This is a genomic window from Marinifilum breve, from assembly GCF_003202155.1.
GTDB classification, from domain to species: domain Bacteria; phylum Bacteroidota; class Bacteroidia; order Bacteroidales; family Marinifilaceae; genus Marinifilum; species Marinifilum breve.
In genome coordinates, this window is record NZ_QFLI01000016.1 from 1 (window position 1) to 49,685 (window position 49,685).

The following is a 49,685-nucleotide window of genomic DNA, read 5'->3' on the forward strand; positions in this document are numbered from 1 at the left end:
AAACACCATGCAAAAATCGTGGCAAAACCACCCTCTTTCATCATGTTTTCTCTATCGCCCTACCGTTGTAAAGCGGGTGCAAAGATAACGCATACTTTCTCAACTTTCCAAATCAAAACTTTAAGTTTTTTAACCAATACAAGCTAACAAGTTGATAGTCCGACAGAAAGTTTTTTTGAGAAAAAATAAGGCTGAAACTTTTGAGATGGTTCCAACCTTAGTTTTCGTTTCTAACCGAAATTTTAACTACTTAAATATGTCACTTCAAAAGTAGTATTCAAATTGGTTAAGCTCTTAAAACATTTGTTAAGGAATATTAAAAAAGCCCTCTCTAACGAGAAGGCTTAAGGTATTATAAATCCTTCATTGATTTTTTTCTATCCCTTTCAACTTGCCATGGAAAATTATTTCCATGAGGCGCACCAAATTCTTTCGCAGTTAGCTCTTCTGGTTTTAATCGGTAAACTTCAACGTTTTTTACTGCCGGAGAGTTATAAGTAAACTTACGATCGGTATACTGAGCCATAAGGATATTTAGTGCATCAACTTTTTTATCGTAATCAGTAATGAACTCAATTTTACCTCGGGCAACAACACTTTTTCCTTTCATTCTATAACTACATGCAACATGAGCATCCTGTGCTGCAAGTTCTACCGGTGTGCAAAAAGTAACACAAACTTCTGGGTTTGCTTTCATTGCATCTATTAACTTGCCAAAATCGGCACCATGCATATAAATGTAACCATCATGGTATCCAAAATTCATTGGTACAACATATGGTCTGTTTTCAGTATCAATAACTCCAAGATTACAGATTTCACATGAACGAATAATTCCATCAATCTGTGTTTTGTCTTCTATAAATATTGTTTTCATCCTTTTATTATCAAGTATACTGTAAGCAGCATGGAAACCAATTACAGTTTGGTTAGTATTAGTTTATAGTATTGTTCGATTTCCCAATTCTTTTGAAATTGCATTTTTTATCTGATCCAGTACCATTTTTTGTTGCATCAGTTCCATCATTCGGTCAGCATTACCCGTTTGCTGGGCTTTTTGCATCTCATCCAGAACCTCCTTCATTAAGATTCTCACCTTTTTGCCCTTGTACTCATTCACCATTTTAGGAACCAAATCCTTTAATTTTTCAATTATAGACTCTACAAAACTCCCATTTTTGGTCCAGATTTTACTTTCCTCGTATGGTTCACTTAAAATATCAGCAGCCAGCTGACTTACCTTTTCATTGGTGTGATCGCGGAAAAAAGTTTTTGCATTAAAATCAGCATTATTCATATTCGAACCGTATTGATCAAACACCAATTGATATAATGGATTTATGGATTCCAATTCGTCCTTTTGTAATTCCGAAATAATAAATGTACCAACCAAAGTAATTACCTCTTCACCATTTTCGTTCTTATCTCGGAACAATACCTCGGTGCCAAAGTTTAGCAGAAAACGAACCAATGCCCGTTCTTCCAGGTCACATTCGTTACCCGATCTTAAAAATCCTGAATTTTCAGCCATTTTCTTAGCAGGTTCAGGTTCATTAAAATCTGGACGTTGATTTCTTTTCCAGGCTTCCTCCTTACGTTTGTGAATGATTTTATTAATCTCAGTATATAAAACTCGTTCATCCACATTCAAAATACCACTACATTCTCTCACATAAACCGAACGCACAATGGCATCAGGAATTATTGCAATAGAGCGCACAATATCTATAATCAAATTTGCACGTTTTACCGGATCATCCTGTGCATCTTTTAAAAGAAGGTTCGTTTTAAAAACGATAAAGTCTGTCTCGTTTTGCTCTATATAGTTGGTAAGCTCAGTTGCTCCCATCGTTTTTGAGAAGGAATCCGGATCTTCTCCTTCCGGCAACAACAAAACTTTAGCATTTACCTCTTGTTCCAAAACCAAATCAATACCTCGTAAAGAAGCTTTTATACCAGCAGGGTCACCATCATATATAATAGTAACGTTATTGGTAAATCTTTTTATCAAACGGATTTGATCTGGAGTAAGAGCAGTACCAGAAGATGCAACAACATTTTCGATTCCTGCCTGATGAAAAGAAATTACATCAGTATATCCTTCAACCAAAAAGCATTTATCATTCTGAACAATTGATTTTTTTGCCTGAAAAATACCATACAGTACTCTACTTTTGTGATATACTTCGGATTCAGGAGAATTCAGGTACTTAGCAGTTTTCTTATCATTTCGAAGTGTACGTCCTCCAAAGGCCAATACTCTTCCTGCAATACCATGAATTGGAAAAATTACCCTTCCTTTAAACCTATCAATTAAGCGACTCTCCTTATCGATACTCAAACCAGTTTTTACAAGATATTCCTTCTTGTATCCACTATCTATAGCTTGTTTCGAAAATGCTTCCCACTCTTCAAGGCAAAATCCTATCTGAAATTTTTTAATGATATCGTCACGGAAACCACGCTCTCTTAAATAACTCATACCAACAGCCATTCCTTGCGGATGTTGATGTAAATTATGAGTAAAAGTTTTTTGGGCAAAAGAATTAACGATCATCATACTTTCCCTATCGTTCTTTTGCTTCTCTTGTTCTGGCGATAATTCCTGTTCGATTACATCAATATTGTATTTTTTTGCCAGATATTTTAATGCACCTACATAATCGAGATGCTCGTGCTCCATGATGAAGTTTACCGAGTTTCCTCCTTTACCACATCCGAAACATTTATATATACCTTTTGCTGGAGATACTGTAAATGACGGAGTTTTCTCGTTATGAAATGGACATAAACCCAAATAGTTTACACCTCTTCTTTTAAGAGTAACAAAATCCGAAACCACTTCAGATATCTCTGCAGCATCAAAAATTCTTGATATCGTAGCCTGATCAATCATACGAACAAAAATAGAAAACAAGATTGATATTCGCTCACCGAATGAAAACTTTTAAAATTTGAAGAAATAAACATACTATAATAAAGGATGCTAAGTTTTATAATCATATACTTTAGCATTCCTATTTTTTTTTAGATCATACATTATAATACGTAACTTGAATTTTTAACAAATCGAAATGATGAAACAACTATTACTTACAGCAATTTTTATTTGCCTTTTAAGCTTTACAGGTAAAACTCAAGAACATTTGCCTACAGCAAATGATTATTCTGCTTTTGCAAAAACAAAAACCCTAATTGTTTTAGATGATAATCCTATGAGCGAATACAACTTTAGGATAAAAGACGTAATTAAAAACAATTGGACAATTACTGAATATGGTTTCATTTCGAATAAAGAGTTCGAGAAAAAACGTTTTGACTCTAAGTATTCCTTTATTATTAATAGCATAGTTACTTTTAATAAAGATAAAACAAAAGCCAGATATAACTTTCTTAGCCTGGTAATGGGTAGTAAGCAACAAAGAATTGCCAACATGCCCGATTTATGCTCGGTACCTTTATCCTACAAACATGTACATGAAGATGTTTATTCGTATAAACTGCCTTGCTTTATCAGATTCATGCAAAATCATGTGAAATTGGTCAGTAAAAATCCTGAAATTATTTCTGCCAACGTATTAAAATACTACAATAAAAATGCATCCTTGCTTCAAGGCAAAACACTTTACCTTGTTAAAGAGGAGTTGCATAAAGAAGTAAATAGTTTGGCAAAAATCCATAAAGTTTACTCTGGTAAGGTGAAAATTGTAAGCAAAGAAGATGTTGAAGAAGCCATTGATAGTAAAAAAGAGAATGTAGTGTTCCTTCATAAAGTGGGACCAGAAAGTTCAAAAACAAAGGCGAGATGTTTCAAGATATTGGTTGGTGCCAGTGATTCAGATTTTTATTATTTTGACTATCACATGATTAAAAAGAAACAAAGCGATTCATTTTTAGAAAAAGATTTTAAACGAATAGCCCGATAAATCTAAACTCATGAAAAAACTAGTTGTATTAAGCGGTGCAGGAATGAGTGCCGAAAGTGGTATCAGGACTTTTCGCGATATGGGAGGATTGTGGAAAGAATACGATGTTATGGAAGTGGCCAGCCCTACTGCCTGGAATAACAATCCAAACCTGGTTCATCAGTTTTACAATGAAAGAAGAAAGCAATTGTTTAAATGTGAACCCAACGAAGGTCATCACCTTATTAAAAAGCTGGAAGAACATTTCGATGTTCATATTGTAACTCAAAATGTTGATGATTTGCATGAAAGAGCTGGCAGTTCAAAAATCTTGCATCTGCATGGCGAATTGAAAAAAGCACGTAGCACAGTAGATTCAAGTTTAGTTTATGAACTTGACAAATGCGAGCTTGGACTAGAGGATAAATGTGAGAAAGGATCTCCTCTTCGTCCGCACATTGTATGGTTTGGTGAAAGTGTTCCTGCTATATCTGAAGCTGCTGAAATAGTAGCCCAAGCTGATATCTTATTAATAATAGGTACTTCATTAAATGTTTATCCTGCGGCTGGCTTAATTGATTATGCACCGAACAATACTCCTATTTATATTATCGATCCTAATCAACCTGCTATTCATTCCAATCACAACATTACATTTATAACAGAAGTTGCGAGTGTAGGAATGGAAAAACTTTTCGAGATTCTTAAACTCAAATAAGGTGAATTCCTCTTAAAAAAACAAAAGCCGGAATTCAATATTCCGGCTTTCTTATATAATTAATGATTTAGATTAATCATCCATAGATTCTTCTTCAATCATAGAATCAACTTCTTCTCCATTAAAACCTGAGAAGTCTCTTGAAGCTTTCAATAGATTTCCAGCATGTAAAGTAAGGTTCTTAGTTTCGTTCAAGATACCTAGGTATAGAACTGAATTTCTAGTACCAACTTTTTCAGCTTTAATTCTCTTGATTTGCTCTTTTCTAAATTTGCGAATTGACTTCAACAAATCTTTTTGCTTTCCAAGAGCTTTTTCAATTTCAGCAGTTTCATAATTGCTGTCTTTCAACAAGCGATTAATTGTTCTGAAGAAATCATCAAGTTTGGTTTGAATGATATTTAGTTCATTCACCTGCTCCTTAATCAAAGTTTTGTGATTATTATCAACGTAATCGAAAGCAGGACCAGCAATAAAGCTCATCGAGTGTGCAATTTCACGCAAGTAATCAATCAACTGAACGTAGAAAGGTCCTGTTGCAATACTATCTTCACTCAACTTCTTCATCATAGCAGGAACCTGATCTTTCATCTGTTTCGCTTCCTTATCTAACTTACCAGCTTTTTTGTTGCATTCCTTCAATTTAGAACGCTCTTCGAAAGCCAGTCCGTTAATGATTTTGCCATATAGGTTTGGAATCTTAACTGTGATACCAGAAACTGCGAAAGTTAATTGTTCAAAAATTCCACCTTTGATGATAATCGAATCTTCATCCTCTGCAACCTCTTGCTCTTTAGCCTTTGATTTTTTCTTGTGGAAAACGTGAGAACGAACCACAAAAGTTACAGCAAGAATTAACAATCCAAGAATTGCAATTCCACCTAACCAATTAATCAAGTTAGCGAAAATAAATGCAGCTGTAAAGGCACTGAATGCAGTAAAGAACCATCCTCCAATAACGGTTAGCACACCAGTAATACGGTATACAGCAGAATCTCTACCCCAAGCTCTATCAGATAATGAAGTACCCATAGCCACCATAAATGTCACATAAGTTGTAGACAATGGCAATTTCAATGAAGTACCAATCGAAATCAAAATACTAGCAACTGTAAGGTTAACCGATGCACGAATCATATCGAAAGCAGGCTTATCCTTAGGATCAATTCCTGGGATAGCTACTTCTTCCGGTTTGCTAAATCTGTTTGCAATACCTTGCTGAACCGTTGCCGGCATCATGCGCTTGAAGTTGCTGTTCGCTGATAATGAACGACGAACTAATAAACGTGCAAAGAACGATGATCCAAATTTTTCGTCTCCCTCATTTTGGCTACTCAAGCCAATCTCCGTCTCAGTAACTGTTCTTGCTTTTTTAGAAAACCATAAAGTTACGGTCATTACAATACCAGCAATTATCAATAGGTAAGTTTCAGTCTGTACTTTTTGACTCAAAATACCCATTGTCATTCCATAAGGATCTGTACCCGGATTAGCAGCAAATGCCTGGAACGATTTGAAACCAGCCAATGGCACACCAATAAAGTTTACAAGGTCGTTACCTGCAAAAGCCATTGCCAGTGCGAATGTACCAACCAATACAATCACCTTAAGAATGTTTAAACGAACAAACCAAACTAAAGCTTGTAACAATATTGTCCATCCAACAAATGAAACCGCAATAATGGTTAAAGTGTTAGATTTAATCCAAGCCAAAGTATCTTTGGTAATGAAAGAGGATCCTTTTGCACCTTTAATCAGGATAAAATAAGTAATTGCAGTAATAGCAATACCTCCGAAAATGGCACCAAAGTACTTGAATGTTTTCTCGTACCTGTACGTGAAAACCAATCGTGTTACCCACTGCACCAATGCACCGGATAAAAAGGCAATAACAACACTCAACAGAATACCGGTTATAATTGCCAGTGCTTTAGCTGAGTTAATGTAATTTCCTAAATCAAGCAAAGATTGGTCGGCAGAGTTCATAATTTTAACTACGGCAACAGCAACAGCAGCTCCAAGCAACTCAAATACAATCGAAACTGTAGTTGAAGTTGGCAGACCTACGGTATTGTAAAAATCCAACAGAATAATATCTGTTAGCATTACCGCAATAAAAATGATCATGATTTCTGCAAAGTAGAATTGGTCTGGGTGGAAAATCCCTTTACGAGCTACTTCCATCATACCACTCGAAAAAGTTGCTCCTACCAAAATCCCAAGGCTGGCAATAATCATGATTGCCCAACGTGGGGCCGCCTTAGAACCGAATGCAGAGTTTAGGAAATTAACGGCGTCATTACTCACGCCCACGATAAGATCGCTAATGGCCAGTGCAAATAGCACTACCACAATTAACAAATAAAAGTTCTCCATGTTATTAAGTTCGTAAATTCATCGCAAACATACTAACACATGGAGACTAAAATGTTTCGTTTTTATTACGTTTGTGTTAACTCTGTGTTAACTTTTGACTTCTTCACCCTTATTAAGCTTAACTAAAAAGTCAGCGGTGGCAACATTCAAAGCCATTGGTACATTGTTAATTACACAAGTTCTAATTAACGTTTGTATGTCATGTTCATGACCATGAGGTGTTTCAGCATCTATTAAAAATATTACTTCATCAACCTTTCCTTCAAGAATTTGAGCGGCCAATAAAATGTCTCCTCCATTTGGTCCATGTCCAAAAGCTTCGACCTCAAGATCCAACACTGAGTTTAATATTTCAGAAGTATTTGTCGTCCCTATTAGCTTGTGCTTCTTCAATTCATCAAGATGTCTTTTTACCCACGCAAGCATTACGCTCTTCTTCTCATTATGCGCTACTAAGGCAATTGTTTTTTTACTTTCCATATCTAATCTCTTATTAATTTTGATCTTATATTTTAAATCTTTGATGTAATACAAGTGTATATAATCAAAAAAAAAACGTAATTGTTAAAAGAACTCTATCTATTCCATTAAGTTTTTTGTATTTTTCTGATTAGTACAACAAATAAACAAAGTATTCTTCAAATCAGTAATAAAATTGTAAATTTGTTAATATTATATTAATGCTAGCAATATGAACTACCTATCTAAAATACTGTTATTGTCCGTTCTAATATGTGGAATTGGATTAAGTTCTTGTAAGGAAGAGGCGAAAGAACCAGTAAAAAAAGAAACAACTAAAAAAGTTGCCAAAAAGAAAGAGGTTAAAAAACCTACACCAAAGCCTGTTGAAAAGAAAAAATTAGAACCTGTTGTGGAAAAAGTTCCGAACAAATACTTTTTAATTGTTGCAAGTTTTGAAAACAAAACAAATGCCGAGAAACTTCAATCTAAATTAAAGGAAGAAGGTTATGTTTCTGACATTCACAATTCAAAAAATGGATTCTTCAGAGTATCATACAAAGCTTTTTCGGATAGAAAACTAGCATTTCAGGAGTTGGCATCGGTTCGAGCAACAGAAGAACACAAAGACACCTGGCTATATATCAAACGATAATTTTTAGGACATGGCAAAACTAAGCTATCTATTCATTCTCCTTTTTCTTTTACTAGTATCCTGTAAAGATGAGAAAAAGGTTACTACTGTTAGTAAGGACAATGTTGTTGAGCAAACAGCAAAAAGACAGGTTCCAGAGTTAACTCCACCACCTGAAAAGCCAGAACCTAAATTAAGTAGTGCTGAAATTGCTAAAAACCGAGAAATTTTCGACTATCATATTGTTGCAGCCAGCTACAATTATCAGAAGCAAGCCGATGCTTTTAAAGAAAGATTGTATCAAAAAGGCTATCCTTCCATTGTGTTAGAGAATAATGGAAAATTCAGGGTAGTGCTTCAATCATTTAATAACAAAGAATCGGCAATAAAAGAATTGAAACGCTTAAGAAAGCTGAATAAAAAACCTGATTTATGGTTGCTTCGTCAATAAAGCTGAAGAAGCATTACTGTTGAAAAAATAACAACAAAACCTAATATAAAACCTGCATATACCTGTAAAGGAGTGTGCAGGTTTAATTTTAATCGGGAGTATCCTAACAATCCTGCCAATAAAATTCCTGCAATAAAGTATACTCTTAACGAACCGGCATATAGAATGGTAAAACTCAATACCATTCCAATAAATCCACCAATACCAGCCATGTGAATGCTAATTTTCCATTTGGTAGAAATTAAAGCAATTACACCAATAGAAATAATTGCAGCCAATTGCAGGTGAGCAATAATTCTGGTAATTGGAAATTTCATTAAAAGATAAAATCCCAAGGCATAGAAAATAAGGGTAAAGACCAATGGAACCGCTCTCTCCCTTCTTTCGCTTAAGCCATAATCCGAAACAAACTTTTGTGCCTTTAAAAGTGGAAGCACACTAATGGGAAGAAGCACGGTTGAAATTCCAACAATCAAATAAATAACACGAATCAATTGAGGCGGAGTAAAATCAAGAAAAGTGCCTGAGTGAAATATTACAAAAATGGAGTACAAAGGCATTAACATTGGGTGCACTACTCCTGAAATTATTCTTGAAAGATTCATATTCTGTTAGAATTATACTATTTATTATCAGTCTTTAACCAACTGCTCTCTTAACAAAAGAAAGGTGCAAAGATAATTGTCTTTGCACCAATTCGAATTATAATTAATTCTTTTTTACAATTCCTTTCTTAAACGAGCAACCGGAATGTTCAATTGCTCACGATATTTCGCCACTGTTCTACGTGCTATTTTGTAGGACTTCTCCTTTAAAATTGCAGCCAACTTATCATCGGTTAATGGCTTTTTCTTATCCTCATTGTCTACACACTCCTGAAGAATCTTCTTGATTTCACGAGTAGAAACTTCCTCTCCCGTATCTGTTTGCAAACCTTCCGAGAAAAAATATTTCAATGAGAAAATACCAAAATGTGTTTGAATGTATTTGGAATTCGACACACGAGAGATGGTTGAGATATCCAATCCTGTGATATCAGCAATGTCTTTCAGAATCATTGGCTTCAACTTTCTCTCATCACCTTCCATGAAATACTCTCTCTGAAACTCAATAATAGCATTCATACTTATCATCAAGGTATTCTGACGTTGTTTAATTGCATCGATAAACCATTTTGCAGAATCGAGTTTTTGCTTTACAAACATCACTGCATCTTTCTGCTCTTTGCTTTGATTCTTTTTGTTGCCAGCATAATCCTGAATCATTTCAGAATAGGTACGACTAACATGCAATTCCGGAACATTACGTGCATTTAGACTTAATCTCAAATCACCATCTTCCTCCTCCAAAATAAAATCGGGAATAATGGTTGGCGATGCTTTAACCATTGGATTGTTGAAAGCAGACCCTGGTTTTGGATTCAATTTCAGAATCTCATCAATTGCACATTTAAAATCTTCATCGTTGGCACCAACGCGCTTCTGAATTTTATCGTAATGCTTCTTGGTAAATTCATCGAAATGCTTCTTCAGGATCAAATGAGCCAACTTTACATCAGGGTTGTGCTTTCCCTTTCGGGATATTTGAAGCAACAAACATTCTTGTAAATCACGAGCTCCAACTCCTGCAGGATCAAAATCCTGAATAACACGAAGCAGCTCTACCAACTCTTCAAACGAAGTTTCGATTCCTGTTGAGAAAGCCAAATCATCTACAATACTATCTATATCTCTTCTCAGGTAACCATCTTCATCGATGTTACCAATCAGATATTCGGTTAACGCAGCTTTTTCAGGTTCCAATATTCTCAATCCCAACTGAGAAATCAACAATTCATGAAAAGTAGTTCCTCCCGAAAAAGGAATTTCCTCGTGCTTATCGTCTTTTGAATAATTTTGTGCCGATAATTTATAGGATGGAATATCCTCGTCGTTCATGTAATCCTCTAAAGTAAATTCTTCTTTATCGGTATCACGATCGTTTGTATCTTCTGTTTGGGCTGAATCTTGAAACTCTTCTACTTTTTCGCCTTCTTCAAGAACCGGATTTTCTTCCAATTCCTTCTTAATTCTCTCCTCAAGCTGCAAAGTTGGAAGTTCCAACAGCTTTATCACCTGTATTTGCTGGGGCGATAACTTTTGTAATAATTTTTGCTGTAAACTTTGCTTTAGCATTCTGTTTCGTGTTCTGGTTTAGTCGAAGCAAGATACATAATCTGCGCTGAACTCACAAATATCAAGCCAAAGCGAAAAAGTTAAAAAAGATTAAAGGAAATGGCGAACAGCAATCAGCTTTCGGTATTGTTAGTTTCATGCTCAGACTTCAGTTCGGTGTACGAGTAATTCCCATAAGAGTTTATTGATTAAGACGCAGATCATTTTATTGATGTATTAAAGTTTTGTATACATTATATATAGGTATACCTATATTCGTTGCAGGAAACCAAAACTCTTTTCTCAACTGTGCTGTTGCGATAATTTTAGCCCTTTGTTCGCTCCTCTCACTACTGACTAGGCTATAAAGATGACGCTTCGCTGGTGCTTGATTCACAAGAAATATTAAAAATCCGCAATAATACTATTCAATCCGTGTAATCTGCTTCCCAATAAAAACATTTGACACATAAAGTCATTTTTATTTAAAGCTTGATTAGTCAGTTGATATACAATGATATATTTTATTCAATGAATTAACTCTAATTTTAATTGTATCAATAAGGTAAGTAAGCATACCTATTCATTAACAATTTTTATTAACCTTTTTAAATTAAATATTATGAGTAAAGTGAATACAGCAATCGACATGAAAAAACTAAGTAAAAACTTAGTTGAATCAAGCAGTTCTCAACATGCAGAAATTAAGCCTGGCGGATATACTACATTCTATGGGAAAGAAGGAAGAAACTATATTCTAGCTTTAACTGACATGGATGCATCATATCCTGCAACTATTGAAGTATTTGATATGGATTGGGGACACCTTGTAGAAACCGTTGTAATTGAAGCCATTCAAACTGAAACTACAATGGTTAAGATGGAGAAAGGCAATGGAATTCGTGTCTATAACCAATCAAATGCAGAATCTCCAGGAAGACCTTGTATAAATGCAAGTCTTTATCCTGCATAAAGCATTCAGTACTTTTGATGATTAGCTATATAAAGGGTGGGATAGTAATATCCTGCTCTTTTGTTATATACTCCAGTAATCTATCTGCATTATATCAAAGTGTTTACCTCATACTTAAAATTCGAGATAATCCTATTCAACCTGGGTAATCTGTGTACCAATAAAAAACCGCATCACAAAAGTGACACGGCTTCATACATTATTTATCTTTTTATTGATACCCTCACTTAGAGTGAGAGCATCAAATCATTCCATATTTCTTTCTAGAATTCCGCATTTTTTGGAGTTCTTGGGAAAGGAATTACGTCGCGGATGTTACCCATACCAGTAACAAACAACATCATTCTTTCAAAACCAAGACCAAAACCAGCGTGAGTTGCAGATCCGAAACGACGAGTATCTAGGTACCAATCCATTTCTTCAGCAGGAACATCCATTTCCTTCATTCTGGTTGTTAATTTCTCAAGATCTTCCTCACGTTGCGATCCACCAACAATTTCACCAATACCTGGGAACAAGATATCCATTGCAGCAACAGTTTTTCCATCATCGTTCTGCTTCATATAGAATGCCTTGATATCCTTAGGATAATCTATCAGGATAACTGGTTTCTTGAATTTCTTCTCAACCAAATATCTTTCGTGCTCCGATTGCAAGTCAGCTCCCCAACCTTCAATCAAGTACTGGAATTTCTTCTTCTTGTTTGGCTTAGAGTTACGAAGAATGTCGATAGCCTCAGTATAAGTCAAACGAACAAAGTCGTTCTCTAATACAAACTTCAATTTCTCGATCAACTCCATCTGACGATCTTCTGCTTTCAAACCTTTTTCTTCTTCTTGCAAGCGCTTGCTCAAGAACTGAAGGTCTTCCATACAGTTATCCAAAGCATATTTAATCATATACTTCAAGAATTCTTCAGCCAAATCCATGTTATCTTTGATATCATAGAATGCCATTTCAGGCTCAATCATCCAGAACTCAGCCAAGTGACGAGTTGTGTTTGAGTTTTCGGCACGGAAAGTAGGACCAAAAGTGTAAATCTCACCCAAAGCCATAGCTCCCAACTCACCTTCTAGCTGACCAGAAACGGTAAGGTTGGTTTCTTTTCCGAAGAAATCTTCTTTATAGTTGATTGTTCCATCCTCGTTTAAAGGTGGATTTTTAGGATCAAGAGTTGATACTCTAAACATTTCACCAGCACCTTCGGCATCTGAACCTGTAATTAATGGAGTATGCATGTAGTAGAATCCTTTCTTGTTGAAGAACTCATGTACTGCATAAGCCATTGCATGACGAATACGGAATACTGCACTAAATGTATTGGTACGGAAACGCAAGTGCGCCTTTTCTCTTAAGAACTCTAAAGAGTGTTTTTTAGGTTGTAATGGATACTTTTCAGGATCGGCAACACCTAATACCTCGATATTTTTAGCAGCAATCTCAACAGATTGTCCACTACCTTGCGATTCTATAATTTCTCCATCAACCGAAATGGCTGCACCAGTTGTGATCTTTTTCAACAAGTCCTCATTAAAATTAGGAACATCAACAACTACCTGAAGATTTTGAATAGTAGAACCATCATTTAAAGCCACGAAATTAATTTGTTTATTACCGCGCTTTGTTCTTACCCATCCTTTCACATTCACCGTACTGCCTGCTTCTGCAGAAGCCAACAGATCTTTGATCTTAATTCTTTTCTGTTCCATTTTAATTAATACTTAATGAGACTTTTAGCTATCAGCACCAAGCTGACAACTCTCAGCTATTCCCATTCTCAAACAAGAATAACTTATTCTAAATATTTCTATTTGTGAACGATAATGCATCAAAAAATCACTTTGCGCAAAATCGAACTACAAAAATATAAAAATTGATTGCAATACGGTTTACTCATTGCTAATTAATTGAAAAAAAGAGGAAATAGATTTATTATCTATATCATGTATTCCACATTACAATACCTGCTTTCGTATATCCACAAAACAAGAATTAAAATAACTGTATGATTAGACAATAATGAGTTTCATCGCTTTTTCAAGTTGAGTTTTTCCCTCCTAGGGAACCGTAGCGAAGCGGAGCTCGTGAACGCATTAAAATAAAGGCCACTTGTGAACCAAATCCCGACAGGGAAAAGGGTGAAATAAAACAATATATTCAAAATACACCCTTCTGGCTGCCGCCTCCCGAAAGTTTTCGGGATTCCCTGGAAGGGAAGAATTCCTAAATAAACCTTTCTATTGTTTTTTAAACTATGTTTTCAATCCTTGATTCGCATATCAATTCAATTCCTATAATAAGGGCTTGATTACATTAGATACCTTGCTTTTAAACAAAACCTACGTACAAAAGCAATTAAACGTACTTAGGTTTTATAATTATTACCATGGTCATAATATATTTTTATCATGTTAATAATTATTTTTTACCATGCTCAAATTTTGATAACTTAAGGTAGTTTTAATTAAAACCTAAGTTCATTTTAAAGTAAAGATACTGTATGAGTGTTGAATACAAAGTGGTAAAAATAGTTCCTCCTAGCAAAAAGGAAGAAGATTGTAAACCTTATTATCCAAGAATTACCAAAAGAGCCAAAAAGGATTTAAGAGATTTGGCTGAGGATATTTCTCAAATGTCAACCTTTAGTACCATTGATGTAATTGGAGTTTTGGAAGCATTTACCAGCTTAATTCCGCATTATTTAAAAGATAATTGTTCTGTTGAACTAGGTGATTTGGGTACATTCTCATTGCATATTAATGCTGAGGGGTCAGAATCTCCAGAGAAAGTTAGTCGCCACAATGTTAAAGGGGTAAAGATGGCGTTCCGACCTAGTACAAGAGTAAAGAAAGATTTGCAAAATACTAGCTTTAAGAAGTTGCCTACGAAAAAATGAATCATTACTAAAGTCATCAATTAGTATATAAGCCCTTTAATGCGCTAATAAATATTTTTTTCCAGATTTTTTACTATTTCATAAATAATTGATTTTCTGGAACATTATATCCAAGATTATAAAATAACATATTTGGGGTTTATGATTTTTTTGCAAGATTACTATCTTTAGATCTTGCATCAATCAAAGTAAATCAATGATTCAAAACAAGTTAGTCAATTCCATTCAGGAAACGATTCAGAAAAACTGGGAACACCCAGCTTTTACAAACTACCAAAAAGACACAATTACATTTCAGGAAGTAGCCCAGCGAATTCAGTGGATGCACTTTCTGTTTAAAGAACTGGGAATTAAAAAAGGTGATAAAGTTGCAGTTATTGGTCGCAACCTAAACAACTGGGCAGTTACCTATTTGGGTACCATTACTTATGGTGCGGTAATTGTTCCTATTCTGCCTGATTTTAATTCTAGTGATATTCACCATATTGTTACTCATTCAGAATCGAAATTGCTTTTTGCTACCGAGAACATTTTCAATAAAATTGATGATGACAAAATGAAAAAGCTAATGGGGATCATTTCTCTTGGAGAGTTTGAACCTCTTTGCTCATCATGCGATAAGCTGAATAAGGCAATAGAAAAAGCAAATAAAAAATCGAAGGAAGTGGAGGCAAGCAAGGATAAATTAAACTTTGCCGATCCTAAAGAAGATGATATTGCAGTTCTTTCCTATACCTCCGGTACTTCGGGATTCTCGAAAGGTGTAATGTTGCCTTACAAAAGTTTGTATTCAAACGTAAAAATTGGTTTCGATCATATCGATCTGAATCCACAAGATAAAGTAGTTTCATTCCTACCATTGGCCCATGTATTTGGTTGTTTGTTCGAATTCTTAACCGAATTTTGCTGCGGATGTCATGTGGTATTTTTATCGCGTGTTCCTACTCCACAAATTATTACCAAAGCTTTTCAGGATGTTCAACCTAAGCTGATTTGTTTGGTTCCCCTGATTATGGAAAAAATCTACAAGAAAAGAATTCTGCCAGTATTGGAAAGCCGCAGGGTAAAACTGATGCTTAAAATTCCATTGCTGGAGAAGAAAATCTATAAAAAAATAAGAACCTCGTTGATTGAAACATTTGGAGGTAAGTTTATTGAGGTCATTATTGGTGGTGCTGCTTTAAACAAAGAAGTTGAAGATTTCTTGAAGAAAATAGAATTTCCTTTTACTGTTGGATATGGAATGACAGAGTGTGGTCCGCTAATTAGTTACAGTCCTACACAAAAATTCAGATCGCACTCGTGTGGTGAGGTGGTTGATCGTATGCAGGTACGAATCGAATCGGAAGATCCGTATAAGGTGGTTGGCGAAATTCAGGTGAAAGGTGATAATGTAATGAAAGGATACTACAAAAATCCTGAAGCTACTGCCGAAGCCATGACCGAAGATGGTTGGTTACGCACCGGTGATTTGGGAATTATTGATGCCGACGATACAATATATATACGTGGTAGAAGTAAAAACATGCTTTTAGGACCATCGGGCCAAAACATTTACCCGGAAGAAATTGAAGCGGCATTAAATAATATGCCATTTGTTCAGGAATCGATAGTTACCGATGATAAGGATCACAAATTAATTGCTTTAATCTATCCGGATTACGAAGCTTGTGATGCAGAGGGATTGAATAAAGAGGAAATTCAGCAAGCATTAGATAAGGACAAGCAGATTATTAACAAATCTTTACCTTCTTACATGAAAGTTTCGAGAATCATCCTGTTTCCTGAAGAATTTAAGAAAACTCCTAAGCGAAATATTAAACGATATTTGTATACAAATTTGTATCGCGAATAAAAAGAAAGCCGATCTGTTTAGATCGGCTTATTTTTTAAACAATCCTCTTTGCAATTTTGTGCGATGATTTAATTTGAATACCAAATCAACTACAGGCATTAAGAACAATTGTGTTTTTGCATCATTATTTAAATAGTAAGTTTTGTATCCTCCCGATACTGAAAACTTACTGTTCTTATGCCAATGTATTTTCCCTTGACTCTCTATTGCATATTCTCCTCCAAAATCGATATTATAATAGTCGGCCGAAATTGAAAAGTTAAAATTCCTGTAAACATTTCCCACCAACTCTAAACCTGCAAAGTATACTTTCTGATCATCGTAGTAAGAACCCGATCGTTGATACAAGAAATAGTAATCCAATTTTGGAAAATTATCATCGCCAGCCTTCAAGGAAAAGTCGAAACCAACACGAGCTGTTAGTACCAAATCGGGTATGCGAATAAAACAATCTTCAGGTTGCGGATTGAGTATTCGGCTCAATATCAATTCATTTCTAAATGTGAATATATGCGGAACATCGGCAGTTTCGGGAATTTGATCCTTAAACCCCGAACTTTTTGCCCATTTTAATCCCAAAGTTGGATAATAGAATGTATGCTGACTTGATAGAATGGTATTCTTACCCAGCCATTGGTGTTTGAATCCAATATTGGGTGCCAATGGAAAAAGTAACAATTCCGTATTCAATTCTGTCTTAGGATAATTACCATACCTACTTTTTGCCAAAGCACTTAAATGTATTTCTCCCATTGGAACCACCTTCGCTCCTCTATCAGTCCACGAGCTATAATAATCAACTCTTTTTCCAGGAACAGGTGATTGTGCTTTTGATACAAATACGCAGCAAAAACATATTACTGACAAACAAATTAACTTTCTCATTGGTTATAGCTTTAAATAGTAAGCGTAAAATTCTGCATTTTATTATAAAAACCGAACGAATTTTGTGCAAATGTTAAAACCGTTTCATTTATGCCATTTACCGATAAAAATGAAATGGTTACCTAATTAATGGTAATTAGGCATTCTTCAAACTCTATTTTTATAGTGCATAAATAAATCTCAATTGCTGAAATACTGTATGTTAACAAAATTTAACTTTAAACACAGGAAACTTTCAGAACTTTTATAGTTTCCATAGTGTTATGTGATTATATTTGCAAAATGAAGAATCAGAAGGAAGATATAATTGAAGTGTGTTGGGAGTTATTCTTTCAATTTGGAATCAAAAGTGTAACAATGGACGATATTGCTGCTAAACTTGGCATTTCGAAAAAAACCATTTATCAACACTTTAGTAATAAAACCGATTTGGTAGAGCAAGCTATTGAATGGCAGATTAATCACCCGCGTTTTTCATTCCAATCAGAGGAAGTTAGTCATCTAAACGCCATAGATCAATACATTGAGTTTTATAAGTTTGTGGTAGGCCAGATTTCTAATTCGTGTGAATCTATGCGTTACGATTTAAGGAAATATTATCCAAAGCTATGGCATAGGTTCCATTTGATAAAGCTAACCACATTTCAGAGCGAGCTAGCTCAAAACTTACAACAAGGAATTAACGAAGGCTTGTTCCGTCCGGAAGTAAATATTGAGTTTATCAGCAAAACCATGGCACGTTTTTACCTGAATATGGTAGAGGCAGATAATGTAATTCTCGAAAAAGAAGACATTGAAAATATAGAATACCATAAAGAACTCGGTACATACCATTTACACGGAGTATGCACCGAAAAAGGAATAGAATACTTTAAAAACAATTTTTAATAGATCAGAAATAATGAAAAACATCCTACTATCATTTGTAGTGATTTTTCTTGTGTTCAGTTATCCCACACAAGCCCAAACTGAAGACAAAGTAAATTTCACTCTTGCCGAAGCACAGGAATATGCTTTGGAAAACTCATATTCGGTAAAGGGGACCGATTATGACCTACAGGTAGCCAGAAAAAAGGTATGGGAAACTATTGCCGATGGATTACCACAAGTAGATTTTTCGGCAGACTATAGTAATAATTTAGACGTAGCTGTGTCTTTATTACCAGCTGAGTTTTTTGGCGGAGAACCAGGAAGTTATACTCCTGTTAAGTTTGGTCAACAATATGGAAGTAGCGCTACAATTAGTGTGAATCAGAAAATATTTGACGGATCGTATATTGTTGGAACAATGGCCGCTAAAGTTTTTGTGCAACTTTCAAAAAACCAAAAAGAGAAAACTGAAATTGAAATTAAAGATGCTGTTGCTCAGGCTTACTATGCTGTTTTGGTTTCCGAAGACAATTACAAAACCGTAAAAGAGAATTTGGCCATCAACCAAAAGCTGCTAAATGAAACCAAAGCTTATTGGGAAAATGGTTTTCGAGAAGAGTTGGATGTAGATCAGATCAAATTGAATCTGAATCGAAACAAAACCCAATTGTCTGATGCAAAAAGAGCCATTTCTACTTCATTAACTGTTCTTAAGTACACTATGGGAATGGATATTGAAAAGAAAATCGAATTAAGCAACAGTCTTGATAAGCTTGTGGATCCAATTCGTTCAACAACTCCTGAAGTAAGCAGTTATGATTTTGCCGCTCACATTGATTACCGAATTTTGGAAACACAATTAAAATCTCAAAAATTACTAATTCGAAATGAGCAAGCTCAATATTTACCAACCATATCTGCTTTTTACAATTACGGAAAAAACACAAGTACAGATTTCCGAAATGTATTTAAATCAGAAGTTCCATGGTTTAAGTCTTCAGTATTAGGTTTACGTTTAAGTATGCCGATTTTTTCAGCTGGTAAAAGAAGATCAAAAGTAAAACAGCAAAGAATCGAGTACATGAAGATTGAAAATGATATGGCCAGTACAGAGCAAAATCTAAAAAAAGATTTAAGCTTATCATTTTCGAATTTACTTAATGCACAGGAAACCTATGAAAACAATCTGGAAGCTGTAAGTATCGCAAAAAGAATATACGACAAGACCATTATCAAATTTAACGAAGGAATTTCAACTAGTACGGAATTATCGGAAAATGAAAAGCAATACCTGGATGCACATTCGAATTACATTAATTCAACGCTTGCATTGCTGAGTACAAAAATTGCATTTGATAAGGCTCTTGGTAAATTATAATTAAGAAACATCCTACAAAAACCATAAATAGATGAAAAAGTTTATTATAGCAGGTATTATCCCATTATTATTCGCATGCTCTGCAAAAGATGCAGACAAAGAATTGAGCAAGCCTGAACAACTTAAAAAATATAAAAAAGAGTTGAAGGTTTTGAGAAAAAAAATCTCAGCTTTGGAGATTGAAATTAAGAATGAAAATCTTGTAGAGGAAGCTATTAACGTTAAAGCTAAAAAAATAGAAGCTTCTAAATTCGAACATTATATCACAGTAACAGGGAATGTTGAAGCCGATAAAAACATTACCATTACACCAGAAACCAGTGGAAATATTATTTCTATTGATGTTGTTGAAGGGCAAAAGGTAAAAAAGGGTGATGTAATTGGAATATTAAATACTGCTCAAATTCAAAGAAGTATCGACGAGGTAAAAACAAATTTAGAACTTTCAAACATTCTCTTTGAAAGACAAGAAAGACTTTGGAATCAGAAAATTGGATCGGAAGTTGAATATTTGGAAGCAAAAGCAAAAAAGGAAGCCTTAGAAAGTAATTTAGAAGCTTTAGAAGCTCAGAAAGATTTGGCAATTATTAGAGCTCCTTTTAATGGTATTATCGATGAAATTCATCAGAAAAAAGGAGAACTTGCAAGTCCAACTACTCCGTTTGCTCAATTGGTTAATATCGATAAAGTATATATCGAAGGAGATGTGTCGGAGAGTTATTTGAACTTTATTAAAGCTGGTGAAAATACCGAATTGTATTTTCCTGCAATCGACTATAGAGTAGAAGCTCCTATTTATCGTACATCGAATGTTATTAATCCGGCCAATCGCAGTTTTAAAGTTCGAATCAACTTAAATAATTACAATCATTTAATTAAACCGAACTTAATTTCGGAGGTTAAAATTAAGGATTACGAAGTTGAAAATACAATTGTTGTTCCTTCAATAATTATCAAGAAAGATTTCCAGGGAACCTACCTTTATTTGGCTAAAAAAGAAGGTAATAAAAACATTGCTAGAAAAACCTATGTTAATGTCGCTAAAGTATATAACAACAAATCAATGGTAGATTCCGGACTTAAGGTAGGCGATAAAATTATTACCGAAGGTTTCTCACAAGTTGTTAACGGAACGCTGATTAGCATCAAATAATCGAATAAAGAATGGACAATATAAAAGATACAAACATCTCTGAGGAAAATCAGAGGCAGTTTAAACCAACATTTGGTGCCTTAAAGAATAAGAATTCTATTTTCATTCTTACTTTTATTTTGGTGTTCTTTGGTTGGTTTTCGTACCAAAGTATGCCTAGGGAATATTTTCCTGAGGTGGTTATTCCAAAAATCATGGTGCAGACTCCTTATCCAGGAAACTCACCAATTGATATTGAAAATTTAATAACAAGACCCATCGAAAAAGAGTTAAAGGCTCTTAAAAATGTAAAGAAAATTCAGTCGGCTTCTTACGAAGATATGAGTGTGATTGTAGTTGAATTCAACACTGATATTGAAGTAAAACAAGCACTTCAGGATACTAAAGATAAGGTTGATAAATCGAAAAGTGAATTGCCTGACGATTTGGATACCGACCCGATTGTAGAAGATTTGGATATTGCTGATTTTCCAATTTTGAATGTTAACCTTTCGGGAGATTTTGGTTTAGATGACTTGAAAGAGTTTGCGGAAGAATTGGAAGATCGATTCGAAGCTGTTCCGGAAATTTCGGAAGCGGATATTAAAGGTATCGATGAAAGAGAAATTAAAATTAATGCAGATTTGCACAAAATGGAAGCTAACGGAGTTTCTTTTCAAGATATCGAAAAAGCTGTTAGCGACGAAAACGTAACTGTAAGTGCAGGTACATTAATTACCGACCAAACTAGAAGAAGTATTAGAACTAGTGCTGACTATACCAGCATGAAGCAGATTGAAAACACAATTGTTAAAGTAACTAATGGTCGTGTTGTATATCTTAAAGATGTTGCAGAGGTTATTGATGGATATGAAGAACTTTCATCTATTTCACGACTGGATAACCATCCGGTTGTTTCTTTATCGCTAACTAAAAAAACGGGTGAAAACCTTTTAGCTGCTACCGATCAGGTTTATAAAATCATTAAAGAAGAAAAACAAAACGGAAATTTACCCAAAGACCTTATTGTAACAGTAACAAACGATACTTCCGAAGATGTAAGAGGCCAGGTGAACGATCTGGAGAATTCCATTATTATGGGAATGCTTTTGGTGATTATCGTACTTTACCTTTTTATGGGATTAAGAAATGCTCTTTTCTCAGGTTTAGCTATTCCGATGTCGATGTTTATTTCCTTTATTGTGTTGAATCAAATTGGTTACACAGTAAATCAAATGATTCTATTCTCACTGATTTTAGCATTGGGAATGTTGGTTGACAATGCCATTGTTGTCGTGGAGAATGTTTATCGCTTGCATGAAGAAGGTTATTCAAAACTGGAAGCTACCAAAAAAGGAGTTAGTGAAATTGCAGGTCCAATTATTTCTTCAACAGCTACTACTCTTGCGGCCTTTTTCCCATTATTACTTTGGGGAGGAATCATGGGTGAGTTTATGAAATATTTGCCTATAACATTGATTATTGTTTTGGCTTCATCATTATTTGTAGCATTGATTTTGAATCCTGTATTTACTGCAACTTTTGTAAAATTAGATGATGTAAGTAAGAAAATGAATAAGAAGAAGTTTGTGATTATTTCAGCTTCTTTCCTTATTGCTTCCATTCCATTTTATATCATGAAGATTACTGGTACATTGGAAACTTTTGTGATGGCAAATATTTTGGCAACAGTAGGTTTGGTAACTCTAATTAACCTTACTGTATTAAAACCATTTGCTCGCTGGTTCCAGCTAAGATTATTGGTGATTCTTGAAAACAGTTACGAAAGAACTTTACGATATGCTTTAAAAGGATTTCGCCCATTACTTTTCTTTGTTGGTACATTTCTATTAATGATTATCTCCATTAAATTTTATTTTGGAGCTAATCCATTGGTTGTTTTCTTTCCAGATAACGAGCCAAAATCGGTTTATGTAACAATGGAATTACCTTTAGGAACCGATATTCATAAATCAAACGAGGTTTCAAGAGAAGTAGAAAAGATAATTGATGCAACCTTAAAACCATATCAAAATATTATTCGCTCGATAACTACTAATGTAGGATCAGGGAAAGGTGGTATGTTCGAACCAAGTCGTTCCGCAAACAAATCGCTTACATCAATTACTTTCGTAGAGTACAAAGATCGTGGAGGAGTTAGTACTTCCAATATTATGAAGGAATTAACTTCTAAGTTTAAAGGATTTATTGGAGCAAAAGTGTTTGTTGAAAAAGATCACCAAGGACCAGAAGTGGGTTATCCTATCAATATCGAGGTAGCAGGTGATGATTTCGAAAAGTTACTTGTAGAAGCCAATCATCTAAAACAAATTTTAGATGATGCAAGTATCAAAGGTGTTGAAGAACTAAAACTTGATTTAGATCAGGGAAAACCTGAAATGCTAATAAATATAGATCGAGATAAAGTTCGTCGTTTTGGATTATCTACCAACCAAGTGGCACGTGCACTTCGAAATTCTCTTTACGGTTTAGAGGTTTCTAAATTTAAAGATGGAGAAGATGAGTATGATATTATGCTGCGATTAAACGACCAGTACAGATATGATGTTCCAGCGCTGATGAATCAGAAAATTTCTGTGATGAGTCCTGTGAACAATCAAATGGTTAAAATTCCTATTTCAGCAGTAGCTAATTATACCTATGGTTCCACTTACGAGAGAATTAATCGTATTGATAATACTCGTGTGGTTACCATCTATTCGAATGTAGAAGAAGGTTTTAATGCCAATGTAATCAATGCTGAAATTAGAGAAATACTTGCCGATGTAGATATGCCCAAAGGATATACTCACAAACTAACTGGAGAGCAGGAAGAGCAGGAAGAAACACAAGCTTTCTTAACTCAGGCATTATTAATTGCATTAGCATTAATTACATTGATTTTGGTTTCTCAGTTTAACTCTGCCATTAAACCTTTAATCATCATGATTACTGTACTTTTCAGCACAATTGGTGTATTCCTGGGACTAGGAATTTTCCAAATGCCTTTCGTTATTTTGATGACTGGTATCGGGATCATTTCTCTGGCTGGTATTGTAGTAAATAATGGTATTGTTTTGGTTGATTACATCGATTTGTTGCGCAAGAGAAAAATTAAGTCTACAGATATGAGTGACCGAAAATATTTAAGCTCTGCTGAAGAAATTGATTGTATTGCACAAGCAGGAAAAACACGTTTACGTCCGGTTTTGCTAACTGCAATTACAACTGTATTGGGATTATTTCCATTAGCAGTAGGAATGAATTTTAACTTCTTTAGTTTGTTAAGTGAATTCAATCCACATCTTTCATTTGGGAGTGATAGTACTGCTTTTTGGGGCCCTATGTCGTGGACGGTAATATTTGGACTAACAGTTGCAACTTTCTTAACTCTGATAATTGCACCTGTGATGTTCCGACTTTCGACACAAATTGAGCATCGTGTTTACGATTTTTTCTCAAAGAAATAAACATATTCAACAATAATTGAAAAGCCGACTAAATGTCGGCTTTTTTTATTATCCTAATAATCATGTTTTTTTTCAGATCAATTCTATTTAAACAATATGAATTTGTTTAAAAAAACATTTGTCATATTCCATTTGCATTTATTATCTTCATGTATCTTAAATCATAATTGATAACATGCTGATTTAACCAATTTTATACAATTATTTATTAAAAATTAAAATCATTTTTTCATCATTAAATATGATTTGTTTATCCACAAAAACCGGTGGTAAATAAAATGAACCATATTGATTTTGGGCAAAAACATAATAATTCGTAAATTTTTAAAAATGAGTTTGTTATTTCCAATCAACCAAATTAATCATATTCACTAAACCTTAAAACATGGAAATCATCTCGGTAATACTGCAAATTTTAATCTTAGCTGCCCTTGCTTTCATCATTTCCTTTTTAATTCAGGAAAAGAGAAATGCAGCTGCAAATTCAACTGTAGAAGAAGCTGAATCAGAAGTGAAAGAATCAACCACAAACTCACTTCCTGCTTCTGATGAGAAGAGAGAAGAATTTCTTCGAATCAATGCTTTTTTTATGAAGATTTTGTGCGAGAAAAAAAGCAAGAGTAACTTCAAAAGGCTTCAAAAAGAGTTTTTGGAGCTTGGAACGCGCCTGTACTATTTAGCTTCGGAACTAACCATTCGGAAGTTTTTAGAATTTAAATCTCTAAGTTCTTTTGTTGAAGGAACAGTGCACGAACACAAGATTGCTTTGTTATGGTTTGCCGAGTTTAATGTTTTGCTCCGAAAAGATTTGGGATTGGAAACCTCTCCGGAACAGATAAAGGATTATCTAAACATCATTCTTACCTACTGGGACGAAGATGAAATGGAAAAACAAGAGTTAGATGATTTAAAAGATCAACTGGCTGATTCCATAGACAATTACTTTAGTGTGTTCAATGTAGGGACATCCTTAAACTAAAAAAAGTGCCTTTCGGCACTTTTTTTATGGTATTTATTTTCTTTGATAACATCGTATCCAGTCAATCTCCATTTCTGCATTCAAATCATTTCTTGCCTCTTTTACCGCAAGACTAAAATTCAAATACATTGGATCTTGAGGAACTCCTGTTGTTTGAGTTTTAACAGGCACATCATTTATTTTCCAAACCAATTCGTTTGCACTCCAATCAAGAGTATAAATAAAATATCCTTTATTCAAATCAATTCCTTTTACTTTGAACTCACTCTTTTGAAGAGAATTTTCGCTTCCCCAAAAATTGGCATTCATAATCTTTCCTCCATTAAAGGTTTTAAAAATGTCAATATGTGGTAAACTTTTTTCTGCAACCATCCAAAATGAATTCTGAACCTGGGCAGGATTTTTTAATTTAATCTTAGCTTCGAATCTTCCAAACTTTTGGCGGAAAGAGTTTCCTGTATTAATAATGGCTGAAGTATAATCGAACTTTTGAGGTACAAATCCTAAATTTGGATTCCAAACCAATCCTTCTTTTGATTCTTTTTTCGCCAACAGGCAAGCCGATGATCCTGAAATTTTAACATTTTCACCATCAGTAAATGTATGCAAGTCTGAATCCAATGAATATCCTTTAGCCATTAATTTGTCACCCCAATAGTAACGGGTAATCCATTTATTAGAATCTAAATTTCCGGCATCGAATTCTTCCGAGAAGGTTAATTCCCATTTCTTTATTTCTTCAAATGGATTTTTAGATTTTAACTTAAAATGTTTTACAAATTTCTCTGATGATTTTAAGCTATTATATTCTTGAAGCTTCTTATAATCCTCTGTTTTTTCGAATCGTTTTTTATCCAAAAGAAATGCTTTCTCTTCTTTAAATTCATCCGAGCTTATTCTTTCCTCAAGCTGATAATATTTCTGCAAATCGGATGATTTATCTACCTCATTGTAGATTCTTAATGCTCTGGATTTTTTAAACTTAAAATACTCTTTTAATCTAGCAGAGCTTTTTAGTCGTTTGTATTCTGAAATTTCTTCAGCATCCTCCTTTTTATTCAGTTTAGACGATTTCATAAGCGCTTCCAATTCTTTAAAGCGCTCCAAATCTTTTGATTCTGCAACCAAATTAAAAGTAGATAATTCTGAAGAATCTTTTAATCTAAAGTAGGTTTTAAACTTTTTTGATCGCTGATATTTTTTAAAAGTTCTCTCTTCCTGGTAAAGCTCACTCCTTTTAAAGGATTTGCTTTCTACCATTTTTTTATTTCTCTTGAATTCATCAGATAGTACCAACAATTCAAGTTCATTAAATTGCTTTAATTCATCCGATTTCGAAAATTGTTCAAATTCTTCAAAATCACTTCTAAGCTCATCTCTTTTTTTCTCGATAGCAACAGTATTTGATGCCTTACGAAGTTTTGATGCTAAAAAAAAGCCCATATTTTTTAATTCTTTAGGATAAAAACGAATGCCAATTTAAGTAATATCGGTAAATAATCATAATCCGAATTAGTATGAATAGAAAAATGTCGGTTGTTACTTACTGTTTTACAAAGTTGTAGGTAATTGTACCAATCTGAGTTTGTGGACTTGTATTACTCACATTGAATCTAGATCGATTGGTTGCATCCAAAGCAGCTTCAAACAAACAGTCGTCCTGAACACTGCATTGATCTTTTACTATTTTAGATTCAACTACTCTTCCACTACGGCTAACACCGATTTTTACAACAATTTTACCTTCACCCTCGCACTTAAAAACCGGAATGGGTAAATAGATCTTATGACGTCCCTCAAGACTATAGTAAACACTACTTGGACCACTATATTCTATACTTTGCAGTGAGTCCAAAACTCGTTGTTTTTCTCTCTCCTCGGCTATGCTTAAACTGTCTTTTTTAAATTCATTTAAACCATCATCGCCACCCGACGCATCGTCCGATCCATATTCATTCAAATTCTTCTTAATCTCATCAATCATATCCTCCACCTTTTGTTTAGGATCGGAATTTGATTTTTTAACGTCTTGGTTTACGGCAATTGATCGAAGAAGTTTGTCAACACTTTCGTTTATTTCAGAATTTTTTTCTTCTATCTTTTTTTTAATCTCTTCTTCTTTCTCTTCCAATATTTGATCAACTATTTCCTGTGGGATATCAATGAAAATTTCAGCTTCTAGAAATTCCCTCTTGGTGTGAAGTTTAAAGGAGAACAGAAGTATTAAAAGAATCATGTGAAAGGCTAAAGTACCCATCACACCATATTTGTTCCTTTTTAAAAATCCTCTGAATTCAGATATCACATATGGAACAAATTCTTTGATTTGCTCGACTAATATTTTACCTATTTCAGAGAATGATTTCATACTTTTTAACTCAAAATTCTTAATGGTTCTGCAATATTAACGAATCTTATTCAAAATTATTAAGAATTATATCTGGTATCAAGCGGAATTAAACAGGAATGAACAAAAAAAAGCCGCCTAATAAAATTAAGCGACTTTCAAGAGAACTTCTATTATCTGAATTTACTAAAACTTCCGTTCTTTAATTAAATTGCCTTCAGCATCCCAAATGGACCATGTTCCGACTTTTTTTCCTTCGTAATACTCCATTTCATAGCGTTTTACGCCATTGTCGTCCCAAATGTACCACTTGCCGTGCTTTTTATTCTTTTTGTAGTTTGCTTCGGCAATTTTAACTGATTTATCATTCCAGGTGATCCAGGTTCCATCCATTAAACCTTTTACGTAGGATCTGACTTCCTGAATTTTTTCGTTTTCGAAGTAAAGAGTAATTTTTCCATTTCTCTTTCCTTCTTCAATATTCATTTCGATTCTTTTTACACCACTCTCATAAAACTCTGTATATGTTCCGGTGTATAAATCTCCTTTTGTAGTGTAATACAATCCCTCAATTTCTTCAATACTCTGAGAAAAAGAGTGATTCGCAATCAGGCAAAATAGTACGCCTAAGATTACTCCAAGTCTTTTTATCATTTACTCTTAATTAGTCCTTTTTAAGTACCAGGCGGATTACATTGTTTTTACCGCTTACGTTTACTTCTTTCATTTTATTATCTGTGTATGAGATGTAGCTTGACAAAACATTGTATTTTCCAGGAACTACATTGTCAATTTTAAAGTTACCGTCAAAATCGGTATACACAGTTTCTTTCGATCCTTCAAAACGGATAGCTACTCCAACCAAAGCCTCACCTGTTTCGTTATCCAAAACTACACCTGAAAGACTAGTTGTTTCAATTGTTGCAAATTCTGCAGCTTCTATTTCTTTGTCACCATTAGGTGTAACTACTTTGATTGCCTGACTTTCTAGTCCAACAACAAGTAATGCGATAAAAAGGAAAACAAACTTTTTCATTGTTTCTAATTTTTTTGTTTTAGTAATAAATCCTCTAATTATTATTCAAACTTTTCACTCAATAATGAACTTAATTTGTTTATCTTTAATCGAAATCAAATTTGATTTCTGATTCAATAATTAATTCATATTGAAGAACACTACAAAAATAAGGTAGTATGGTTTAGTCTTGATTAGAAGAAGCTTATCAAAACCTTAAGTGTTGGTTAACTTTTTATTGAGATAATATTACAAAAGGATGATTTCTCAGTTAAATCGCAGGATATCTGGACTATGGGACGATTTTGTCAATCTGTTTTATCCCAATATTTGTCAATCGTGTGGCAATGTTTTATTTAAAAATGAGATTGCCATTTGTAGTCGCTGCCTGTACCAAATTCCAAAGACTGACTTTCATTTACAAAAAAACAACCCTGTTTCGATTCTATTCTGGGGAAGAGTAAAAATAGAATATGCCTCTTCCTATTTTACTTTTGCAAAAGGAAGTAAATTCCAAAAATTAATTCACAAGTTAAAGTATCATCACAGAACTGATATTGGTATTGAACTAGGAAAACAGCTTGCTCACCAATTAATAAATTCAAAGTTTTTTGATGATGTTGATCTGATTGTTCCGGTTCCTTTACATCCAAAGAAACAGAAAATAAGAGGATACAATCAAGCAGAAGTAATTGCCAATGGAATGAAGGAAATTATGAAACTAGAAGTAAATGTTACAAACCTTTACCGATCAGTTCATACCCAATCGCAAACCAAAAAATCCAAATTGGAACGTTGGGAAAATGTTGATAACATATTCAAGCTTCATGAAACCAACCTATTTGAAGGCAAACATATATTGTTGATTGATGATGTAGTAACAACTGGCTCTACTTTGGAAGCCTGTGCACAAGCAATTTTAGAAGCAAAAGGTAGCAAAGTAAGTATTGCTACCCTGGCATATGCTTAATTTGCTGCATCAACAAATTTATAACCAACTCCTTTTACCGTTTGGATGTAATCATCACCAATTTTCTCACGAAGTTTTCTGATATGAACATCAATGGTTCTATCTCCAACAATTATTTTTTCACCCCAAATTGAAGAATAAATCTCATCGCGAGTAAAAACTTTTTGTGGACGAGATACCAACAAAATCAACAATTCAAATTCTTTACGAGGCAGTGAGAATTCTTTTCCATCCTGGATAATTAAATATCTCTCACGATCAATTGAAATATTACCAATGCTTATTAATCCATTACTTGCATTTCCTCCTTCACCCGAAACTCTTCCCGATCTTTTCAGTAATGCTTTTACACGACTAATAAAAACTTTTGGCTTTATTGGTTTACTGATATAATCATCAGCTCCAGCTTCAAATCCAGCAATTTGAGAATAGTCTTCTCCTCTTGCTGTTAGGAAAGAAATCAGTACATCTGAAAATTCAGGCAATGATCTGATCTTTTCGCATGTTTCGATTCCATCCATTTCCGGCATCATTACATCTAAAATGATTAAATGTGGATGCAACTTTTTAGCTTTCTCAATTGCCTCTTTACCATCACCGGCAGTTGAAACCTGAAAACCTTCCTTTTTAAGATTGTAACTTAGGAATTCCAGGATATCCGACTCATCGTCTACCAATAAAATTTTGTAATTACTACTTTCCATTTGGTATTGGTTGTTTAGTTCTTATTATTTTGATTTATCAAGAGAAAAAGTAAAACTAGTACCTTCGCCATAAGTACTACTTACATTTATACTTTGATTGTGAGCATCAATAATATGCTTAACAATTGCAAGGCCTAAGCCCGATCCTCCCATATTTCGTGCTCTACTTTTATCTACTCTAAAAAATCGCTCGAAAATACGAGGTAAATTATCCGATTCAATTCCGATACCATTGTCTCTTACTTCAATGAGCGCTTTGTTATCCATACTCATCACTTCAATTGTAGTGGTACCTTTATCTTTTCCGTATTTGATCGAATTTACTATTAAATTGTTTAAAACCTGAAAGATTTCTTTTTTATCTGCATATACAAATTTAGGAGCATCAACACGTTGAATAAAGTTGAGCTTTATTCCATTCTTATGAGCTCGCATTTCTTGCATCTCTAAAACTTCATTTATTAAATCTGTAATATTGAATCTTTCATGCATTAACTTTAACTCTCCCGATTCCAATTTCGAAATGACTTCCAAATCTTTAACGATTGTAATCATTCTATTGATACTCTTTTCTGTTCTTTCCAGATAATTTCTGTTGATAGATTTATCTTCCAAACCACCATCGAGGAGTGTTAGTATATAACCTTGAATATTAAAAATAGGTGTTTTTAATTCATGAGATACATTCCCAATGAATTCCTTTCTGAACTTTTCTTGCTTTTTTAACTGAGCCACCAAAGAACCTCTTTGCTCACTCCATGCTCTTACCTCTTTTTCTGCTTCCGCTAAAATGTCGGTACTTTTAACTTTATCGCCAAGTTCCTTATCAATTACCTGAGTGTCGTGAATGGTTTTGAATAACATTCTAATTTTGGAATATAAAAATCGATTTACCAAAACCTTACTCAGGTTATAAATAATCCATATGGAAAGTACTCCAAATAAAATGATATAGCCTGGCTGAATTGGAAACAAAATACATATGGTACAAAATACCAATACTAAACCGCCGGCCAGTAAACTAACAAAAACACTAACTTTTGTTGATGAAATAATTTTCATTTCTTTATTTATATTACCTGAAAATATCAACTTCCAGGAATTTTGTTCTGTCAATAACATTGCGTTTCACATTTTATCATGCGTTGCAAATATTTAAATAAAAGTAGGATATTTTCTGAATTATAGGTTAACTTTTCGTTAATCTTATTGTATTTCAGAAGCTTGAATCTTAATTAAATCTTAACATTTCCTCAATAATTTCGCCTTAAGTATTCAGCAACTTTAAATGAAGAAAATAGCAGATTCGTTTTTTGAAGATTTTACTTGTCAAAAATTGCATGTGGAAAATCAATTTTATTCTACTTTTTTTGAGAATTACAGTTTGTAATAATTGTGTAATTTTTCCTTCATGTTATCGTAATTAATATCTGTTACCAACTATAATACTGATCGTTACAATAAAACTTTTTTTTATTTGACTCCTTAGTTTTAACCCATCATTTACATAGCTTTAACATACTCCAGGTACATTAACTTGAAATTAACACCACAGTCAATTTTTATAATTTTTATTTAAGACCACCTTATTATTCTGCTCATATATCATTCCTAACATCGCAATGTGATTTGAAAGTAAAAATCGTATTGACTTATTAAGGAAAAAAATGACAAAGCAAGTATTATTAGTTTTATTACTAACTCTTTCTTCATTTGGTTTATATGCGCAGAAGGGAAGCATTACAGGAAATGTGAAGGATGGAAAAACCGGTGAAGCATTAATTGGAGCTTCGGTTTTCGTTGATGGAACTACATTAGGAACAGTAACCGATTTTGATGGTAATTATACCATTCCTAATGTTCCTATAGGAACTGTAACAGTAAAATGTTCTTTTATTTCTTACGAAACCTCTTCAAAAGAAAATGTAAATGTAGCTGAAGGCAATTCAGCAGTTGTTGATTTTGTAATGGGAGAATCAACAGTTGCACTTGAAGATGTTAAAGTAGTTGCCAAAGCAAACAGAGAATCAGAAGTTGTTCTTTTGATCGATCAGAAAAAATCTGTAGGTATCAAACAATCAATTGGTGCTCAGGAATTGGCTACCCAAGGTGTATCCGATGCAGCAGCTGCAGCCTCAAAAATTTCAGGTGTTACCAAAAACGAAGGATCTGGAGATGTATATGTAAGAGGATTGGGTGACAGATACCTTTCAACAACCATGAATGGATTACCTATTCCATCGGATGATGTTGACAAGAAGAATATCGATTTGAATTTATTCTCAACTGATATCATCAAAAATATCACAATCAACAAAACTGCTTCTGCAGACAAATATGCAGATCTGACTTCAGGTAATGTTGATATTGTATCGAAAACCTTAAGTGAAAAAATTAGCATTGGTCTATCGGCTAAAACAAACACCAATGTTTTAAAAAGTGGAGTTTTTGACAATTTCAGAGCAACTCAAAATAACAATGATGTTACTCTGGGTTTTTATGATCACCCGTTTAATACGGTTGACGCAATTAGAAACCAAAGTTGGAACACTACCAAAAGAGATTTCCCACTTGGCTACGAGTTTTCTGTTTTAGCAGGAAAGAAAGTAAAGTTGTTCCAAAAAGATTTATCAATATTCGCTACTCTTTCTCATGAGAACGAATCGAAATATTCTGATGGTATCTTTAAAAAATATCGTTCGAATGTATTGGATGAATCATTTAACGATACGGAAGAATTCACTACTGAATACAGTTCAACAGGTTTATTAAACCTTGCCTATGATTTTAATGAAAATCATAACATCAATTTTAACTCTGTTTGGGTAAAAAAGACAAAAGATGAGTTGTATGAGTCGGGACGTAATGGCGAAGGATATGTATTCGATCAGGATCCACAGGAAGATGGAGCTTTTGTAAGAGATCAGAATTTAAAAGAAACTACTTTATGGGTTAATCAATTGCTTGGTTCTCATAAATTGACTGAGAAAAATAAATTACAATGGGCTGCAGCGTACAATACAGTGAAAGCTGAGGAACCAAACAGAATTCGCAACGAGGTAAATATTTTGGATGAAAATACGGTACAGTTTGCTCACGTAGGTGATTTCCAACAAAGAAAATCTCAACAAAATATTGATGATAAAGAGATCAATGGATATGTAAAAAACGAGTACCAATTCATTAATCAGGATGATCAAAAATTGAAACTTACCCTTGGCGGTGATTTTAGAAATAAAGAAAGAGATTTTAATTCTCTATCTATTGGTGTAAGAGCAAAAGGTGTTCAAGTAGCTTCAATTGATAATTTGAATGAAGCATTGGTAAATGGAAATCTATATGCTGTTAATAGACTAATTATTAGAAATAGAAAACCTGACTTGTATAATGCAACACTTAATGTGTATGCAGGATATTTAAATACAGGATTCCAATACAAAAAATTATCGGGTAATGTTGGTGTTCGTTACGAGCAAGATAAAATTGAAGTAGATTGGGATGTTGCCAATTACATAAACCGTGAAACAGGAACACCAAGAATTGGAAGTCTATCAAACGACTACAATTACCTTCTACCTTCGTTTAATTTAAAATACCAATTAAATGATAAGAGTGCATTGCGTTTGGCTGCAAGTAAAACCATTACACTTCCGGAGTTTAAAGAGTTGGCTCCTTTCGAATATGTAACTCCAACCGGTAGAGTGATAGCAGGTAATCCTGATTTAAAGAATTCTGAAAACTACAATGTAGACTTAAAATGGGAAATGTTCCCAACTGCAAAACAATTGATATCAGCTTCTGCTTTCTACAAGCAAATTAATGATCCAATTAACCTTGCACAAACAAGAGGATCTTCAGGAAACTTTAAATATGATAATACAGGTAAGCAGGCCGACGTTTATGGTATCGAATTGGAAACCAGATTTGCCTTAATTAAAGCTGAAACTACCGAAATGCCAGAATTAAATGTGATTCTGAACGCTACAAAAATGTGGTTCGAACAAGATCTTTTGGAGGATTTCCAATACAATAACAAAACCAAAACCGATCTACAAGGAGCTTCGGACCTTATCTTAAACGGTACTTTAAGTTTCTCAAATAAAAAAGAAAAGGAATTTAAAGCCGCACTTACAGGAAACTATTCATCAGATAAGATTTATGCACTAGGTGCACCAGAAGACAAACAAAATTCTGCAACACTCTTTAACGAAGCAATCATTGAAAAAGGATTTATCACTGTTGATATGGTAGTAAGCAAAAAATTATCTGACCGATTCTCTCTTAAACTAACAGGTAAAAACCTGTTGAATCCGAAAATTGAACAATCGCAAGAAATTAAAAAGTTGGGATCTGGAGAGGTTACCGACGAGATTGTAAAATCTTATAAAAAAGGCATAAGCATAAGCTTAGGTCTGAAAATTAATTTGAATAAGTAATTACTAAATAACTTTTATATTCCAAAATTGAAACTAAAATGAAAAAGTTGACTATTAAAATCTTAGGTCTATTAATCTTGGCAATGCCAATTTTATCAAGTTGTTCTGACAGCGATGATCCGATTATTCCTGTTGATCCAGTATTGGAAGCATTGGCAAACGGCACATTGTCTGGAACTCTTCCTGAAAGTGTAACTTTAACTGCTGCCAGCTATAGACTAACTGGTGCATTAATCGTACCTGATGGAATAACTTTAACCATTCCTGCAGGAACTCAAATTGTTGCTGATAACGGGGGTACCGATGTTTACATCGGAGTATTAATGGGTGGTAAAATTAACATCAACGGTACTTCTTCTAATCCTGTTTTAATGTCATCTGCAAATGGTAACCCAGGTGATTGGGGTGGATTAACCATTTGTGGTAAAGCTACTACTACTGCTGGCGCTAACGCTGATGCAGAAGTTGGTGGATTCAAATATGGTGGATCTGATGATGCTGATAACTCAGGTTCTATCAACTACCTTGTAATTAAAGGAACTGGTGCACAAATTAACTCTGAGTCGCAATACAATGGTGTTTCTTTCTATGCTGTTGGTTCTGCCACTACTGTAAAAAATGTTGCAGTAATTAATGGTTCTGACGATGGTGTTGAGTTCTTTGGTGGAACTGTTTCTGTTGAGAACTTGTTCTTACAAAACAACGAAGATGACGCTATCGATTGGACTGAAGGTTGGAATGGAACCGTTAAGAATGCATACGTTGAGCATACTATCGAAGGTTTCTCAACAGTGGTTGAAGCTGACAAAGACAATAAAAATCCTAAAATTGAAAACTTAACTGCTGTTTCTACAGTTGGTGGTACTGCTTTACAGTTTAAAAAACAATCAGGTGCAACCATTACAGGATTATCTTTAACTGGTTATACTACTATTCTTGATATGAAAGATGATGGTCCTCTTTCAAATGTAATTATTGAAGGCGTTGAAGCTGACGGTCTAAAAAGTTATGCAGGTGCTGCAACTGTTGATGTTAGTGGATGGGATTGGACAGATGCTACTCCTGTTGATGGTGTAAATGCATTGGTAGATGGTGGTACTTTAAATGGTCTACTTTCTTCTTCAGCTACGCTTAAAGCAGATACAGAATACAAACTGACAGGATCTTTCATTATTAGTGATGGTGCAACTTTAACCATTCCGGCAGGTACTAAAATTACTGCTGATGCAGCAGGAACAGAAGTTTATATTGCTGTTTTAATGGGTGGTAAAATCAACATTAACGGTACTGCTGAAAATCCAGTTGTGATTTCATCTGCTGATGCAAACCCTGGTGATTGGGGTGGATTAACCATTTGTGGTAAAGCTACTACAACTGCTGGCGAAAATGCTGAAGCAGAAGTTGGTGGTTTCATTTACGGTGGTACTACTGATAATGATAACTCAGGTACTATCAACTACCTTGTAATTAAAGGAACCGGTGCTCAAATTAACTCTGAGTCGCAATACAATGGTGTTTCTTTATACGCAGTAGGTTCTGAAACTACTATCGAAAATGTAGCTGTAATTAATGGTGCCGATGATGGTATCGAGTTCTTTGGTGGAACTGTTTCGGCTAGCAACTTGTACCTGGAAAACAACGAAGATGATTCAGTAGACTGGACTGAAGGATGGAACGGAAAAGTAACTAACGCTTACATTTCTCACACCATTGAAGGATTTTCAACTGTATTCGAAGGGGATAAAGTAAACAACAATCCACAATTCGAAAACATTACTGCTATCTCTACAGTTGGTGGTATAGCTCTTCAATTCAAAAAGCAATCAGGTGGATCAATCACAGGATTATACCTTGAAGGTTATGATGTTGATTTGGATATGAAAGATGAAGCTTCTGAAAACGAAAATGTAAACAATGTTCAAATTAACGGAGCTAATCCTGATGTAACATTGGTTTCAGGTTCTACTGAAAGAAAGTACACTTTAAATGCAGGTAAAGATGCTGCAAAAGTAGATATTTCAGCTTGGACTTGGAGAGAAGCTGGTTTGTAATCAGAATTCACAATAATATAAATGAAGCAGACTCAAATGGGTCTGCTTTTTTGATACAAAAAAATTTAACCATTTATTATTACACAAATTCCCCATTTTACTAATGCTCTAGCTCACAAATAGGGGGTTCGGACGAAATTCCGAGGGGTATGTATGCAACTTACATAGGGCTCGGATGAAATTACACACCCATTGCACACTTATACAATGGCCTCGGACGAAATTCCAAGGGGTATGTATGCAACTTACATAGGGCTCAGATGAAAATACACACCCATTGCACACTTATACAATGGCCTCGGATGAAAATACACGCCCATTGCATACCTATACAATGGCCTCGGACGAAAATCCAAAGGCATTGTTAAATCACAAAACATACGTAGATAAAAATCCGAATGCTATTTCACAATTTCCAGTTTTAGTTCTTTCCAATAATCCAATCCATCCTCCAAAGAACAAACCTTAATCTTATATTTTTCAAATAGCATTTTTCCTGCAGCTATACTTCTCTCACCATATTTACAGTAAAGTAAATAGGTCTTCCTCTCTCCCAACGAATCGATGATATGATACAATTTATCTGATGATTCAGCCAATATGGCACCATCAATATGTCCCTTTTTAAAATCCTTTTTTAATCGAACATCAATTACTACGGCTTGCGGATTTAATTTGGCAACCCTTAAAAATTGCTTTGGACTTAATACCTGAACCGTATCGGCTTGTGCAAATACATTCTGATTTACAATTAGTGCAAAAAATACGATCAGTGCTATCTTCAAATATTTCATTTACTTGTTCGTTAATCTTCTTCTATATAGAAAAAATCAGACATGATATCATTGGAAATAAACACACCTTCATCGCTTAATATTAAAGCATTGTTTTCCTTTCGGATGTGTTTTGATTGGATATATTTGGCTGCCTTTTTTTCACAATGTCGATACAAATCATCTCCAAATTGTTCTTTCACCAAACTCAAATCCAATCCCCAATAGGTTCGAAGCGAGGTAAGAATTAAATCATTAAATCGATCAAAGAAATTTAAATCTTCCTTCTCCGAAAATTCTCCTCCTTCTTGAACGGCTTTCATGTACTTATAATTGTGTGCAATGTTCCATTCTCTTTCTTTTAAGTTGTAAGAATGGGCCGATGGTCCTATTCCAAGATATTGTTTCTGTTTCCAATAACTCGAATTGTGTTTTGATATGTATCCTTCTTTGCAAAAATTGGAGATCTCGTAATGCGTAAAACCATTTTCGCGAGCCGAATCAATCAAATATTTAAACTGATTAAAACTCTCCTCTTCTTCTACTTCTATTAATTGGCCTTTCTCCAATTTTTTAGAAAAAACCGTATTCGGATCAAACATTAAATGATAGGAAGAGATATGCTGGATATCTAAATCATAAACCAAATCAAGATTTTCTATCCATTTCTCCATACTTAAACCAGGTACTCCATAAATCTGGTCTACCGATATGTTATCGAAACCAAAATCCTGTGCCCTTTTTATGGTATCGTAAGCTTCCTTGCCCGTATGTCGACGGTTCATTAAAATTAAATCTTCATCGTGAAATGATTGTATTCCCACACTCAATCGGTTCACCGAAGAATTTCGAAGTTGCTCAAGATATTTCTTTTTTAAATCATCAGGATTGGCTTCGAGAGTAATTTCAGCATCCGCATCAATGTTCCAGTATTTCGAACACTCATCAATTAGCATTTGTATCTGATCTGGTTGATATACCGAAGGTGTTCCCCCACCAAAATATATGGTCGAAACAGATTTTTGATCCAAATAATCCTTTCTTAATTCCAACTCCTTTTTAAAGCATTCCAGCATATCATTAGTAGATTGCAGCGAAATACTTTTGTGAAAAGCACAATAGTGGCAAAGCTGTTTGCAAAAAGGGATATGAAAATAAATTCCTGACATATTGAATTAAATTTCTTGCAAGGTAGAAGCAATTCTTTTATTTTCCATGTCTATTTTGATATTACACCCTATTCGTCGCATCTTTAACATTTGAAAATAATTTTGATGCAACACTTTATATTGTATAAACGTCTTTACTACAAAGAATGACAATCTAAACCTTAGAGCTATGAAAGGATATAAAAAAATAATTTCACCGATTTTAATTTTATTAATTAGTGTTGCCACTGCATTACCAACTTTTGCCGATGGTATTAAAGGAAATGGCAATGTAAAATCGGAACAAAGAGAAGTTGGCAATTTTGAAACCATAAAGGTGAATGGAGCTTTTACAATTTATTTATCGCAAGACGATGATTACAGTTTAAAAGTTGTTGCCGACGAAAATTTATTGGATGTTATTACCAGTAAAATGAAAGGTGATGTTCTGTACATTACTACTGAAAAGAGCATTTACAAATCGACAGAGTTAAAACTTTATATTGGCTTTAAACATTTAAGTGAAATAAAAGCCAATGGTGCAATATCACTAAAATCCGATCAGGTTTTAAGATTCGACGAGTTGGAAATTGAAATTAATGGCGCATCATCAGCCGATTTAGAATTAAGCGCAAACAGTTTAAGTATCGATAATAGTGGTGCATCAACCATAAAACTTGCTGGTAAGTCAGAAGAAATTGACATTGACATTTCTGGTGCAGGTAGTGTAAATGCAATTAATATGAAAGCACTAAAAGGAACCATTGATATTAGCGGCGTGGGTAGCGGAAAAGTTCATGTATTGGAGGAATTAAGAGTAAGTATCTCGGGAATTGGTTCAGTAAAATACAAAGGAGATCCTAAAGTAACCAGCGATATTTCATTCCTTGGAAGTTTAAAGAAATATTAGAACTAAATATGATATCTATATTAGATAAAAAGCTCTGCATATTTGCAGAGCTTTTTATTTTATTTGCATTGTAGAGACGGCATTAATGCCGTCTTTACTTTAAAATTATCTTTTTTTATAACCGATCACAGCATTCGAAACCGCACGTGGTTCTGGCGGTAGAGAGAAAATATTTCGCTCGTAATTCGAATTGTATGGCGATATATTTAATGTTTCTCCATTTACAACTAATGTTGAACTTCCGCCTGGATCGAATCCCATGGCTTTAACAATTTTGTACTTCTCTAAAATTCCGGCCATATCGAAATGAGTAGCTCCCACCGATTCTCGAATTCTACCATTAATGGTTAGCACGTATAAATTTCCCTGCTCATCAATTCCCACTGCAATTTTTGGACCTCGCATGTCTGTAAAGTCCAATCGGGCGGCTTGTGTTTTTATCGAATTTTGCTTCTTCCATCCTTCCACTTGCATATCGATACACTGCTTTCCTTTATCCAATAACATCGGACCTGCTTCAACTGCATGCAAAACATCCTCTAATCCATTCACAGTAATTTCAAGCTCATCACCAACATTTGCAATTGCTGATTTCATCACTGAAAGAGGAATGCATAAAGTTAATCCTACAGGAATTTGTTTTACTTCATCGCTATCATATATGATTTCTTTTACCGTATTTCCTGCCAATCGATATACAATACAATCCTTCGCTGAAATCATTTCTTCTTCATACATCAAATCGAAGTAAGCACATTTTCCAACTTCAAACTGATTGTAATTTTTAGCATCAAATATCAATTCAACATCATTTGCTTTTATTCGAATGCCACTTTTACAATTTACCCTTTCAATATCAAGCTTACCCGATTGATAAATTAACAATGCAGGCTTGTTGAAGAGAGGCGTACTTAAACATTTTCCATTTGAGATTAACAAACCTAAAGGAGAACCAATATAGGATTCTGGCAAGCCCAATTTACCAACCAACTCTGGATTTAAAATATAACCACCATTCCATGCTATTTTAGCTTGGCATTTGTTATTTTCTTCAAATTCTTTTACAAAGCTTGTTACTGTTTTTGTCTGCAATGAACTAACAGCTGTAAATTCCCAGTTTTCATGATCATCTTGCACATTCGCCTTGGCCAAAATTCCATTCCATGGATATCCATCATCATAAATTCCTGTTACATTCGAGTATTCTACATCTGCTTTTTCCTGATCGGATTTTGATATATTTTCCAATACCAATTTTAATGGAGAACCCTTGGTTTGGGCATCTTTCTTTATCAATTGTAACAATTCTTTTTCGCCTAACTTTTTGCTTAATTCTTTAAATAAATCTGAATGCAGTAAATCCGAAAAATCCTTAGCGGTTTGCACAGGAGTTGGATAAGCCAAGGTTGTACGAACTCCTGCAGGAACAAATTGAATGTATCCTGTATTGTTAGGAATTCCCATAATATTTGCTGCCAATTCGGTTGTTACTTTACCAATATGAAATCTATCCAGATTCAATATATCTGTCATAAAAGCGGCATTTCTTCTGTTCGATATTAAGTAACCATTCTTATCCATTACTTTTCGTAATATCGATAATGCCTTCTCTCCCATTTGTGGAATATGAATTCCCACGGTTAGAGAATCAATCGACACTACTTGCAGAATTTTTTTATCGTACAAAAGTTTTAACTCCTGATCGGAACCACACTCAATAAATTCACGAATATCGCTCGCGGTTGTCCAATTGGTTAAAGCTTCTTCCGGAGCAAATACATATACTTTCTCAATGTTTTTACCCTTTAACTTTTCCTCGCAAATCGGATCATGCATATCCATTCCCAATCGACTTTTAATGGAATTCAGAACAAAATATTCAAGCTCATATTTCACATACTTCCCCGGAAAATATGCCAATGGAATATTCTGTTTCATCTTCTTGAAAAGGAAACTTCTATCATCAATAGAAATCATCGATGAAGAGGTTAATTGAGAAAGAGCTAAATTTTTATCTATAAAAAACCTTGATGAACCACTCACTTTTCTCCCAATACCTGGAGGCAAATGTTTCGATTTAAGAAGATTTACCATACCTGATAATTCCTGATGTGTAAAATCATGAAACAGATAATAGTTTTTATTTCTATGTCGATAGGTAAAAGAATGGTCGTGTCTTATTGAAATCTCACCATTGCGAACAGCAAAAAGATTATCAATTGAGTTGTAAAAATTATGCACCTGTTCCAAATCTAAATTATCTGAATCCGGATGATCTTCAATCTGTCGCTTTGCAAAATAAAAAGTGCCTCCCTTAATTTCTTGCTCTTCCATTCTAAATGAACTCGGATCAATTAACGACTTTAAATAAAGCATAAAACCTAATCTTCCATAGCCTGGTAAATAGTGTCTGTTTTCAGTATTAACAAGAGCTTTTACATCATCATTGGTAAACTTTACTTTTGATTTGTAATACTTGTAAATCTCTCCAACTTCGTTTAAGTTTTTATGATTTGACTGTAATTGTAAATAGAGTTTTTTTACGATTTCTTCTATTCCCAAATTTAAAGAGTTGATGCTATATCTAGTATCAATTACTTTCTTATTGTGACTTACACTTCGGTGATGAATGTGTGGAAAAAACACCTTCTCTATGGTTTCATTCACATGCGAGTCGTATATTCTTCTGCCTGTAAACTCAATAACTTTTAATCTCTCCTGCTCAGGCAGATGTTCACCTATAACTTCTGCATAAACATTTTCTGGTTGATATCTTCTGCAAAATATAGGAACACCAGCTGCTGCAGCTTCTAAAATAGGCAAGCCTCTCCCCTCAGTTTTCGATGGCAACAATATCAAAGAAGAAATACTGTATAATTCGGGAATACCAATAGGATTTTCAAAATGGTTCTTAAACCTTTTTTTATCCATCTCGCTAAACAAAAATCCCAAGTATATTCTCTTTCTAAATTCTGGATCCATCCCCTCTAAAAGCTCTTGAAATCGTGTCAATAATTTTTGAAAATAGGGATATTGCCCCAAAGGAATTGGTCCGGTAATTAATATGGTAACTTTTAAATCCTCCGATTCTCTGATTTTCTCTTTTAAACTCTCAACTTGTAACATCTTACCAACTAGATCGAATCCCAATTCAATCCTTTTTCTTGAAATCACCCTTGTTGGTTGAAGAAAAATAATATTCTCAGACAAGAATTTGTGCATCGCCTTTGTCTTGTATCCAATGTAAATTGGTTCCGGATTTTTCTTGTCCACCAATTTATACTCCAACACATCCTTTACCGAATAACTAACCAATGCTTTTTTGTGATATCGGCTTAGCATCTTCTCCATCTGAAAAAGAGATTCTATTCTTCTTCTCTTGTCAATATTGTTGTATTCAGTAGTATCAACAGCTGTTCCAATTTCAGCAACATTTGCAGGATTGTGTCCTTTATAATGTATCAGGTATTCACTTTGCTTTTTGTTGATGTTAACATTCATCCACGAACGCGATTCCCATGGATATAACACCTCCAATTGTGAAAAGAATTCTCCTAAATGTGAATTCAGAAAGAAGAAATCACGTGGACCTTTTTTTAATCCTTTAACCTCCTTTGTAATTTCAGAATTGCCACCTTCCCAATAATAATCATGATTGTTATTGATTACAGGAATTCCCATATATTCTGAAACCAAAACTGTAGCCAAAGCAGCTGCTACATTTCCCGGATTTGAACACAAATTAATAAGGTATAACAAGCCGATATTATTATCCTCTATATATGAACTTAGCTTTTCACAAATGGTAAGAGTTTGATCCCAAAATTTTACAATCAAAGCATTGTACTCTTTGCTTCCTCGTTCCAATTTGGTAAAGTAGAAATCCTTGTATAGTGTCCAATCATCAAATCCTTGCATTTCTTCAATAGCAAAAGTTTTGGTTCTTGAATCCATAATCTTGGAAGCCTCTGGATAAAATTTGCCGGCTAAATAATGTATGGCAATATCATCGCCAAAATTGTATCGGAATGTTTTTGCATATTTCTCTACCTCTATACTAACACCATCAATAGAATAATAGAAGGTAGAAAAAGCAATCCCTTTTTTATTAATATTAGATTTAAACCTTTCAAAACTTTGGTTAAACTCAACTACAGGAATTGATTTGTTTTCCTTAAAACGATCAATAAACAATCCTAAATCAAACCATGTGTTAATTCTTTCAGAACACAACATCTCCATCAATTCAGTAGCTTTCATAGTCATAATAGGTAGAATTCAGTTTAACAAAATTTCAAATAATATTCAAATTACAAAATTCTGGTAAATTGGTCAATAGCATATTGATTCAAACATATTTATACTATGAACTTGAAAACTTAAAATAGCTTGCTAACTTTGAGCAACTATTATCGACACATATAAGCTTATGAAGAGAAAATTGTTATGGCGAAATATTATATGGGCAATAATTATATTCATCCTTTGCTCTATTCCAGGCAATGATTTACCCAAAACATCGGCCATACATATTCCACATTTCGACAAGCTTGTTCACTTTGGAATGTTCTTTATTATGGGAATTTTTTTGATGGCAGAATTAAGCTTTCAAACCAAATTAAAAAAGTCTCGAATAATTCTAATAACAGTATTATTAGTTACTACCTATGGTGGTGCAATAGAATATTTACAACAACATTATTTTACAAATCGTAGTGGTGATTATATTGATTTAGCCGCAGATATTCTAGGAGGTGTTGTTGCTATTATAATTTATCCATGGATAAAAAAACAAAAGGACTTGCTGTTAAATCGCAAGCCCTTTAGTGAAATATCTTTTCTAAAGAAAATCTTATAGAGTAATATACTCATTCGTATTTTCCATTTCGGTAATTAATTGACCAATTGTTTTTCCTTTAAACAAATCATATATCTGTTTTCTGATGTGCCCAAACTGATTGTGAACAGGACAAGCAGCTTGTGCTTTATTATCAGATTTACATGGACGAATTCCAATTAAACAATTTTCAAACATATCCAATCCATCCACAATTTCAACAATATTCATTAAGGTAATTTCACTTGGATCTTTACCCATTCCGAATCCACCATGAGGTCCTTTTGTTGATGTAAGTAACTTTTGTCTTGCAAGGCTTTGCAAAATTTTACCCAAAAATGGTGTTGGAATTTCCAGTTCCTCTGATATCTTCTTTATTCCTATTTTTTTGCCTTCTTTTGCATTTATCGACAAATAAATTACTGAGCGAATTGCATATTTACAAGTATTCGATAACATCTTTAATTTTTATTTTTACTCCACATTTATCTAACAATCAGGTCAAAGATAACAATAATTACAACTAATTAAGCATCTTTAATTCTTTAATTCCTTATTTATTATGATTCTTTTTATTATAAAAGCCCCATTTTACAAAGGAATCTTATCAATTCGCTTCTGGTGTCTGCCACCTTCAAATTCAGTATTTAGAAAAATTTTTGCAATTTCTTTTACCTCTTCAAAAGAAATAAATCTGGCAGGAATACCACATACATTTGCATCATTATGAGATCTTGCTAAACCGGCAATTTCCGCAGTCCAACACAAAGCTGCACGAACTTTTTGGTGTTTGTTAGCTGTCATGGTAATACCATTTCCACTACCACATAGAGTAAAGCCAAAATCAAACTCTCCTGCTTCAACTGCTGCAGCTAATGGATGAGCTGTATCAGGATAATCCATACTTTCTTCAGAGTTAGTGCCGAAATCTTTTACTTCATATCCTTCTGATTTCAAAATTTCAGCCAAATCATTTTTAAACTGAAATCCTGCATGATCAGCAGCCAATGCAATTCTTAGTTTTTTCATCTTATTAAAATTATTAAAGACAGTGTTGCCTTTATGTGGTTTTTGTTCAAGTTAATTTTGGAGTACAAAACTAAGTAAATTATATGAGTTGTTTTTAAAATGACCAATTTTCCAAGCCTAAAATCAGGCATTTTGTCTAAAAGTGCTTATCAAATGAATTGTTGAAACGCATCAGTCTGAAATAAAATAGTTTAGTCAGACGCTTTTCACTTATGAACAGATTTGTTCACATTCAGTTAACATACTGTTGATTTTTCCTTATTAAAAATTCCAAAGTATTTTTTGGAACTAACAAAATTTAAATTGTATAGAAAAATATTTCCCAGGTACCAATTTTATTTTTTACCAGTGTTATCAAAGCTTTCAACCGGTTATAAACACCCTGTTAATATCTACAATTAATTAAATTACCAAAAATCAAAGTTATCAACAAGAAGTTAATAAAGTATATATTTCTCTATATTTCAAGCTCTCTATATTAACAATCAGTGTTGATATCCTGTTATTAGACTATTTTCTAGCAGAAAAACAATAAAATTCGTACTCTCTTACCAACACTATTAACAGGATATAATAATTATCTTATTTTTTAGAAATTTTAAAAAAACTAATATTAATAATATGAGTGTTGATAATTGAGATGAGGGATAAAATCAAGATCGTAAATCAACAGTGATTAATTGGGTGTGTTTACTTAATTATTTCAATGATTTTGTTATCTTGCAATCTATAGAAAATCCACACTGAAGAGAATGAGTTGGGAAGCTAAAAATTATTCGATACTTCTTGTTGAAGACAACAAATTGAATCAAACGGTAGTTAAATTTACTTTAAAGCGATATGGTTATTTAATCGATATTGCTAATAACGGTTTGGAAGCTGTCGATATGTTTAAAGAAGGAAATTATGATTTTATATTAATGGATGTAATGATGCCAGAAATGGACGGATTAGAAGCTACTAAAATCATAAGAGAAATTGAAAATGGGCAGGAGCATATTCCAATTATTGCTCTCACAGCCGATATAATGGTCGCTAACGAAGAAAAATGTATCGAGAATGGTATGGATGCACACTTGTCGAAACCCTTCGATGTGGACCATCTATTTAAGGTTTTAACAAATCTAGGTTTGTAAATACTAATTCCAGGTATTTTCAGAAATTCTAACAAGCTTATTTACATTTGAGTGAATTTTTCTACTCGATTTAAAGATTTTCAGATTATTTTTGTCGCATGGATGATAACCTGGACATACGAAGTCATAATTTTTCGGATAAGGAAAAAGAATTAGATAATAAACTAAGACCACTTCAGTTTTCAGATTTCCGTGGACAAAAGAAAATTGTTGAGAATCTAAATGTATTTGTTGAAGCTGCAAAAATGCGTGAGGAAGCATTAGATCATGTTTTGCTTCATGGACCTCCCGGACTTGGAAAAACTACTTTATCAAATATTCTTGCCAACGAATTAGGAGTTGGATTAAAAGTTACTTCAGGACCGGTTCTTGATAAACCTGGTGACCTTGCTGGTTTGTTAACCAATTTGGAACCAAATGATGTTCTTTTTATCGATGAAATTCATAGGTTAAGTCCTATTGTAGAGGAGTACTTGTACTCAGCAATGGAGGATTTTAAAATTGATATCATGATTGATAAAGGACCAGCTGCAAGATCAATTCAATTGGAATTAAATCCTTTTACTTTAATTGGAGCAACAACTCGTTCCGGATTGTTAACTTCACCTTTAAGAGCCCGATTTGGTATAAATTGTCATCTTGAATATTACGACCTGCCAATACTATCTAAAATAGTAGAGCGTAGTGCAAGTATTCTTGATGTTGAAATTACTCATGAAGCAGCTGGTGAAATTGCATCAAGAAGTAGAGGAACACCTCGTATTGTAAATGCCCTTTTGCGTAGAGTAAGAGATTTTGCTCAAGTAAAAGGAAACGGATCCATTGATATAGAAATTACCAAATTTTCTCTTGAAGCTTTAAATATCGATAAGCATGGTTTAGATGAGATGGACAACAGGATTTTAAACACGCTAATTGATAAGTTTAGTGGAGGACCAGTTGGAATTTCTACCATTGCAACTGCAGTAGGCGAGGATAGTGGAACAATTGAGGAGGTTTATGAACCATTTTTGATAAAAGAAGGATTCATTAAACGTACTCCGCGAGGAAGAGAAGTTACTCCTTTAGCTTATTCGCATCTTGGAAAAAACAATTTTAGTGATCCCGAATTACTTTTCTAGAAATATTTTAAAATGAAACGATTTTTATCAATTCTTTATACGCTTGCAACGGTGTTAATTATTGTAGGTGCACTTTTTATTTTACAAGCTGAATCGTATGGAGTAGCCATTTTGGCTTCGGGTGTGAGCTTAAATATATTTTACAGAATATTTAATCTGAATACTGAAAGAATACATCAATTAAAATTTTCGGAACTCTTAAAAGTATTAGGAATTATTTTAATGCTTGTAGCATGTATACTGATTTTTACAGATTATGATCATAAGTATAACATGATGATTTTTGCTGTAGTACTCGATGTAATTATCAACTACAAAGAAATATCTCTTAAAACAAAATAGAAAAAGGAGCTTGTGACCAGCAAGCTCCTTTTAACATCCCTAGTAATTTTCCTAAATAGCAATATTCTTTCGAGTATTAGACGAAGAATATATTTCGTTAATATTTTGTTTCAATATAGCTTCAATTTTTTCTTTGAGTACAAGGTTTGATTCTGAGAATTTAAATGGAATGGTAAAGTAGAATATTGAACCATCTCCCAAATTTGAATCTATGTATAACTTGCCTCCAAGAAATTCAACCAATTCTTTGCTGATACTTAATCCTAAACCGGCACCTGAATGTTCTCGGGTATATGAATTATCAACTTGGGTAAATTTCTTAAATATTTTTGCTTGTTGCTGATCACTTATTCCTGGTCCAGTATCTTTCACATAGAAAAGAATATTGTGTCTGTCCTGAATTGCACAACCAAAATCAATTTCTCCTGAGCTTGTAAATTTCAATGCATTATCAAGGAGATAAGATAGTACTTTGGTTAGTTTTTTCTGATCAGTGAATATTTTATTATCACATAAATCTTCGGTATAATTTAAAACCAAATTTTTACCGCTCATGTTAATCTTTTGCCCGTAGGCCGAATACAATGTAACCAGTAAATCATGTACTTCAATTTCTGATTCGTTGTATTCCAATGCACCGCTTTCTAATTGCGATAGTTCTAGGATCCTATTGAATAGATCCAGTAATTCTTTACTGCTCGATGACAGTATTTTTGTAAACTCATTTCGATCCTCTTTCGATAAAGAATCATCACGAAGAAGTTCTGATGCTCCTACAATCGCATTCATTGGCGTTCGAATTTCATGCGACATATTGGCTAGGAATGCATCTTTCAGCTTCTCGGTCTTTTCGAGCTGAGCGCGCGCTTCTGCTAATTGTCGTTGCAATTCTTTGTATGTAGGACGTTTCTCCATTTAAATGAATTTGTCTATAATTTCTTTACATTTCTTGATTATAGCCTACACTACAAGGCTCAATTAAATACATCTTTTAAAGATGCAATCATGAAAATATGGTATGGGAATCTGTTAGACTAGAATGTCTTCATTTATCGACTTATCTTGGTAACCACCAAGTGTATTGTCTAACTCCTGAATTGTTAATTCTTCAAAGGTGTTCATATTGAATATGATAAGGAAAAAGTAAATATAAAAAATACGATCTACTTATTCAAATTTTTCTTATACCAGGATATCTTCGTTAATACATTTGTCTTGGTATCCACCTTTAATGTTTTTTAAATCTTCAGTGTTTAATACTTCAAAATTTTTCATTGCTATTTAATTTGGTCGTTAATAACTAGGAAAATACTTTTTGGAAAATTTGGATTACTAATGGTCGAGGTTGATTAAACAAGAATGTCTTCGTTAATACATTTGTCTTGGTAACCACCTTTAATGTTTTTTAAATCTCCAGTGTTTAATACTTCGAAATTCTTCATTGCTATTTTTATTTGGTCGTTAATAACTAGGAAAATACTTTTTTGAAAATTTGGATTACTCGGGTCGAGTTAGATTACACTAAAATGTCTTCATTGATACATTTGTCTTGGTAACCGCCTTTAATGTTTTTTAAATCTTCAGTGTTTAATACTTCGAAATTCTTCATTGCTATTTTTATTTGGTCGTTAATAACTAGGAAAATACTTTTTTGAAAATTTGGATTACTTGGGTCGAGTTAGATTACACTAAAATGTCTTCATTGATACATTTGTCTTGGTAACCGCCTTTA

Annotated in this window: 42 protein-coding genes; 20 read left to right on the forward strand and 22 right to left on the reverse strand. The window is 33.8% G+C overall.

The window, feature by feature from the left end; translation table 11 throughout:
• Nucleotides 1-352 precede the first annotated feature (352 nt).
• Together DF185_RS22340 and dnaG are read right to left on the reverse strand one after the other, a co-directional pair.
• On the reverse strand, nt 353-877 hold the full coding sequence (locus DF185_RS22340) for a pyridoxamine 5'-phosphate oxidase family protein (RefSeq protein ID WP_110363883.1): 525 nt from the start codon (nt 875-877) through the stop codon (nt 353-355).
• A gap of 63 nt (nt 878-940) precedes the next feature.
• Complete coding sequence (dnaG, locus tag DF185_RS22345) at nt 941-2,896, reverse strand: DNA primase (protein ID WP_110363885.1); 1,956 nt, start codon at nt 2,894-2,896, stop codon at nt 941-943.
• Nucleotides 2,897-3,077: 181 nt separating this feature from the next.
• Between dnaG and DF185_RS22350 the strand changes: the two genes are divergently transcribed.
• Nucleotides 3,078-3,926: a hypothetical protein gene (locus tag DF185_RS22350; RefSeq protein ID WP_110363887.1), complete on the forward strand. Its 849-nt coding sequence runs from the start codon at nt 3,078-3,080 to the stop codon at nt 3,924-3,926.
• A 10-nt stretch (nt 3,927-3,936) separates the two neighbouring features.
• On the forward strand, nt 3,937-4,623 hold the full coding sequence (locus tag DF185_RS22355) for an SIR2 family NAD-dependent protein deacylase (RefSeq protein ID WP_110363889.1): 687 nt from the start codon (nt 3,937-3,939) through the stop codon (nt 4,621-4,623).
• 72 nt (nt 4,624-4,695) lie between these two features.
• Here DF185_RS22355 and DF185_RS22360 read toward each other — a convergent pair whose 3' ends face one another.
• Together DF185_RS22360 and DF185_RS22365 are read right to left on the reverse strand one after the other, a co-directional pair.
• Nucleotides 4,696-6,999, reverse strand: coding sequence for an inorganic phosphate transporter (locus DF185_RS22360; protein WP_110363891.1), 2,304 nt, complete (start codon nt 6,997-6,999; stop codon nt 4,696-4,698).
• A gap of 87 nt (nt 7,000-7,086) precedes the next feature.
• Nucleotides 7,087-7,479 carry a methylglyoxal synthase gene (locus DF185_RS22365; protein ID WP_110363893.1) on the reverse strand — a complete coding sequence of 131 codons (393 nt, stop codon included), beginning with the start codon at nt 7,477-7,479 and terminating at the stop codon, nt 7,087-7,089.
• A gap of 211 nt (nt 7,480-7,690) precedes the next feature.
• Here DF185_RS22365 and DF185_RS22370 point away from each other — a divergent pair, with 211 nt between their 5' ends.
• Together DF185_RS22370 and DF185_RS22375 are read left to right on the forward strand one after the other, a co-directional pair.
• The gene (locus DF185_RS22370) at nt 7,691-8,113 is read left to right on the forward strand and encodes an SPOR domain-containing protein (protein WP_110363895.1); all 423 of its coding nucleotides are present in this window, start codon (nt 7,691-7,693) and stop codon (nt 8,111-8,113) included.
• A 10-nt stretch (nt 8,114-8,123) separates the two neighbouring features.
• A complete protein-coding gene (locus DF185_RS22375; protein WP_110363897.1) occupies nt 8,124-8,543 on the forward strand; it encodes an SPOR domain-containing protein in 420 nt (139 codons plus the stop codon).
• Here DF185_RS22375 and DF185_RS22380 read toward each other — a convergent pair.
• Entirely contained in the window at nt 8,537-9,148 is a 612-nt protein-coding gene (locus DF185_RS22380) for a hypothetical protein (RefSeq protein WP_110363899.1), read from the reverse strand. The two genes, DF185_RS22375 and DF185_RS22380, sit on opposite strands and share 7 nt — an antisense overlap.
• Before the next feature lie 114 nt (nt 9,149-9,262).
• Nucleotides 9,263-10,717 (reverse strand): RNA polymerase factor sigma-54, encoded by a 1,455-nt coding sequence (gene rpoN / locus DF185_RS22385; protein WP_110363901.1) that lies wholly within the window; start codon nt 10,715-10,717, stop codon nt 9,263-9,265.
• A 601-nt stretch (nt 10,718-11,318) separates the two neighbouring features.
• Here rpoN and DF185_RS22390 point away from each other — a divergent pair.
• Nucleotides 11,319-11,669 (forward strand): hypothetical protein, encoded by a 351-nt coding sequence (locus tag DF185_RS22390; RefSeq protein WP_110363903.1) that lies wholly within the window; start codon nt 11,319-11,321, stop codon nt 11,667-11,669.
• A gap of 263 nt (nt 11,670-11,932) precedes the next feature.
• Here DF185_RS22390 and asnS read toward each other — a convergent pair whose 3' ends face one another.
• Nucleotides 11,933-13,378 carry an asparagine--tRNA ligase gene (asnS, locus tag DF185_RS22395; RefSeq protein WP_110363905.1) on the reverse strand — a complete coding sequence of 482 codons (1,446 nt, stop codon included), beginning with the start codon at nt 13,376-13,378 and terminating at the stop codon, nt 11,933-11,935.
• Between the two features lie 791 nt (nt 13,379-14,169).
• Here asnS and DF185_RS22400 point away from each other — a divergent pair.
• Both DF185_RS22400 and DF185_RS22405 read left to right on the forward strand, forming a co-directional pair.
• Nucleotides 14,170-14,565 carry an HU family DNA-binding protein gene (locus DF185_RS22400; RefSeq protein WP_110363907.1) on the forward strand — a complete coding sequence of 132 codons (396 nt, stop codon included), beginning with the start codon at nt 14,170-14,172 and terminating at the stop codon, nt 14,563-14,565.
• Between the two features lie 196 nt (nt 14,566-14,761).
• Nucleotides 14,762-16,420, forward strand: a complete 1,659-nt coding sequence (locus DF185_RS22405) for an AMP-binding protein (protein WP_110363909.1) — start codon at nt 14,762-14,764, stop codon at nt 16,418-16,420.
• A 27-nt stretch (nt 16,421-16,447) separates the two neighbouring features.
• Here DF185_RS22405 and DF185_RS22410 read toward each other — a convergent pair whose 3' ends face one another.
• Complete coding sequence (locus DF185_RS22410; RefSeq protein WP_110363911.1) at nt 16,448-17,305, reverse strand: hypothetical protein; 858 nt, start codon at nt 17,303-17,305, stop codon at nt 16,448-16,450.
• A 282-nt stretch (nt 17,306-17,587) separates the two neighbouring features.
• Between DF185_RS22410 and DF185_RS22415 the strand changes: the two genes are divergently transcribed.
• The 5 genes from DF185_RS22415 to DF185_RS22435 all read left to right on the forward strand — a co-directional run bounded on the left by DF185_RS22415 (nt 17,588) and on the right by DF185_RS22435 (nt 25,134).
• Complete coding sequence (locus DF185_RS22415) at nt 17,588-18,193, forward strand: TetR/AcrR family transcriptional regulator (RefSeq protein WP_110363913.1); 606 nt, start codon at nt 17,588-17,590, stop codon at nt 18,191-18,193.
• 13 nt (nt 18,194-18,206) lie between these two features.
• Nucleotides 18,207-19,553: a TolC family protein gene (locus tag DF185_RS22420; protein WP_110363915.1), complete on the forward strand. Its 1,347-nt coding sequence runs from the start codon at nt 18,207-18,209 to the stop codon at nt 19,551-19,553.
• A gap of 31 nt (nt 19,554-19,584) precedes the next feature.
• The gene (locus tag DF185_RS22425) at nt 19,585-20,706 is read left to right on the forward strand and encodes an efflux RND transporter periplasmic adaptor subunit (RefSeq protein ID WP_110363917.1); all 1,122 of its coding nucleotides are present in this window, start codon (nt 19,585-19,587) and stop codon (nt 20,704-20,706) included.
• Nucleotides 20,707-20,717: 11 nt separating this feature from the next.
• A complete protein-coding gene (locus DF185_RS22430; RefSeq protein ID WP_110363918.1) occupies nt 20,718-24,155 on the forward strand; it encodes an efflux RND transporter permease subunit in 3,438 nt (1,145 codons plus the stop codon).
• 385 nt (nt 24,156-24,540) lie between these two features.
• Nucleotides 24,541-25,134 (forward strand): hypothetical protein, encoded by a 594-nt coding sequence (locus tag DF185_RS22435; RefSeq protein WP_110363919.1) that lies wholly within the window; start codon nt 24,541-24,543, stop codon nt 25,132-25,134.
• Between the two features lie 33 nt (nt 25,135-25,167).
• On the opposite strand, the gene DF185_RS22440 is transcribed toward DF185_RS22435, so the two are convergent.
• From DF185_RS22440 to DF185_RS22455, 4 genes are all read right to left on the reverse strand, one after another.
• Nucleotides 25,168-26,577, reverse strand: a complete 1,410-nt coding sequence (locus DF185_RS22440) for a glycoside hydrolase family 16 protein (RefSeq protein ID WP_110363921.1) — start codon at nt 26,575-26,577, stop codon at nt 25,168-25,170.
• A 100-nt stretch (nt 26,578-26,677) separates the two neighbouring features.
• Complete coding sequence (locus DF185_RS22445) at nt 26,678-27,502, reverse strand: energy transducer TonB (RefSeq protein WP_110363923.1); 825 nt, start codon at nt 27,500-27,502, stop codon at nt 26,678-26,680.
• Between the two features lie 165 nt (nt 27,503-27,667).
• Nucleotides 27,668-28,135: a toxin-antitoxin system YwqK family antitoxin gene (locus DF185_RS22450; protein WP_110363925.1), complete on the reverse strand. Its 468-nt coding sequence runs from the start codon at nt 28,133-28,135 to the stop codon at nt 27,668-27,670.
• Between the two features lie 10 nt (nt 28,136-28,145).
• Nucleotides 28,146-28,517 carry a carboxypeptidase-like regulatory domain-containing protein gene (locus DF185_RS22455; RefSeq protein ID WP_110363927.1) on the reverse strand — a complete coding sequence of 124 codons (372 nt, stop codon included), beginning with the start codon at nt 28,515-28,517 and terminating at the stop codon, nt 28,146-28,148.
• Between the two features lie 238 nt (nt 28,518-28,755).
• Here DF185_RS22455 and DF185_RS22460 point away from each other — a divergent pair, with 238 nt between their 5' ends.
• Nucleotides 28,756-29,466 (forward strand): ComF family protein, encoded by a 711-nt coding sequence (locus DF185_RS22460; protein ID WP_110363929.1) that lies wholly within the window; start codon nt 28,756-28,758, stop codon nt 29,464-29,466.
• On the opposite strand, the gene DF185_RS22465 is transcribed toward DF185_RS22460, so the two are convergent.
• Nucleotides 29,463-30,170: a response regulator transcription factor gene (locus DF185_RS22465; protein ID WP_110363931.1), complete on the reverse strand. Its 708-nt coding sequence runs from the start codon at nt 30,168-30,170 to the stop codon at nt 29,463-29,465. The genes DF185_RS22460 and DF185_RS22465 overlap by 4 nt on opposite strands.
• Before the next feature lie 24 nt (nt 30,171-30,194).
• Complete coding sequence (locus DF185_RS22470; RefSeq protein ID WP_243421817.1) at nt 30,195-31,292, reverse strand: sensor histidine kinase; 1,098 nt, start codon at nt 31,290-31,292, stop codon at nt 30,195-30,197.
• A 545-nt stretch (nt 31,293-31,837) separates the two neighbouring features.
• On the opposite strand from DF185_RS22470, the gene DF185_RS22475 reads away from it, so the two are divergent.
• Nucleotides 31,838-34,606, forward strand: coding sequence for a TonB-dependent receptor (locus DF185_RS22475; protein WP_110363933.1), 2,769 nt, complete (start codon nt 31,838-31,840; stop codon nt 34,604-34,606).
• Between the two features lie 38 nt (nt 34,607-34,644).
• A complete protein-coding gene (locus tag DF185_RS22480) occupies nt 34,645-36,657 on the forward strand; it encodes a beta-helix domain-containing protein (protein ID WP_110363935.1) in 2,013 nt (670 codons plus the stop codon).
• Nucleotides 36,658-37,058: 401 nt separating this feature from the next.
• Here the strand turns inward: DF185_RS22480 and DF185_RS22485 are convergent, their stop codons facing one another.
• Both DF185_RS22485 and hemW read right to left on the reverse strand, forming a co-directional pair.
• Nucleotides 37,059-37,451 (reverse strand): rhodanese-like domain-containing protein, encoded by a 393-nt coding sequence (locus tag DF185_RS22485; RefSeq protein WP_110363937.1) that lies wholly within the window; start codon nt 37,449-37,451, stop codon nt 37,059-37,061.
• A gap of 11 nt (nt 37,452-37,462) precedes the next feature.
• Nucleotides 37,463-38,599 carry a radical SAM family heme chaperone HemW gene (gene hemW / locus DF185_RS22490; protein ID WP_110363939.1) on the reverse strand — a complete coding sequence of 379 codons (1,137 nt, stop codon included), beginning with the start codon at nt 38,597-38,599 and terminating at the stop codon, nt 37,463-37,465.
• A gap of 169 nt (nt 38,600-38,768) precedes the next feature.
• Between hemW and DF185_RS22495 the strand changes: the two genes are divergently transcribed.
• On the forward strand, nt 38,769-39,488 hold the full coding sequence (locus DF185_RS22495) for a head GIN domain-containing protein (RefSeq protein WP_110363941.1): 720 nt from the start codon (nt 38,769-38,771) through the stop codon (nt 39,486-39,488).
• 105 nt (nt 39,489-39,593) lie between these two features.
• Here the strand turns inward: DF185_RS22495 and DF185_RS22500 are convergent, their stop codons facing one another.
• Nucleotides 39,594-43,754: a phosphodiester glycosidase family protein gene (locus tag DF185_RS22500; protein ID WP_110363943.1), complete on the reverse strand. Its 4,161-nt coding sequence runs from the start codon at nt 43,752-43,754 to the stop codon at nt 39,594-39,596.
• Nucleotides 43,755-43,917: 163 nt separating this feature from the next.
• On the opposite strand from DF185_RS22500, the gene DF185_RS22505 reads away from it, so the two are divergent.
• Nucleotides 43,918-44,346 carry a VanZ family protein gene (locus DF185_RS22505; RefSeq protein ID WP_110363945.1) on the forward strand — a complete coding sequence of 143 codons (429 nt, stop codon included), beginning with the start codon at nt 43,918-43,920 and terminating at the stop codon, nt 44,344-44,346.
• Here DF185_RS22505 and DF185_RS22510 read toward each other — a convergent pair.
• The gene (locus DF185_RS22510) at nt 44,341-44,784 is read right to left on the reverse strand and encodes an RrF2 family transcriptional regulator (protein ID WP_110363947.1); all 444 of its coding nucleotides are present in this window, start codon (nt 44,782-44,784) and stop codon (nt 44,341-44,343) included. The two genes, DF185_RS22505 and DF185_RS22510, sit on opposite strands and share 6 nt — an antisense overlap.
• A gap of 132 nt (nt 44,785-44,916) precedes the next feature.
• Nucleotides 44,917-45,354, reverse strand: coding sequence for a ribose 5-phosphate isomerase B (gene rpiB, locus DF185_RS22515; RefSeq protein WP_110363949.1), 438 nt, complete (start codon nt 45,352-45,354; stop codon nt 44,917-44,919).
• Between the two features lie 752 nt (nt 45,355-46,106).
• Here rpiB and DF185_RS22520 point away from each other — a divergent pair.
• From DF185_RS22520 to DF185_RS22530, 3 genes are all read left to right on the forward strand, one after another.
• On the forward strand, nt 46,107-46,490 hold the full coding sequence (locus tag DF185_RS22520; protein ID WP_110363951.1) for a response regulator: 384 nt from the start codon (nt 46,107-46,109) through the stop codon (nt 46,488-46,490).
• A gap of 98 nt (nt 46,491-46,588) precedes the next feature.
• Complete coding sequence (gene ruvB, locus DF185_RS22525; protein WP_110363953.1) at nt 46,589-47,611, forward strand: Holliday junction branch migration DNA helicase RuvB; 1,023 nt, start codon at nt 46,589-46,591, stop codon at nt 47,609-47,611.
• Between the two features lie 12 nt (nt 47,612-47,623).
• On the forward strand, nt 47,624-47,953 hold the full coding sequence (locus DF185_RS22530; protein WP_110363955.1) for a hypothetical protein: 330 nt from the start codon (nt 47,624-47,626) through the stop codon (nt 47,951-47,953).
• A gap of 51 nt (nt 47,954-48,004) precedes the next feature.
• Here the strand turns inward: DF185_RS22530 and DF185_RS22535 are convergent, their stop codons facing one another.
• From DF185_RS22535 to DF185_RS24260, 3 genes are all read right to left on the reverse strand, one after another.
• Complete coding sequence (locus tag DF185_RS22535) at nt 48,005-48,868, reverse strand: sensor histidine kinase (RefSeq protein ID WP_110363957.1); 864 nt, start codon at nt 48,866-48,868, stop codon at nt 48,005-48,007.
• Between the two features lie 267 nt (nt 48,869-49,135).
• Nucleotides 49,136-49,228, reverse strand: coding sequence for a bacteriocin class II family protein (locus tag DF185_RS24255; RefSeq protein ID WP_110362312.1), 93 nt, complete (start codon nt 49,226-49,228; stop codon nt 49,136-49,138).
• A gap of 241 nt (nt 49,229-49,469) precedes the next feature.
• Nucleotides 49,470-49,562: a bacteriocin class II family protein gene (locus DF185_RS24260; protein WP_110362312.1), complete on the reverse strand. Its 93-nt coding sequence runs from the start codon at nt 49,560-49,562 to the stop codon at nt 49,470-49,472.
• Nucleotides 49,563-49,685 lie beyond the last annotated feature (123 nt).

What these genes read in the sequence shown, in the direction of transcription:
- DF185_RS22410 (WP_110363911.1), bottom strand. Translation starts at nt 17,305, where the DNA reads ATGAGAAAGTTAATTTGTTTGTCAGTAATATGTTTTTGCTGCGTATTT.
- DF185_RS22460 (WP_110363929.1), top strand. Translation starts at nt 28,756, where the DNA reads ATGATTTCTCAGTTAAATCGCAGGATATCTGGACTATGGGACGATTTT.
- DF185_RS22420 (WP_110363915.1), top strand. Translation starts at nt 18,207, where the DNA reads ATGAAAAACATCCTACTATCATTTGTAGTGATTTTTCTTGTGTTCAGT.
- DF185_RS22340 (WP_110363883.1), bottom strand. Translation starts at nt 877, where the DNA reads ATGAAAACAATATTTATAGAAGACAAAACACAGATTGATGGAATTATT.
- dnaG (WP_110363885.1), bottom strand. Translation starts at nt 2,896, where the DNA reads ATGATTGATCAGGCTACGATATCAAGAATTTTTGATGCTGCAGAGATA.
- DF185_RS22375 (WP_110363897.1), top strand. Translation starts at nt 8,124, where the DNA reads ATGGCAAAACTAAGCTATCTATTCATTCTCCTTTTTCTTTTACTAGTA.
- DF185_RS22400 (WP_110363907.1), top strand. Translation starts at nt 14,170, where the DNA reads ATGAGTGTTGAATACAAAGTGGTAAAAATAGTTCCTCCTAGCAAAAAG.
- DF185_RS22470 (WP_243421817.1), bottom strand. Translation starts at nt 31,292, where the DNA reads ATGTTATTGACAGAACAAAATTCCTGGAAGTTGATATTTTCAGGTAAT.
- DF185_RS22495 (WP_110363941.1), top strand. Translation starts at nt 38,769, where the DNA reads ATGAAAGGATATAAAAAAATAATTTCACCGATTTTAATTTTATTAATT.
- DF185_RS22520 (WP_110363951.1), top strand. Translation starts at nt 46,107, where the DNA reads ATGAGTTGGGAAGCTAAAAATTATTCGATACTTCTTGTTGAAGACAAC.
- DF185_RS24255 (WP_110362312.1), bottom strand. Translation starts at nt 49,228, where the DNA reads ATGAAAAATTTTGAAGTATTAAACACTGAAGATTTAAAAAACATTAAA.
- DF185_RS22370 (WP_110363895.1), top strand. Translation starts at nt 7,691, where the DNA reads ATGAACTACCTATCTAAAATACTGTTATTGTCCGTTCTAATATGTGGA.
- ruvB (WP_110363953.1), top strand. Translation starts at nt 46,589, where the DNA reads ATGGATGATAACCTGGACATACGAAGTCATAATTTTTCGGATAAGGAA.
- DF185_RS22530 (WP_110363955.1), top strand. Translation starts at nt 47,624, where the DNA reads ATGAAACGATTTTTATCAATTCTTTATACGCTTGCAACGGTGTTAATT.
- DF185_RS22360 (WP_110363891.1), bottom strand. Translation starts at nt 6,999, where the DNA reads ATGGAGAACTTTTATTTGTTAATTGTGGTAGTGCTATTTGCACTGGCC.
- DF185_RS22425 (WP_110363917.1), top strand. Translation starts at nt 19,585, where the DNA reads ATGAAAAAGTTTATTATAGCAGGTATTATCCCATTATTATTCGCATGC.
- DF185_RS22350 (WP_110363887.1), top strand. Translation starts at nt 3,078, where the DNA reads ATGAAACAACTATTACTTACAGCAATTTTTATTTGCCTTTTAAGCTTT.
- DF185_RS22510 (WP_110363947.1), bottom strand. Translation starts at nt 44,784, where the DNA reads ATGTTATCGAATACTTGTAAATATGCAATTCGCTCAGTAATTTATTTG.
- DF185_RS22450 (WP_110363925.1), bottom strand. Translation starts at nt 28,135, where the DNA reads ATGATAAAAAGACTTGGAGTAATCTTAGGCGTACTATTTTGCCTGATT.
- DF185_RS22445 (WP_110363923.1), bottom strand. Translation starts at nt 27,502, where the DNA reads ATGAAATCATTCTCTGAAATAGGTAAAATATTAGTCGAGCAAATCAAA.
- DF185_RS22455 (WP_110363927.1), bottom strand. Translation starts at nt 28,517, where the DNA reads ATGAAAAAGTTTGTTTTCCTTTTTATCGCATTACTTGTTGTTGGACTA.
- DF185_RS22465 (WP_110363931.1), bottom strand. Translation starts at nt 30,170, where the DNA reads ATGGAAAGTAGTAATTACAAAATTTTATTGGTAGACGATGAGTCGGAT.
- rpiB (WP_110363949.1), bottom strand. Translation starts at nt 45,354, where the DNA reads ATGAAAAAACTAAGAATTGCATTGGCTGCTGATCATGCAGGATTTCAG.
- DF185_RS22485 (WP_110363937.1), bottom strand. Translation starts at nt 37,451, where the DNA reads ATGAAATATTTGAAGATAGCACTGATCGTATTTTTTGCACTAATTGTA.
- DF185_RS22380 (WP_110363899.1), bottom strand. Translation starts at nt 9,148, where the DNA reads ATGAATCTTTCAAGAATAATTTCAGGAGTAGTGCACCCAATGTTAATG.
- DF185_RS22430 (WP_110363918.1), top strand. Translation starts at nt 20,718, where the DNA reads ATGGACAATATAAAAGATACAAACATCTCTGAGGAAAATCAGAGGCAG.
- DF185_RS22355 (WP_110363889.1), top strand. Translation starts at nt 3,937, where the DNA reads ATGAAAAAACTAGTTGTATTAAGCGGTGCAGGAATGAGTGCCGAAAGT.
- DF185_RS22415 (WP_110363913.1), top strand. Translation starts at nt 17,588, where the DNA reads ATGAAGAATCAGAAGGAAGATATAATTGAAGTGTGTTGGGAGTTATTC.
- asnS (WP_110363905.1), bottom strand. Translation starts at nt 13,378, where the DNA reads ATGGAACAGAAAAGAATTAAGATCAAAGATCTGTTGGCTTCTGCAGAA.
- rpoN (WP_110363901.1), bottom strand. Translation starts at nt 10,717, where the DNA reads ATGCTAAAGCAAAGTTTACAGCAAAAATTATTACAAAAGTTATCGCCC.
- DF185_RS22435 (WP_110363919.1), top strand. Translation starts at nt 24,541, where the DNA reads ATGGAAATCATCTCGGTAATACTGCAAATTTTAATCTTAGCTGCCCTT.
- DF185_RS22535 (WP_110363957.1), bottom strand. Translation starts at nt 48,868, where the DNA reads ATGGAGAAACGTCCTACATACAAAGAATTGCAACGACAATTAGCAGAA.
- DF185_RS22505 (WP_110363945.1), top strand. Translation starts at nt 43,918, where the DNA reads ATGAAGAGAAAATTGTTATGGCGAAATATTATATGGGCAATAATTATA.
- DF185_RS22390 (WP_110363903.1), top strand. Translation starts at nt 11,319, where the DNA reads ATGAGTAAAGTGAATACAGCAATCGACATGAAAAAACTAAGTAAAAAC.
- DF185_RS22475 (WP_110363933.1), top strand. Translation starts at nt 31,838, where the DNA reads ATGACAAAGCAAGTATTATTAGTTTTATTACTAACTCTTTCTTCATTT.
- DF185_RS22405 (WP_110363909.1), top strand. Translation starts at nt 14,762, where the DNA reads ATGATTCAAAACAAGTTAGTCAATTCCATTCAGGAAACGATTCAGAAA.
- DF185_RS24260 (WP_110362312.1), bottom strand. Translation starts at nt 49,562, where the DNA reads ATGAAGAATTTCGAAGTATTAAACACTGAAGATTTAAAAAACATTAAA.
- DF185_RS22480 (WP_110363935.1), top strand. Translation starts at nt 34,645, where the DNA reads ATGAAAAAGTTGACTATTAAAATCTTAGGTCTATTAATCTTGGCAATG.
- DF185_RS22500 (WP_110363943.1), bottom strand. Translation starts at nt 43,754, where the DNA reads ATGACTATGAAAGCTACTGAATTGATGGAGATGTTGTGTTCTGAAAGA.
- hemW (WP_110363939.1), bottom strand. Translation starts at nt 38,599, where the DNA reads ATGTCAGGAATTTATTTTCATATCCCTTTTTGCAAACAGCTTTGCCAC.
- DF185_RS22440 (WP_110363921.1), bottom strand. Translation starts at nt 26,577, where the DNA reads ATGGGCTTTTTTTTAGCATCAAAACTTCGTAAGGCATCAAATACTGTT.
- DF185_RS22365 (WP_110363893.1), bottom strand. Translation starts at nt 7,479, where the DNA reads ATGGAAAGTAAAAAAACAATTGCCTTAGTAGCGCATAATGAGAAGAAG.